This window comes from Cryobacterium sp. Y50 (assembly GCF_002929805.1).
Classification (GTDB): domain Bacteria; phylum Actinomycetota; class Actinomycetes; order Actinomycetales; family Microbacteriaceae; genus Cryobacterium.
The window spans coordinates 1-57,671 of the sequence record NZ_PJJM01000078.1; the positions used below are offsets into that span (position 1 = coordinate 1).

Genomic DNA, 57,671 nt, shown 5'->3' on the forward strand with positions numbered 1-57,671 from the left:
CAGCGTCCACGAGGTCGCTCTGAATGGAAGATACGGCGTGAACTCGTCTGCTCAACACACCCTCCAGTCCGGCTCTCGCTGGCGAGTCGCTCTTGATGGCATGTGATCTGTCTACATCGATTACAACCTCACTCAACACATCGCTTACAAGATCTCTCACGACACCGCTGATGAGCGCATCATGGAGCGCCGTGGCGTTATGCCTGTTCGGCGGGCGGACTCAGGCGACGAATCGGGTGGTGCGTTCAACGAGGGTCGCGATCGAGGATCCTGACGCCGAGCCAGCGATGAGATCACCCTCCCAATTCACCATACGGGCGCAGCCCGGGAGTCACTTGGTCGTTAGCCTCGGCGGACCGTTCACTGGGCAGCACTTCGTCGCGAATTTGACCCGGAGCAGTCAGATGTGCGGCTCGCAATTTTCGAGCTGATCGGCCTCATTCACCTTGACAAATTCCGTCGTCGTAGGTACCGGTGCAGGCGGACTCCGACGTAACCGCGGCTGTGCAGGTAGAGGCTTTGATAGATCGTCTAGTGGAATACCTGCAGTTCGTTCTGGCTGGCGAACACGACTGCCAGGTCGTCACTGATCTGCTGCGGACTCCAGTTCTTCCGCAAGCGTTCCTCAACGACAGCGGCAAGCTGCCGATCATCGAGCTTGCTGAGTTTGGGTCGGCACGCTCTGATCTCACACCGTTTCTGTGCGGCATAGGGTCGATAGTTGTGTGTTACCGGGTGTGCGTTCCGCACGCAGCTCCAGACGGATCGTGGACGCCGCTGACACGCCGCACGACCCAGATCCCGCGCGATCGCCCGGACACCAGCACCACCCACCTCAGATTCGCGATAGGTAGACGTTCGTCCTGACCGAGAAAACGTCCCACAGAGGCAACCGTCGAAACGGGTACCCGTCTGCCAGCGACTTTGACCCATCGATATCCCTGTCTGCGACCCATTCCTAAAGATTCACACGGGGCCGACGCCGACATACTTTCCCGAATCCGAATCCGAACAAGTTCTCATAGATCTTCATGACCAATCTCGACGCCACAGACAACACCTCACATAAACTGTGCTGTTACGACCCCTAGAAACCGTCTGACGTTTCGAAGCATGTTGAACAGAGGCCCCGGCTCTTGACCTGAGATTGGCTCGGCACGATGGCGAGCGAAATCAATCTCTTCACAATCTCGAAGTGTTCTGCTTCTCGGTGCTCTGGCGCTCCAGGATCACAATGGAGACTCGGTAGAGCACCAGACTGATGGCAGCGACCGCCGCGAGAATTAACAAGACTGATCCGTAGGAGGACGCTTGGTCGGCGCCGGTGATGCCATCCAGCAGGTTGGGCTCTAGCCTCATCAAGGCTGCGGTGTAGGCGATGCCAATTGGCACGGCGATGTTGATGGTGAGGTTGTAGAAGCCGATGGCGATACCCGAATTCTCGACCGGCACCCGCGTAATGGCGGTCGAGACGAGTGGACCGTACATCAACGCAAAGCCCATCCCGAACAAGATCATCGAGATCACGAAGAATCCGATCCACGCGTCTACCAACAGTGCCGGGAGCAGCATCGAGACGATAATCCCGATCAACGCGATGGTGATGGCTTGCTTGGACGTGAGGAACCGGGCGATCTTGCCGGTGGCCGAGCCAACTATTACTGCGGCGATGTAGCCGGGGATCAGTAGCAGGGAGACCTCGCCGAGGTTATAGCCGTAAATGTCGGAGACGAGGAACGGGAACATGAAGGTGTAGCCCAGTTGGACCGAGTAAATCACGAACACGACGATGATCATCAGTGAGTATTGGGCGTTGGCGAAGAATGCGATGGTGATCACGGCGTTGTCGTGGGTTCGAATATGCCAGACGAAGAGGATCAGTCCTGCCACGACCGGCAGCAAATACCACAAGTTGAAGTTCTGCATGAACAAGATGGTTCCGGTGGCGAACACTGCGATCAGGAAGAGCCCGAACGCGTCCACGTGGCCGGCGTTTGTCGTCTCTGCGGGAACTGTGCGCAGCACGACTGGGATGGCTAATAGGGAAAGTAACGTGATTAAAAAGAAGGCTGCCCAGCCGATGTAGGTCGCGATGAAGCCGCTGCCGACGGTGCCGATCAGCAGCGAAAATTGAAAAGCCGCGGTGCTGAAGCCTAGATACTTCTTCTGCTCGTCGCCCTTGAAGTGTTTGGTGACATAGATCACGTAGAGGGTCTCGGCGGCCGCCAAGCCGGCGGTCTGAATCAGACGGCCGACCAAGATCAGCCAAAAATTGGTCTGGAAGATGAACCCGACGATCGAACCTGCCGTCATCACGATGATCGCGAAGATAATGAGTTTTCGGATGCTGATCGAGTCGGCTAGTGCGGCGTAAACTACGGCACCGATACCAATCAGGATGCCGGCCAGGGTGGCTTGCAGGCTGACGGTGTCGACCGGCAGGTTGAGATCTTTCGCTAGCGCCGGCGACAGGAACTTGAAGCCACTGTCCAGCACCAGCGAGAAGACGAAAAGGGACAGCAGAATGGGTACAGCCCGGGTTGGTTTAAAAACCTGGAACGGATCCGTAGCGTTGGTCGCCGTGCCCATCAGACCAATTCCAACGCGATCTCGATCATCGCAGTGAAGGCGGTTTGCCGTTCTGCAGGGGTGGTCTTGGCGTTGGTGACGAGATGGTCGCTGACGGTGAAGATGCCAAGCGCATCGACGCCCGCGGCCGCGGCGTTGGCGAACAACCCTGCCGACTCCATCTCCACGGCAAGGAGGCCCATATTCATCCACTTGCCCATGGCACCGGGATCGGCGCCGTAGAACAGGTCCGACGAGAGTACGTTGCCGACGTGAGTACGTTGGCCGCGCTGGTCGGCGATCCGCTTGGCCTGCTCTAGTAGCCGGTACGAAGACAGCGGCGCCCATAGGCCGGGCAGGTCGAACTGGTGCAGATAGTTTGAGTCGGTCGATGCGCCCTGGGCGATGACTACGTCGTAAAGGTTCATGCGCTCCTGCATGGCGCCGCAGGTGCCCACCCGGATCAGGTTCTTAACCCCGAAAAAATGGATCAGCTCATAGCTGTAGAGCGAGATAGAAGGGATACCCATACCCGTGCCCATTACGGACACGGGACGCCCCCGGTAAGTGCCCGTAAAGCCCAACATGTTACGAACCTCGTTGAAGCACCGGATGTCGTCGAAGTAGGTCTCGGCGATGAATTTCGCTCGCAGTGGGTCCCCGGGTAGCAGGATTGTCTCGGCAACGTCCACCCCTTTCGGATCAATGTGCGGCGTACTACTCGTGGCCATAGTGGGAAACGGCTCCTTCGTCGTTGACGGTGATCCGGTGTTAACGGTACTTGAACTCACGTGGACTCCATTGTCAGGATTACAGTATGAGGTTATACCTCTTGAGTAAGATGTCACACATGATACTGTCGGGGCAGCAAGGAGGTCGCGTGACGACCCGTTTGGAACCTCACCCGTTCTTGCAACAGCAACTCCACCTTGCCGTTGGCCAACCGATTCGAGTTGCCATTTATACTCGGCTTGCCGAGGGGATCCGCTCTGGCGCATTCCGGCTCGGCGAGATGCTGCCGAGAGAAACAGAGCTCTCTGCAATGCTCGGCGTCAGCCGCACGCCCGTACGCGAAGCGTTGCTGCTTCTCGAAGAAGACGGGTTGCTGGTCACCCGGCGCGGAGTTGGGCGATTCGTCACGGACTCCCTTCCGCGCGGCGGGCTGGAGCAGATGCGGCCATTTGAGGTTGTCTTAGCGAACCCGACCATGACAATGACTGTGCAGCCGGTGCGCTTCGAGTTGGAGAAGGTAACAGACTTCGTATCCAACCGGCTCGCGCTCGACCCGACTGCGAACGCTTGGATCCGCGAGAGCGTCTTGCTGCAAGATGGCTCTCCCGTTGCGACTGTTCAAGAGCATCTCCCTGCTGGGCGCTATCTCAGTGATGTGAGCGTGCGAATCGCATCCGAACTTTTGGAGATCGCCGACGAGCCACGGACGCTCCTCGCGTCCATGCAGGCCAACGGTCACGTCTTCACAAACGCCGTGTGCCAGATCGTTGCTACCGATGCTGGCCCCACGCGGGCGAAACTGTTGAACGTGAAGCCGTCGGCGGCGGTCCTCATCATTACTCAGACGGCGGGGCACTGCGGAGTGCCGCTCTACGCCGCGAAGTGTGTCGTCGCACCCGGTCACGGGTCGCTGTCGATAACGCAACACAACCCGAACTAGTGCCGCATTACGGCGGAACTGGGACGTGACTCTTATCGTCTTCGATCAGAGGCTAACCGCTCTGGTGGGCGCGGTTGACCGTGGAATCCACAGACACGTCCTACGAGCTCAACCCAACTGAAAGAAATTGAAAGGACGAGTGTAGATCAAAGCCGAGAACGGCAATCAGTGCGAGTGCGGGGAGAGAGGCGCAGTATTCGAGCGAGTTCGCCGCGATCTGACGCGTAACGACTTGGGCAGCGTCCGAGATTGGCGAGAGCCCACTGCATTAGCGGTGGGCCCTCGCTCATCACGATAACAAACGTCACTGATAACGTCATCCTAAAGCGATTCAAACGAGTTGCTCCCGGGGATTGAGCTTGGCGATTGACTGGGCCGATTGCAGGCCACCGGCGAGCTATGCGCGCAAAGCCCTGAGCGGCTGGGATTTTCCGACGAGTTCGGAGATAGTTACGAAAAATCCCTGACTACGCTACGCCCGGGGAAGGTGAGGAATCTGTCGGGGCTAATTTGTTTGGAGTGGAGAACTCCGGTTCCAACGGTACGGGCATGGGCTACACCCCGGTGTTGGAGTCCACAGTGACCGTTGAACCCAGTTGCGCCCGGGTACCGGCAGCCGGATCGGAACGTATCGGTGTTCCTTCGGGTTGGTTAGCGGCTGCCTCCCCACCGTCGGTGAAGGTGAATCCTGCGGATTCCAATGTCGTTTGTGCCTCTGCCATTGATGAGCCCCGTACTTCGGGGACGTCGACACGAAGCGTGCGGAGGGCGCTGGGGGATGCGTCGGCGAAGTCGTCTCCGCCGTACTTCGCATTGGCTACGGACATGACGTCAGGCCACATCCGATGGCGGGCCGTAGCGGCGTATCCGCTGTCGAAGTAGAGAGAACGCTGATTGAGAGAGCCGGTGACGCTCACGACACCGGCCACGGTTGCCACCTCGGTGCTGGCGCCACTCATCCAGGTATCAGCGGCGTCACCCGTTGTTCCTGTTTTTCCGATCATTGGAACGCGGGGACTGGTCCGGTAGTACGACGAGCGTGCAGTGCCCTCGCTCATCACGCGCTGCATGGCATAGGCCATGGCGCCCGCGATGGCGGGCTCAACTGATGCGCTGCACTCGGATTTTGGAACGGGCAGTTCGGTGTCATCCGCACCTACGATTCGATCGATGACGACAGGTGTACAGGTCACCCCATCGTTGGCGATGCCGGCGAAAGCGACGGCCATCGTGAGGGGCGCGATGTCGTTGGTTCCGAGCACGGAACTAGCCCCTTGGCTAAGCGGATCGCCGTCGGCTCGGTGCACGTCAAAGGCTTCGGCGGTCTTCCGGATACCGCACAGGTCGAGCTCTTTCGCCATGCCCAGGTATCCGGTGTTGTAGGAATTGATGGTCGATTCGAGCGCGCTGTAATTGGATCGGTTTTGGCTCAATGAGTCGTTGCGAGGATTCCACCCTGGGTAACGCTGCGGACCCCGGCAACTGTCTTGGAAAGCGCCCCAGTGTGACGTGCGCTCAGAATCGACGCGCTCGTTGAGGGAATGCCCCTCGCTCAACCATTCGGCCAGAGTGAATACCTTGTAGGTTGAACCGGGGTGAAAACCGCTCGAGCCCCCAGCGGCATAGTCGGTGTTGTAGTTGATCGCGGTGTAATTTGCTCCGGAATTTAGCACGGCCGGATCCTGGCTGTAGTCCTTATTCTGGGTCATGGCGAGCACCCGGCCGGTACCGACCTGAACGCTGGAAATGGCGGCGCCCACGTCTCCCGCGTCGGAGACCTTGGGAACATTTTCATTCATGGTTGTCACGGCCGCACTCTGCAGGTCCAGATCGAGCGTGGTGTACACGTCGTACCCACCACGGCGAAAATTGAGCAGCCGCGTTTCTTCGTCCTCACCGAAAATGGTGTCGGTCTGGAGTGCGTGCACGACGTAGTCGCAGAAGTAGGCGCTGGCGCCAGCTGTAGCGCAGCCGGTACTGGGCGCCGTGATGATCGGGGCGATTACGGTGGCGACCGCTCTCTCGTACTGGGCCGCAGAGATCTTTTTCTCGGCGAGCATCTCCCCGAGAATGTAATCGCGGCGCACCTTATTGGCGGCATAGTCGTTGGCGGCGCCATTGGTGTCACTGTCCGGCATATCGAGCTGAAACTTTCGTGGGTTGTTCACGATCGCCACGAGGCTTGCGGCCTGCGGCAGAGTTACCGCCGCCGCGGTCGTGTTGAAGTAATGATTGGCCGCTGCCTCAATACCGTAGACCGTCCCGCCGAAGCCCGTGATGTTGAGGTACTGGCGAAGAATGTCCGCCTTGTCGTACTTCTTCTCCACGGCGATCGCGAAGCGCATCTCCCGAAGTTTGCGCTCGGCGGTAACTTCCGTGGCCGCCGTGTAGCAGGCGTCGCTTTGCGTGTGATCGGCGATGACCTCGCATTTCTGCACGAGAACGTTCTTCACATACTGCTGCGTGATCGAGGATCCTCCCTGCAACGAATCGCTGAACGTGTTGCGCACAACCGCGCGAAGGACTCCCTGGATGTCAATGCCATTGTGCTCAAAGAAACGAGGGTCCTCCCCGGAGACCGCGGCATCCTTCACGAATTGGCTGATCGCATCCGATTCGACCTCGACCCGATTCTGGTCGTAGAACGACGCAAGCAGCACGGGGGTGCCATCGCTCTGGGTGGCGTAAATGTTGCTCTTTTGTGAGAGCTGCTCGATTCCCAGATAACCCGGCAGGCTGTCGAGGACGGTGATGGTGTTCGTCGCACTCAGGCCGGCCAATGCGACGACCGGCGTGATACTCGCCGTCACGAGGATGCCTGCGACGACACTCATTCCGACAAGTCCCATGAATGCGCCGAGGGACTTGCCTCTTGTTTTCGTGGGGACAGCGAGATTAGTGTCTAAAATTATCGCTACCTCATGGATCGATTAGTCGACAAAACGGGAGGAGTACGCCTCGACCGCTCACACGCGTGACGCCGGAGTCACGGTCTCATCCGTGGTGGGTAGAGTCTTGTAAGGTCCCTTATCGGGCTAGATGCCAAGGATCAACAATTCTTCCGACGACGTCTCCCCGGCGGCCCTGGCAAAGAGTTCAAATGCGGAAACAATTGCAGACTTTTGGTCGAGCGACAAGGCGGACAGGATTTTGGCAATATTGTCGCGGCGCTGTTCAAGGGCATGAGTGACTAGGTTTTGTCCTGCGGGCGTGAGTTCAATAAGTACCTCTCGCCGGCTGGCTGGTCTGGTCGTCCGCCTTACCCAACCGGCTTCGACAATGCGATCGATGGCCCGGCTCAACGTGGAGGGAAGGACACCGATGGCTTCGCCCAGGACGCCCATCCGCAAGGGCCCCGAGGTATCTAACAGCACGAGAACACGAAACTGGGGCAACGTCACGATCTCCAGGACGCCTGCGACAGATCGAGCCACCACACCCATCAGCGCACGAGAAGCTGTCAACGCGGCGTCCGCCGCGCGAGCGTCGAAATCTTCGTCATGAATCACTTACGCCCTCTTCTCATGCAATAGTTGCAAGAACACAACAATTGCAAGTATACATTTATGGCGGGCTGGCACCCAATGTAAACCTCAATACCAAGGGCTAATCACCGGCGAACAGCCCCAACGGCCCCGGGATGGCGTACATCGCCAGTCGATGCAGCGGTTCAATGGCTTCCTGGTACCGGTTTGGTTGAGAGTTGAGCTTCGCGTACGTCGTACGCATGCGGTACGCGAGCCCAATGCTCACGACTACGGGCACAGACATCGCCACGAATCCGGTCAGGAACAGCACGATGTGAGCGATCCACTGTGTGGTCAGAACGTTGAGGAAGCCAAGTTGGGCAAACCACAAGACATCCGTATACAGCCCGGCGAAGATAAAGAACAAGATCACGAGCCCTGCGATACTCGCCGCCGTAATAACTAGCGGGGCTCGGCTTCGGATAGGAGTGCTGGACGAAGAGGAAGTCACGAATTAGCCGCTTGCTCTCAGTGCTCGGGACACGTATAACGTTATCCCGAATTTACTGATCAATGCATAACGTCAACTCTGTTTTTAGCCAGTAATACCACTCTAAGCCGCTTAAATAATTGTTATTCAAGAAAGTTATTCACTGCTCACCAAGACAAATTATGACGTTATTTGAATCATTGGATTATTCGAATTGTTTCGTCGGTAGAGCATCTTCGCAAGGTGGTGGGGATGAGGAGAATCCCGAACAGTGGCATTGGTACGCTATGGACGGCTCAGACCATGGACGGCACACCGAAGAGCGCCCGTCGCGTGGCGGGGGCGCTTTCACCGCGTCGGTATTCGTTCATAGATCGTTGGTGTTTCCGCCGTTCCGTCCCGTTCCCTATCATCCCGGCACGGAGGCATTAGTTGTAGTCGTAGAAGCATCAGTGATCCCGCGAATGTCGCCGCTGATCCGTATATCTCAGTTGCTGGTGCTGTTGGGCAGGTACGGCTCAAGCCATTTCAGGCTGCCGTTTCGTATAGGGATTTGCACTGATTCGGTGTCCGCTCCCACGGTGATAGTGACATCCGCTACAGCACCTGCTATGTCATCAGCGGTCTCGAACAGAGTCGGGTATTCCTGGAAGGCATACTGTTGCCCCGGATCGAGGGTAACGGAGATCTTGTCGTCTTGGTCTGAGAGCGTTACCTGGATTTCTGCCTCTGACCCATTCAGGAGAACTCCGATAAGGCGTGCGGGCTCAGCCTCGCCGTGTGTGACTAGGAGCAGGTTTCTGACTTCGACAGGACCCACCTCCGCGTTCATGCCGAGGTTTATCGATCCCAGCTCCGTCGGAGGTATGGGAGGGGGTCCGAGGAAGGAGCAGCCTGACAACCCCCCAACCATAAGCAGCAACCCTGAAGCAATGATTCGATTACGCACGACACTCCGCCTGGAGGTAAGAGGAGCCTTGGTCTGGCTGGCGGAGCGCACGATGCTGCGGTCCGACAGTCGCACGGAGATCAGTGCGAACATTCTGGTCATTGTGGGTCCTCCTGCTTGGTCTATTGCGGCTACTTGTGGTCTTTCTGCTAAGGCCATCGCCCGGTGATTTTCACTTCCGACGATTAGTTTATGTGCCGCGCGCAACTCAACCCTTGACCGATGCCGCGCGGAAGCAGGCGTGTTTGGGGAAGATTGCGGAGAACATTATCTTGCGGGACGCGATCCAAACAAATTTTTCTAAGATAGTTGAACCCGCACCAGATTGCTTACCAAGTGCTTATCGATTTTCTGGGGCAGCTTGAGGCCTAGCGTAGATGGGTTTTCAGGAAGAGGGATGTTCGCGCGAATGCGTCTGTTGCCTCGACTGCGGCGTGGTGCGGAAGGTCCGGGTCCAGGGCAAAGCCGTGACGGGCCTTGGGGTAGACAATGACAGCGGATTGCGTGGTATTGGGGGTGAGGATTTCGCGCATCTGTTGGATGTCACGAGCGGGGGTGCTGGCGTCCTTGCCGGCATATATTCCCAGCCAGGGGGTCTTAAGCACGCGTGCGGCATCGATTCCGCTGAGGATGCCAGGCCAGCGTGGCGAAGCCAGGCTAGCGCCGTAGAAGGTGACGGCGGCGTCGATGCGCAGTGTTGCTGCCGCCCACACTGCGAGGGTCCCTCCCATAGAGAAACCCATTATCGCTACTTTCTGTGCTCCCTGGGCGCGGATCCAGGTTAGGGCGCTCTCGATGTCAAATGTGATCCCTTTCGCCGTAAGGGTGTCGTGGTACCGGCGGGCTTTTTTGAACTTCCCATCGGTGACGACGGGGTCCTCGATGCGGTGGTAGAGGTGTGGCGCTGCCGTGATATAACCGCAGCCGGCCAGGCGGACGACGAGATCGGCAACTGGCGCGGAGAGGCCCCAGACCTCATGGAGCACGATGACTCCAGCTCGCGCTTCACCGGTCGGCACTGACACTGTCAACGGGACATCACCAGGCCCTGCAGTTTTAATCGCGTGTGAATGGTCGGAACGGTTCGGGATCGGTTGCATGCTTTCTCCGTTCGTTCGAGGACTCCCTTTGGCCGCGGTGTTATCGGAGATATCCGCGCCTAGCTCGTGGAACCGGTGGACTGGAACGAGGAAGCTTCGTCCGTGATCAGGTTAGCGACGGCTTCAGGATGGCAACAGGGCGATGGCCAGCATCCGAGGTCCCGCTCGTTATTGCGGAGCCGGATGTCGAGCGCGCACATCTGACATTCCTGACGTGGACTTCAGTACGTGGGGTTGAATGGGAGCATGGATGCAATCTGCGTGTACACGATCGGGCATTCGACTCATCCCATTGATGAGTTCGTTGGAATGTTGACTAAACACGGTGTCGAACGACTCGTCGACGTGCGCACCGTTCCGGGGTCTCGTCACAACCCGCAATTTGCGGAACACGAACTTATCGTCAGCATGCCGGAGGCAGGTATTGACTATCAGCGGCTCCCCGAGCTCGGCGGGCTACGACACACCCCGGCGGCAGAAGCATCTATCAATGGAGCGTGGCGTAATAAAAGCTTTCGCAACTACGCCGACTACATGCAAACGTCCGAGTTCAGAGCCGGTGTCGACGAGTTGCTGGCATTGGCGAGGAATCAGACAGTGGCGATCATGTGTGCCGAGGCTGTGCCCTGGCGTTGTCACCGATCACTGATCGGAGACGCATTACTGGCGCGGGACTTTCAGGTTCTCGACATCATGAGTCTGACCTCGACCAAGCCGCACACACTGACCAGCTTTGCCAAAGTCGATGGCGACCGTGTCTGGTACCCACCAGAAGAGTGATCGATGAGGGTGCCAATCCAGATCGGGGCGACGTAGTACAGCGAATATGGTGAAGAGATTCGGCAACAGTGTGAAAGCGGAAGGTGCACCTATGATAAAAAAATTCTCAGTCGGCGATCACGTGCGCTGGAACTCCGAGGCCGGCCATGTGCGCGGCACCATTACGAAGATTCATACGAAGGACGTGGAATACAAAGGCCACATTCGCCGCTGCAGTGTTGATGATCCGCAGTACGAGATCACGAGCGACACGACCGATCACGTGGCGATGCATAAGGGCGAGGCCCTGACGAGAATCTAGCCGTGCGCGGCCACCACTATGGATACCAACGCGAACGTGCCCACGTTCTGTGCTTGCTGGCATTGGTGATGGCGACCACGGTCGGAGGTCGGCGGTCTGTGCCGCAGCCCGGATAGAAGTGAGTTGGCGCGCAGATGTGGTCACCTTCTGTTGCGTCATGGATGGTAAGGGTGGCATCACTTCGTAGCTATATTGACATGAGCTACTGCCAGTGCAAGTCTGAATTGTAGGCATGGACGGGTGAAGCGAGGACAGTATGGGCGAATTCACAACGGAAACTGATCAGCTCACGCGGGTGCGCCATCGCACCATTTCCGTCGATGGGGTAGAGATCTTCTTCCGGGAGGCGGGCCCGGCGGATGCGCCGACTCTCGTACTCCTGCATGGCTTCCCTGCTGCGTCGCACCAGTATGCGCGCCTGATGGATCGGCTCAGCGATAGGGTACATCTCATCGCACCGGATTACCCGGGTTTTGGTTACAGCAGCGCTCCCGCCTCGAGCAGCGGCGGCGGAGACTTCGTCTACTCTTTCGATCACCTCGCTGAGGTCATGGAAGCGTTTCTGGTCAGCCTCGGCATCGACGAGTTCTTTATGTACGTTTTCGACTTTGGGGCTCCTATCGGGTATCGCATCGCGTCGCGGCATCCGAATTGGATTCAGGGGGTCATCGCACAAAATGGCAACGCGTATGAGGTGGGGCTGGGGCCGAATATGCAGCCTGTGGTTCAGTACTGGATAAATCACGAGGGGATGGAGCCGGTTATCCGTGGAGCGCTGACAGCTGACGCAACACGCTCCCAGCATCTCGAGGGAACGGCACGCCCAGAGTCCGTCGATCCGGACGTATGGACCTTGGATCAACACTGGCTCGATCAAGCTGGACGAGACCAGATCATGCTTGATTTGCTTTATGACTATCAGTCCAATGTCGTGCTGTACCCCGTGTGGCAAGCGTGGATGCGCGAGCATCAGCCTCCCATGCTTGTGCCGTGGGGGCGCAACGATCAGTTCTTTTCTGAAGCAGGGGCGCGCGCGTACCTCGATGATCTTCCCTCCGCTGAACTGCACCTGCTCGACACCGGGCACTTCGCCTTGGATGAACAGCTGGACACCGTCGTGCATTTGATCGATGACTTCATCGGGCGACATACGCAAGAGGAGCCACTCGAAGTACACGCACCTTAAACACAAACAGAAAGATAACGACAATGTCATTTGAGCAACGCCTCTCCGTCCGGGATGTCGATCCTGAGGCTTATAAACCGATGGTTGCCCTTGAGAAGTACATCCACGCGGGAAGCTTGGGTGAAGCCTTGTTGGCGCTGGTGAAAATTCGTGCGTCGCAGATCAATGGTTGTGCGTACTGCCTGGACATGCACGGGCGTGAAGCTCGAGCGGCGGGCATCGATCAGCGTCGCCTCGATGTGTTGGCTGGATGGGAGGAAGCGCCGAACGTGTACTCCGAACGCGAACGTGCCGCCATAGCACTCACTGAGGCGGTGACACTCATCGGAAACGGCGGTGTGTCGGACTCGTTGTGGGGGCAGGTGAGGGAATCATTCGAGGAGAGGGAAATTGTGCAGCTATTGATGGCCATCGCTGCGATCAACGTGTGGAACCGTCTGGCGGTGAGTACTCACCAGAGCCTTCCACCGCAAACGACCTAACTAATCTCGCTACTCCCATGATCGGCGGGGAGAGATATACATCGACACGACGCACGCATAAACTTAATGGCCGTGACCTCATCGAATGAAAAGGTCAAGGAGTATGACTCCACGCGGGGATTGGCATCTGCGGGCTGACTCGGTCGCTGGCGATCTTGGACTAGCCGCTTTCGGCTTTTCGGCGGAGGCACCCAACGCGGCCGCGCCGCTCGACCGATCGTTGGCGTAGAGGCATCAGGGTCGACCTACGGGCAGCATCGAGGAGGTTGGTGAAGACCACAAGGCCGACAATCAGTCTCATCAACGGGTCACGGCTGACGAGTCGAAATCCTTCGGCGAGGTCCGACCAGTAGGACGTGTGCGGCGGGTCGTTGTCGTTTTTAGCGCGGCTGAGCAAGGCAGGCACAACGGTTACGAATGCCCAAGTCAGGAGAGCCGAAACTGCGAACGTGGCAGCATTGTCGAAGAGAGCCGCGATTGGTCCTACGGATGCCACAAGCAGTCCTGCGATCGAGGCGCCGATCAGCTTGGCGAACCGCTCCGAACCGTCGAGTAGGCCAATACACGGCGTGAGTCGCACACCCGCGCAAGCCATCAGATTGGGTAGCATAACCCGTCGAGCGGTCTGTCCAGGAGTGTCGAGCAATCCGCCTGCGAATATTATAAGGAGAAGCGAGCACAGTCGCTCGCAACCTGAGTGTGTCAAACCCCACAGGTTGCAAGACTCCAAGCTGAACCAAATTGGCGCGACTGGAGCCCAATAGCAGACTCGGTGCTAACTCACCATGTTCGCTTCGGGGACAACCATGATCGGCGATCGTCCGTGGTGCAGCACGGCTTGGCTAACGGAGCCTAAGAGCAGTCCGGGGAATCCGCCGAGGCCTCGGGTCCCGAGCACCACCAAGTCAGCGGTTTGCGTCGTTTGAACAAGAACTTCTGCTGGCTTTCCCACGAAGAGATGTCGACTGAGTTTCACGTCGGGGTACCGTTCTGCGACCGTAGTGATGACGCGGGTCAACTTTGCCAGTTCCTCTTCATAATACGGATCTGAATTTTCCATGGACGGCGACCAAACCAAGTCACCGACGGGTGTGCCTGTCACGGACACCAATGCAAGCGGTTTGCCGTGGATGCGCGCCATTTCTGCAGCTTCCCATAACGCTGGGCTCTGCATACCCGAGTCAACCGCGATCACGATTTGACCAGCAAAGGAAAGATCATTAATCACGTTATCCTGCTGCCGCGGCCGGTCTTCTACATGCACTGCTTCGAAGAAGGTTGGCTGCATCGTGCTCTTTTCGCCGCGTTCGTTGCGGGGGACACCACGAGCACCTTGATCGTCTTCCAACTCGGTTGCAGTGGTATCGTGCCCCTGCAAAACCACGACAGTGGGACAGTGTGAGTGGGCCGCCAGGCCCGAGGAGACGCTACCTAACAGTCGCCCGACAAAACCTCCTCTGCCGCGCTTGCCGACTACGGCCAGTTTGGTGGTTTCGGAATGTTCGACAAGAACCTTGGTGGCATCACCGGACTCCACATGCGCTTCGGTGCGGATATTTTGAGCTTCTGCGCGTTTCGTTGCATGGTCCAGAACGGCTTGGGCTTCTTGTCTCGCGGCCAGTGCATAGCTCGCTCCGACAATGGGATCCGCGACAAAAGTTGAGGGAAACGTGCTCACTAATCGCAGTGACCAATTGCGACTATTAGCCTCGACAATCGCCCAATCCAGAGCTCTATCGCTGTTCGACGAGCCATCAACGCCAACCAGAATCACATTGCGCATATTCACAGCCTTGCATAGTCGAGGGAAAAAGGAGCGACGTTTGTAGCACCAGTTCAGGGGCGCCCGTCCGGACCAGCCTCAGTTCTGGCGAGCAGTGTCCGTTACACTGGAGGCCTATTCGGGCACTAATTCTCCATAAGACTAATTCTCCATAAGATCGAGGAGAGGAAACGGTATGGCCGAGACAATTGTTCTCGCACTAAACGGCGGTACGGGAAGCCGCGCTGCGCTCGACTGGGTGATTGAGCGTGCCCGCACCATTCAGGTATCTCTGGAACTGATTACTGTCATCGATCTGGCAAGGTTGCCGATGACGATTACGAAGGACAGGGTCATTCCTGCTTACGAGCAGATGTTAATGGACGCCGCAAGTCGAGTGAGACGCAACGCGCCTGCTGTGCAGGTGATGACGTCGGTACGACGAGGCGCACCGCTCCAGGAGTTGCTGAATTCTGCCGCTAATGCCGATCTGCTCGTTATCGGTACGCGTGAGGCCACGGGCTCTCTCTATGGAACATTGCGCCACCAGATCGCAGCGGGGGTGAGTTGCCCCCTCGTTATCGTGCCCACAGACTGGACGCCTCGTAACGGTTCCGTCGTCGTCGGCGTGGATGACGACGAAACCTCTTACCTTGCGGTGGACTTCGCCGCTCGGGAAGCCGAGCGGCTCGGCCGTGAACTGTCGGTCGTACATGCGTGGCGTATCCCCACCTTGCTCGCTCTCAGATGGTTGGACGCTGGGGCTAGTCCGTATAACGAGATACGTATGGCACACGCTGAAGTTCTGGCAGGAATGGTCGAACGGGTCCGCGCCGAGCATGCGGCCGTGGTTGTTCGAGACACCCTCGAACACGGATCTGCTGCTTTGGTAATCACCGACGCGGCGGAGAACGCTGAAATGGTCGTGGTAGGCACCCCCGAACGGGGGATGATGGCTGGGCTGTTACTCGGCTCGGTTGCTCACGACCTGCTGATCAGTATGCCGTGCCCGGTCGTGGTCGTGCCGCACCCAGCCGACATGCCTCTGCTCATCGCGAACGCCGAGCAGAATAAATAATGACTCTGCAGAAGCGGCCGGGTCGACATATCGAGTTCATGCATCAATTACCCGGGTTTCGACGTGTGGCCCTTACGAGACTGTGCTTTCATGAGCATTACTTCCCAGACGGAGGCGCCCTTCCGAGCGCACGATCCCTATGCGCGTCTGGTGGAGGAAGTGCTTGCGGATCTTGAATCGAAGCCGGAGGGCTTGAACGTTAGCGCTGCAGAGCAACGGCTGGCGGTTTATGGTCCTAACTTGCTGGCTGCCCCGCTGACGAAGAACCCGGTGGTGCGGTTTTTGTCTCACTTCAACGACGTGCTCATTTATGTGTTGTTGGCCGCTGCCGTGCTGAAGTCGATTTTTGGCGATTGGATCGATGCCGCAGTGATTTTCGCCGTAGCCGTGATTAATGCGGTGATTGGTTTCTTGCAGGAAGGCCGAGTTGAGAAGGCGCTGGACGGTATCCGCCGGATGCTGTCCTTGCACGCGTATGTTCGCCTCGACGCTGTGTGGGTTGACGTCGATGCGGAAGCGCTCGTGCCCGGCGATATTGTGCGAGTTTAATCCGGAGACAAGGTGCCGGCCGATGTGCGATTGATCGAGGCAACCACACTGTGCGTGGAGGAGTCTGCGCTCACGGGCGAGTCGGTTCCTACTTCAAAGAAGACCACCCCGGTCCTGGCTGATTCGGGACTTGGTGATCGGCACAGCATGCTCTACTCGGGCACAATCGTTACCACCGGTCGTGGCGTCGGCGTCGGCGTCGTCACCGGCACCGGTATTGACACGGAGATCGGCCGAATCCAGTCCATGCTCACGGGGGTGCAGAGCCTGGCTACGCCGCTCACCCGGCAGTTGGACTCGTTCGGAAAGAAGGTAACGTTGCTCATTCTGGGCGTAGCTGGTGTCATGCTCGTGATCGGGCGTCTTTTGCACGATCAGAATGCCAATGATCTGCTGTCGGCAGCTATCGGGTTCGTGGTCGCGGCTATTCCCGAGGGCCTGCCGGCTCTTGTCACTATAACCTTGGCCCTTGGCGTACAGCAGATGGCCAAACGTCGAGCCATCGTGCGCAAACTCACCGCGGTCGAGCCGCTCGGCTCGGTTACCACCGTCTGCTCCGATAAGACCGGCAGGCTCACTCGCAACGAAATGACGGTGCGAAGCGCCGTCACCTGAGCCGCTCGTTACCACGTCACCGGCATCGGTTACGGGCCCATTGGCACGGTCAGCGTCGATGACGAACTCGCCACACTCGATACCCGCCCCGACCTGACTGAGCTCGTCACGGTCATGGCTCTTTGCAACGATGCCCGCGTTACCGAAGAGGGCGGCCACTGGCGTGTCGTCGGTGAACCGACCGAGGGCGCGTTGCGAATTCTCGCCCTCAAAACCAGCTTTGAGGCCGCCAGCTGGAAGTGGATCGTGGTCATACCGTTTGAGTCCGACAACAAATTTATGGCCATGCTCGATAAAGACCCCGACGGGAAAATGCAGATTCTTCTCAAGGGAGCGCCTGGTGAAGTACTCAAGGCAAGTAGCCTGCAGATCAGCATCGACAGAAGACCAGAGCCGATCGATGCGGTGTATTGGGAAAAGTGTGTGGACGATCTCAGTGCGCAAGGCCTGCGCGTGCTTGCCGCTGCACGCGGCGCCGCAGCCGACACGATGGTCGATCTCCACATCGAAGATATTGGCAACGGGCTGCTGTTTCTTGGTCTGGTTGGCATCGGCGACCCGCCCCGACCGGAGGCGATCAACGCGATCGCTACCATGCATGCTGCTGGTATTCGAGTAAAGATGATCACTGGCGACCATGCGGGCACTGCGCGAGCAATCAGCCGTGAGATGGGCATCACCCACGACGCGAACGCGCGGGTGATTACCGGCGCCGAACTGGAAGCGATGAGCCAGGACCAGCTCATTCGGATCGTGCGCGAGGTCGACGTGTTCGCCCGCACTAGTCCCGAACACAAGCTGCGCATCGTCAAGGCTTTACAAGCCCATAAGGAAGTCGTCGCGATGACGGGCGACGGCGTGAACGATGCCCCCGCGCTCACCCGTTCCGACGTCGGGGTCGCAATGGGGATCAAAGGAACGGAGGCGACTAAAGAGGTCGCTGACATTGTTCTCGCCGACGACAACTTCGCTACCATCGAGCGGGCCATTGAAGAAGGACGCCGCATCCGTGACAACCTGCAGAAGTCAATCGTTTTTTTGTTGCCCACCACAGCCGCACAATCATTGGTCATTCTCGTCGCCGTGCTCTTCGGATTTACCTTGCCTCTTCAGCCAGCGCAAATTCTCTGGGTCAACTTGATCACTGCCATCATCCTCTCGCTCGCCCTCGCTTATGAACCCGCCGAGCCCGGCATAATGCTACGTCAGCCCCGCAAACCAGGCGGATCCCTCATTGGCCAGGCCTACCTGGGCCGCATCCTCTGGGTGGCTTTGCTAATCAGTGGTGCCACTATCGCAGTTTTCTTCCTGGAGCTTGCTGTTGGGTCCCTTCTTGCGCAAGCGCAAACCACCGCCGTGACCATGCTGACTCTTAGCCAGATCGCTTTTCTTTTCAACTCGCGGTTTTTGCGTGCGTCAAGTCTGAAGTCTGCCGTGTTGCGCGGTAACCCAGCGATCTGGATCTCGACTGGCACGCTTCTCGTACTGCAACTCGTGTTCGTATATACCCCCTTCATGAACCTCTGGTTCCGCTCCGCGCCAATCGGGGTACGCGAGTGGGGGCACACCCTGGGCCTGTCTGCTGCGATATTCCTGTTCGTCGAACTGGGCAAGGCGATCGAACGAGTGCAGGCGCGACGACAAAAGTGACCGTGTCGACACACCGACAGCGTCAGTGGCGCGGATAAATGACGACACGACCCCACGGGTCACGACCCCAGCAGATCGTGCGACAGCTGTTATGGGTGCCGCCGCTTTGCCGGGGAAGTCGTTGCAGCTGCGTCTGGTGGTGTCCTCGGTGGACAGTGCATGCAGCGCGCCAGCCCTGAGCTCGGACGGCCCGGCCAGTGCGTGCGACAGGGCGGGAGTCACCACGTATGAATTAGCGAAGTCGCTGGGCGTGGACACGCCGACCTCCGTTGAGCTGACACTTGTGTTCGGGAGTACATCCGAGGCTAAGCAGGTCGCCGCAGATGTGGGTGCCTCGGCAACTCCCTGAAGGCGACAGGTCCGCGCAGCACTACATGACCCAACAGGAACCCTTTGAAAGACCTGGGCGTGGCGCGTTCAACTTCCGTGTTGGTTGGACTGGCGGTTGGCGCAGCTCGGTCACGTCCCGCAGCAGGGTCCGTTTTAACACGATTAGATGGGATGATGAATCCTAATTATCGGTTCTCCTCAGATGTTGCCGAGATAGAACGTGACCAAGTACATCGTTGGATCAGTGAGCAGTCTTACTGGGCGCCTGGGCGATCACGCTCACGGCAGGACGCAGCGATTGACGGCTCGCACAACTTCGGCGTGTACGACACCGATACCAGCAGGCAGGTTGCCTACGCGCGTGTCATCACCGACGGCGTTACGTTTGCCTGGCTTTGCGATGTCTTCGTAGACCCCGCAGTTCGCGGACAAGGTATTGGCAAAGCCCTCATCGCGGGAATTCTAGAGGAGTGTGAGCCCCTGGGGCTGAGGCGCATAGCGCTCTCAACCAACGATGCACACGGCTTGTATTCCAATCTAGGATTCACCGCTTTAGACAGTCCCGATACCTGGATGGAACGGATCGTTAACCCCGGCATATAGCCCTGCGAAGACTATTGGTGGAGGCGCGAGGCCCCAGTGGGAAGTGATGCCTGCGCCCATCTCCTCGACCGATATCGTGGAGTCCTGCTCCAGCTGACCCCGACGACTACCCCAGATTTGCAGGAAGTGACCGACTTTCTTTGCATCGCTGACCTCACTCTCAGCGGGCTCGATTCCCCCTCCGTGCACCTGTGGACGGCACGCGATGCAGAAACCGTCCACATCGTCGCCTGCAGGGGCTACGAGCGCAGCGACGACAACGACCACGTGCTCATTTCGGGAAAGTTCCGCCGCGCTGATCATTCCACCTTCGAGGTCTGTCCTGTCAAATGTGTGCGCCGCATCTACAGCAAAGTAGACGGTATATCCCAGGTTTTCGCCAATGCGTACTGTCTTTTCGCAGCAGTGATTGGTGGTGATGCCGCAGATCACAATGGTCGAGGTAGCGTTTTCTCGAAGCCAGGAGTCAAGATCGGGTGTGCCGTGAAAACTTAAGTTGAGCGTTTTCTGAACCAATAGATCCGGAGTGCCGGATATGTAGCTTTTCAACGCATTACCGGGGCTGCTGGGGTGTAGCGGGGAGAGCGGATTCGAGGAATTATGCTGCACGAAGCCGACCGGTCGCGAAAGCCTGTGCCACTCGCCCACTAACGCTGCGATGTTCTGATCACAGTCCGCGTTGTTTCGGGGTCCCCACCATTCGACTTGGTCAAATCCTTGCTGACCACGCTGTGGACAATCCCGAAGATCAATATCCTGTGTCGCGATGAGTTGTTGTGAGCCGTTGACATACTTTTCAGCGTATCCAAATGAAAGCAACGAGCGAATACCGCAGGTGCAACGCTAACCGATCGTGAACCCGGAACTGGTGAGTGTCCATAAAGGCGCGACGACGGCAGCCACGACAAGCACGATCATAAGGATTCGTAATGCTTTATCGCGGCGTTTAGGTCGAAGTACCGCGCCGGTGACCCACAGCGCTACAAACAGGGCAACGAGGGAGGCGCTGCCAAGAAGTGCGGGACCCGAGCGTGCATCAGGAGCGCAGCTTGGTGGCGCGGGGTAAATTGCCGGGCAAATACTGGGGAGCGATTGGGCGACCCAGATCAACAAAATTGAGACGGCGGCGATCATGGCAGCTGTCACCGTCCAGCGCCATAAAGCTCGCGCTTTAGCCTGATCATCCGCTGTGGTCGTCATGGGCTCAGAGTAACGGGGAAATACGTTGGCATGTAGTTCGTGAAAGCTGGATAAAGTTCTGCCCGTACGTCGAACGTCTTGCGGGACGGACTTATCGTGAGCGCTGTGCGAGGGTCCGGAACTGGCTCGAGAAGTGATTTTCCTGTAGGACGTGCATCGCATAGCCGGGCGGAACGTCGTCGGTAGTCAACGGGGAGCCGGGCTCACGTATCTCTTGCAACAGGACGCCCGCCGACCGAATTCCGGGGGCGATCACGAGCGGCTTACCGGCGAACGTCGTAGTGAGCGCCGCATGGGTGTGCCCACACAGCACGGCAACGATTTGCTCATGCCGGGTGATGATGGCCTCGAGCGCCTCGCTACTGCGCAGGAACAAGCCATCGACGGCCGCGTGATAGAGCGGCGTGGGTGGTTGATGCATCACGAGCACAGCCCGTTCGTCTCCACTTAAGGCATCAAGTTGGCGCGCCAACCACGCAAGGATCGAATCGGTCACCTGGCCATACCCGTGGCCGGGCACGGTGACATCCAGCAAGATAATGACGAGCTGCCCAAGCCGATGGACTTGGTGCACCGGCCCCGGAATCGGCGGAGATAGTCCAAAACGGGACGCAAATGCCATACGGTCGTCCGTGTTGCCCGGGCAGCAAAACACCGGAACGTCCATTGACAGCGCAGCCAGCAGGGACTCGAGGTTTTGAGCGGCCAACACCGTCTCATCGGCAGGAGGAAGGCTGCCCGCGCTCTGAGTCAGGTCGCCGCTCACGATGACAACGTCGGGCCGAATAGCGAGCCCTCTCAGATGATCGGCAACCTGCGTCAATCGACTGAGGGCCTCGGGGCTACCATCGAGGTGCGGGTCAGACAAGTGCGCGATGACTACCAATTGTCAGCTCCGATTCACTCTCGACGGTCTCGGTTGCCCCATCGGCTTTCTGAGCCTACCTAGCCTCTACCGAACACTGATGGGAAGTGACGTAGCCGAGCACCGACGCGATCACCCTGAACACCAGCAGTTCAACCAACCGCACCCGGGCGTTCGACACGGCATTCAGCGAGGGCATCCCACCACTGGGACGTTGAGCCTGGGACGGTTGGTCACGGATTCTTCCGCACCGAAGAGGCAGTTTCGCGCGAGGAACATCTTGCGGTTTACTTGTGATCTCCATCAAATAGGATCGCCCCATGACCACTCACTGCGCCTTTCCGATTGCTGAGTTCGCCTTTCCGGGCCCCCTGAGGGATCGGCTCATCGCCGCAATCATGGACGGCACGAAGACCTCCACCAGCTCGATGCTGCTGGAGTACTCGAGAGAGAACGAACCGCTGCCGGTCATCGGGGCCTGGCAGACGGTCGTGGATTCCCACAATTCAGCGGTGGCTATCATCCAGACGATTGCTGTCGAGATCACTCGACTTGCCAACGTCGGAGTCGCGCATGCGCGCGATGAGGGCGAAGGATTCGTCTCCGTCGCCGCCTGGCGCACCGTTCACGAGGCCTTCTGGCACAGCACGGAGTTGCGGGTGGGCCTCAAGGACCCGACCTTCACGGTCGACGACGACACGCTCGTGGTGCTGGAACGGTTTCAGGTGATCCAATCGCACGGCCACACGGCGCGGTAATCCTAGTGCTCACACAATTTATTGAGGTTTCCCGGTGGACTGGCCAGCCAGAAATCGGCAGCCGTGGAGCTTTATCACCGTCTGTGACAAAGAGCACCGCGGAGCGGGAATGTAACTGTATCGTCCAACAGCCTGACCGGAATGCCTCTCTCGGCTATGCGTGCGTATCCATCAACGACCAGGATTTCGAGCTCAAAAGGGTGTCCTGGTCACTCTCAGCAATACCACCAAAATGACGATCACCGATCAAGATCTCACCGGAACGAAGCGTGCCCGGCAGGTCTTTTCGAGCGGCTTGAGACACACAGCCAGGACCACACCGACCGCGACTAAACTAGAGGCTTCGGTTTAAGGGGTGCGTGCGTGATCGACCAGGAGCTTGTTCGGGAACAGAACTATGTCCAGTCGCTGTATGAGCGGTTGGATGCACTGGCGGAAGAGGCCGAACATCAGCTGATCGAGGTGCGCCGCCTCGACGTGGGCGGCAACCACCAGTCCCGCAGCGAACGCGATACTTTTGCCCGTCTGTATGAGGACCGCATCGTGCAATTGCGCGAGGTCGACGATCGGCTCGCCTTCGGCCGGCTCGAAACCATGCCGGACGAGTCGGGCGACTCCGTCTATCGCTACATCGGGCGGGTCGGACTGCGTGATACCGACCACAAACCCCTATTGCTGGACTGGCGGGTGCCACAGGCGAGCGCTTTCTACCAGGCCACCGCAGCCACGCCGCTCGGCGCGCGGGCTCGCCGTCATTTGCTGTCCAAGGGGCGCAGCATCATCCGTATCGAGGATGAGATCCTCGACGCCACCCTGCTCTCTGACCCTTCGGCCATCACGCACCAGGGTGAGGGCGCGCTGCTCGCGGCACTCACGGCGCAGCGCACCGGGCACATGTCCGACATCGTCTCGACCATCCAAGCGGAACAGGACCGCATCATCCGCTCTGAGCTGGCCGGCATTCTCGTCGTGCAGGGCGGCCCAGGTACAGGCAAAACCGCCGTCGCTCTGCACCGCGCCGCCTACCTGCTGTACACGCACCGGGATCGACTGCGTGACAGCGGCGTGCTCATCATTGGTCCGTCACGCTCGTTTCTGCAGTATATCGAGGCCGTACTGCCGTCGCTCGGTGAGACCGGCGTCGTGTTGGCGTCGGTCGGGCAGCTGTTTCCCGGCGTCGAAGCGACAATAGAGGATGCCCCGGCCGTCGCGGCTCTGAAGGGCCAGTCGTTCATGGCCGATCTCCTGGCACGGGCAGTGCATTCCCGGCAGCGAACGCCTGCCGCCGCGCAGGTGATCGTCGCTAACGGCGATCGCATCGTGTTGCAGCCGGAGCTGGTCTCCCAGGCGATCGCGCGCGCTCGAGGCACCGGCAAGACCTACAACGAGGCCAGGGTCACATTCGTGAAGATGGCCATCAACGCGTTGTCCCGGGTGTGGCTCGAGCAGCTGCAGCAGCAGGGTCGGTCGATGGACGACACCGACCTGCCTATGCTGCGCGAAGACCTGCGTCTGGCCGACGATGTGCGAGTTGCGCTGAACACTGCCTGGCTGCCGCTGACGCCGCAAAAACTGCTGCAAGACCTCTACGCCCGGCCACAGTGGCTGGAGGAACTGACCCCGCGCTGGCGTTTCGCCCAGCGCAAACTATTGGCGCGCCCGCGCGACGCCGAGTTCACGATCGCCGACATTCCGCTGCTTGACGAGGCGGCCGAGCTGCTCGGTGAATACAACGCCGTCGACCAGGCGAAGAAGCGCGCGCTCAAGGAACAGCGCAAGCGTGACGTGGAGAACGCCGAAATCGCGATCGAGAACATGCAAGTGAAGGGCCTGATCAACGCCAAGGACCTCGCCGCTCGTAGCGCCGAACTCGACGAATGGGTCACGACCAGTGAGCGAGCCGCACGAGACCGCAGCTGGACCTACGGCCACGTCGTCATTGACGAAGCGCAGGAACTCTCCCCGATGCAGTGGCGGCTGGTGTTGCGGCGTGGTCCGCGTCGGTCGTTCACGATCGTCGGCGATATCGCGCAGGCGGCCAGCGCTGCGGCATCCGCTAGCTGGAAGGAGGCGTTGCAGCCGGTGCTCGACGGCTCACCCGAGGCCGACCGCTGGCGGCTCGAAGAGTTGACCGTGAACTATCGCACGCCGAGCCAGATCGCCACCGCAGCCGAAACCGTCGCGATCTCGCACCATCTGCCGATCACGCCTTCGCGCACGGTGCGGTCGAGCGAGTGGCCGGTCGCGACGGTAACGGATGCCGCGGTGGCGGTGCGCCGTGACCGGGCGCTGGGCGCCGGCGGCACCCTCGCCGTGATCGTCGTCGACACCGATCTCGACGCCCTGGAAACAACTCTGCGCGCAGAATTCGGCGACCTGCTCGGCGTCGGTGCGCTCGGCCTGAGCCGGAAGATTGCGCTGCTCACTCCGCGGGACGCCAAGGGGCTGGAGTTCGACGCGGTCATCGTCGTCGACCCGGCGGCGATTCTTGCGGCCTCGGAGCGTGGCGCGGGGGCACTCTATGTCGCGATGACCCGCGCTACGCAGCGGCTGTACCTGGTCGGGGAAGCTCCGCTCGGTGCTGCGCTCGGCTGACGTTCGGTGGACGCGCGCAACCGTGGAGAATCGGCCAGGAAGAGGGCGGATCGCCTCGTTCTTGCTTCCTGCGGGTGAGATCTCCGCAGTTGTGTACCCTGTCGCCCAGACGCGCGCGGCCGTGGCTTAATCAGGAAATGCCGTAGCTGCGACGGTTCCGACCCGCGGCGCGGTGCGACGCCCAGTCGCGCACCCGACGAATCTCCTGAATTAGCCACGAGGAACGCTCGTGCCGCTGGCCGTTCGGCCGGGTCGGCTAGCGTGGAGCTATGACATTGGAGTCTCACCCCACGCCCTTTTCCAGCCTCGACGATTACGTGGCGCTGCCCCGCGTGGAGAGTCTCGCCCTCTCGCCCGACGGCCAGAGGGTGGTGCTGACCGTCGCCACCCTCACCCGCGACCAAACGAGCTACGAGCGGGCACTCTGGTCGGTGTCCGCCGATGGCACCGGCATTCCGACCCGCCTGACCCGGTCGGTGAAGGGCGAATCCGGGGCCGCGTTCACGGCCAGTGGCGACATCCTGTTCGTGTCCGCCCGCGCCGATGCCGCCGCTGACAAACCCGACAAACTCGACAAAGACGCCGAGGCCGCCCAGCTCTGGCTACTGCCAGCCTGTGGCGGTGAAGCCCGTGCGATCACTCGCCTAGCCGGGGGAGTGTCCGGCATCGCTGCGGTGACCACCGCCGCGACCTCGCTCGTGATCGCCGCCGACCTGCTGCCGAGCGCCGCTGACCTTGAAGCGGATGCCCTCGCCCGTAAGGAGCGCACCGAGAAGAAGGTCGTGGCCATTCTGCACGAAAGCTACCCGGTGCGGTTCTGGGACCACGACCTTGGGCCCGCCGAACCGCACCTGCTCGCGCTCGACCTCGCCGACCTGCACGACACAATCACGGGCCCCGTCAGTAGCACCGAAGCGGATGCCCCCGCTCCCTACCCCGCCGACCTCCCTCGTCCCCGAGACCTCACGCCCAGCCCCGGCCGCACCATGGATACCGCCGGCCAGGCCCTGACCCCCGATGGATCCACGCTCATCGTGGCCCTGCGGGTCGCCGAGCAACGGTCCGGCCGCTACGTGCTGGTGTCGCTCGACGTCGCCACCGGCGCCCAGACCGTACTGTTCGACGAGCCCAAGGTCGACTTTGAGTCGCCGAACGTGAGCCTCGACGGCCGACAGATCGCCTTCGTCCGCTCCGCTATGAGCACCCCAGTGGGCCCAGCCGACCAGGAACTCTGGGTCGCCGACCTCGATGGCGGCCACCCGCGTCGCCTCGCCGCCGACTGGGACCGCTGGCCGACCAGCCTGATTTTCGACGCGCCGCACGCCGTCGGACCGCACGCTGGCGTCACGACTGCGCTCATCGTCACCGCCGACCATGACGGGCGGGGTCCGATCTTTCGTGTGCCGCTCGACGGCGGCGCGCCCGAGCAGCTCACCACTGACGACTTCAGCTACACCAACGTCTGCGTTGACGCCCAGACCGGCGACCTCGTGGCGTTGCGCTCCTCCTGGATCGCGCCAGCGCATCCCGTTCTCATCGGCCGATCCGGCACCGTCACGATGCTGGCCACACCCGCCCCGCTGCCCGATGTCCCCGGCACGATCACCGAGGTCGAGACCCGAGCCGAGGATGGAGCGCGGGTGCGCGCCTGGCTGCTGCTGCCTGCNGCCGAGGATGGAGCGCGGGTGCGCGCCTGGCTGCTGCTGCCTGCGGGAGCCGCGCAGGAGCATCCGGCCCCGCTGTTGCTGTGGATTCACGGTGGCCCGCTGAATAGCTGGAACGCCTGGAGCTGGCGGTGGAGCCCGCTGCTCGCCGTGGCCCGGGGCTATGCGGTGCTACTGCCCGACCCTGCGCTGTCGACCGGATATGGCCTCGACTTCATCGCGCGCGGCTGGAACGCTTGGGGCGCCAAGCCCTATACCGACCTCCTTGCGATCGTTGATGCCGCCGAAAAGCTCCCTGAGATTGACGAAACACTCACAGCGGCAATGGGCGGATCCTTCGGCGGCTACATGGCGAACTGGGTCGCCGGCCACACCGACAGATTCCGCGCCATCGTCAGCCACGCGAGTTTGTGGTCGCTCGATCAGTTCAACGGAACCACCGACGACTCGCAGTACTGGCAAAGCATTTTCTCGGCGCAGGGCATGATCGACAATTCGCCGCACCGGGCGGTGCGTGACATCGTCACACCAATGCTCGTAATTCATGGAGACCACGACTACCGGGTGCCGATCGGCGAAAGCCTGCGACTGTGGTCGGAACTCGCCGAGCACCACGCGACTGCTAATGGAAGTACCCAGCACAAATTCCTCTTCTTTCCCGACGAGAACCACTGGGTGCTGGGGCCCCAGCACGCGGTGGTCTGGTACGAGACCGTGTTCGCTTTTCTCGACCAGCACGTGCACGGCGCCGGCTGGAAGCGGCCGCGCCTGCTCGGCTGATTAGGTCAGGAGCACCCGGCCGCGTCGGTTAAAGTGGAAATCCGGAAGGGAACGAGCTAGTGAGTAACATTGCAGGCGAATTGGCGCGGGTACGCGAAGCCTTCGACAAACCCACGCTGCGGCTGCTCGACCGCAAGTGGGCACCCTTCGTGCTCGCGGTGTTCAAGAGCTCGTTCAGTCGTGACCGCCGCAGTGTTTCCTGCGAGGCGCTGCACACCCAGGTGGATGCCTACCTCGCCGACCTCCGCAGCATTGGCCTGAATGCGCCAGAGAAAACGGGTCGCGCTCTCTGCGTGCAGTGGATGAACGACCTCTGGCTCTACCGCGAGATCAGCGACGCGGGGCAGGGACCGGAGGAGCACTACTCGCTCACCAGCCACGCCCTCGAAGCCCTGCTGCTCGTCGACGGTCTCGCCCGAGATCGGGCGCTAATCAGCGAATCCCGCCTCACCACGATCGTCGACACGGTGCGTCATCGCGCTACCGAAGCCAACCCAGACCGCGAGGAGCGGGTGCGCCGCCTCGACCAGCAGATCCACGAGTTGACCAGCGAACGTGACCGGCTCTCCGACGGCGGCGACATTGCGCCGGCCTCTAACGAGCAGATGCACGAGGGCTACGCCAACCTCATCAACCTCATTCAGCAGCTGCCGAGCGACTTTAAACGGGTCGAAGAGTCCGTCGCGGCCATGCACCGCCAGATCGTCAACGACTTTCGCGGCGAGGACCGCCCGATCAGCGAAGTCCTCGACGACTACCTCGCCAAAACGGATACCCTCATGTCGTCGACCGCGGAGGGTCGCGCCTTCGAGGGCGCGTTCACCCTGCTGCGCAACGACGCTCTGCTGCAGGGGCTGAAAGCTGATCTCGAGACGATTCTGCTGCATCCGTTCGCCCTCGAACTCAGTCGCACCGAACGCCGCAGCTTCATGAGCACGGTCACCCTCATTCGCAAGGGCATCGACGACGTGCTGACCCAGCGCAAGGGGCTCACTACCACTTTGCGCGAACACATCGTCAACCACGACGTCGTGAAAGACCGCGAGCTTGAACGTGTGCTGCGCGACGTGAACCGGGAGCTCGCGACCTGGATGCAGACCGCCGGGTCCCGTTCCGCCGTCACGGCTGAACTCATGCCGGGCACCCTCGACGTGGAACATCTGCACGAACGATTCTACGATCCGGTCGCCCACCGCGCACCGCCCGCATTGGCCGATGTGTCCGACGCCGCGCCCGCGGCGCCGAGCCTCGATGCCCTGCGCCAGCAAGGTGGGCCGCTGCTCGAAGAACTGCGCGACGCCCTCGTGGCCGCTTTCGCAACGGGGGAGGCGGCGTCCGTGGGCAGCGCTTTTAACGGACTCGACGCGAGTCTGCGTCGGCCGGTCGAGATTCTCGGCCTGCTGCAGCTCGCCGCCCAGCTCAGTCCGGGAGCGGCGGGCCTGGAGCGCTTTGAAACGGTGCGACCGGATGGCTCAGTGCGTTTCTTCGAGGTGCCGCGCCTCATTTTGACCGACGACGACACGGCGGCTTTGGCCGCCCAGAATTTGGGTTCTGAGAATGATTGACGACCTGGCCGACACCGGCATCGACAGCGACCCGGCCAGCCTCTCGCTGTTCGAGGGGGATGAGGGCGGCCTGAGCGTGGAGCAGCGCCGCACGCTGGTGCTGCTGCTCAAGCACCGCTATATTTCGTCGGCGCTGCAGCCGGCTGAGTGGCAGACCCTGCTGCAGTCGCAGAGCTTGCTTAAATCGCGGCTCAACGACGTCTTTCTCGACCTGCACGTTGACCTGCACTACGAGATCGCCTTCAAGCGGCAGGCCCTCGGGGAGGGCGGCGAACGCTTTCCTACCCTGCTGCACGACGTTGCCTACAGCCGCGAAGAAACCATTCTGCTCGTGCTGCTTCGCCAGCGCTTTCGCAGCGAACGCGCCAACGGCCTCGAAATTGTTCTGGTCGATCGCGACAACCTGGTCGACAACGTTGCCCATTTTCGGCCGGAGCACGCGACCGACCTGTCCGGCGACGCGCGCAAGGCGACGGCCGCCGTCGACAGCCTCGCCAAGGCGCGGGTGTTGCTGAAGACCAGCGACCCCGACCGCTTTCGCATCTCCGCCGTGATCGAAGTACTGCTGCCGGTGGAGCGCCTGCGCGAGTTGCTCGAGTGGTTGCGCACCGAAAATAACGAACCGCTGATGGAGCCTTTGGTATGAACGATTCCCCGCTGTTCTACATCGATGGCGCCACCGAGGGCACCACCCAGTGGCGCGCCGAATCGATGCAACTGGTCAACTGGGGTGGCTTTCATGGCCACCACGAGATCGACTTCAATGCCTCGGCCACGCTCGTTTCCGGGGCCTCCGGCACCGGCAAGAGCAGCATGCTCGACGCCTATCTCGCCCTCATGATGCCCTCGGACACCCCGTTCAACGGCGCTTCGAATGACGCCGGCTCCGGCCGGGCGCGCAGCGTCGACCAGCGCAATCTGATGACCTACCTGCGCGGTAAGACCGACGCCAACCGCGAAGCCGGCACCGACGAGCTGACCGACCAGGTGCTGCGTGGCGCAAAGGCCGCTACCTGGGGCGCTATCGCCATGACCTTCGTCGACGACAACCAACGCCGCTTCACCGTGCTGCGGGCCTATTTCGTGCCGCGCGGCGCCAACAAATTCGCCGACGTCACCATGAAAATGGCCACGACAGATGGATGCCTTGACCTGCGCGACCTCGCCGCCATCGCCGAGAATCGGTTCGACAAGCGCGCCCTGAAGGCCCACTTCGACGGCCTCGACGTCTTCGATACCTACGCGGCTTTTGCCCAGACGCTGTACACGCGGCTCGGCATCGGCGCCAACGGTGAGGGCAGCAAGGCGCTGCGCCTGCTCGCCCGCATTCAGGCGGGCCAGCAGGTGAAAACGGTCGACGGATTGTACAAGTCGATGGTGCTGGAAGAGCCAGCGACCTTTTCGGCCGCCGACAAGGCCGTCGACCACTTCGAAGATCTCGAGCGCTCCTACGGCGCCATGGTAACCGAGGCGCAGAAGGCGCAGGTGCTCGAACGCCTACCCGATCTGCACAGTGCCTATGAAGTGTCGACCGCCAAGGCTGACCTGGTCGACACCTTCGGCGTGCACCGGGCCGGTGATACCCCGTTCGTGCTGTGGCAGTTGCAGACCGAGCAAGCCTTGCTCGAGACCGCTGCCGACACCAACCGGGTCGCTCGCCGGGACAACCAGGTGGCCCTGAGCTGGGCGCGTGACGGTGAAACCACTCTGAAAAACCGGGTGGCCGAGTTGCAACAGCAGCAGCGTAACAATGGCGGCGACGTGCTCGAACGCCTGCAAAACGAACTCACCCAGCTGCGCAACCAGCACGATGACGTGGCTCGGGAGCGCGCAGGCTTCGACCATCGGGTGCAGAATCTCGCCCTGCAGGTCGACTCGCTCGCTTCCTTTGCGGCCGCCCAGCGCGCCGCCGAGGAATTCGCCGCCGGGTTCGCCGCCGCCGAGGCTACCCTGGAGGCGACCCGCACTGCGCTACAACGCGAGTCGTACCCGGTGGAGGAGGGCATCCGCTTACTCAAGCAGGAACGTGCCTTTCTGACCGGACGCGAGAGCCTCGTACCCCAGCAGTTGCACCAGGCCCGCCTGCTGATTGCCGAAGCTGCGGGCATTCCGGTCGATGAGCTGCCGTTCGTCGCCGAACTGATCGATCTCGCCGCCGGTGAAGAGCAGTGGCGGCAGGCCGCCGAGGTAATCCTCGCCTCGGTCGTCAGGGTTTTGCTCGTCGATGAGACCCGGCTCGCCCAGCTCAGCGCGGCGATCGACCCACTGCAGCTGCCGCTGCGCATCTACTTTGAGGGTGTCGCGCTAAAGCCGCACGTCGTGGCCGACGGCGACGCCTGCTACGTGTCGGGCAAGCTCGACGTCAAGGACTCGCCGTTCAGCAGCTGGGTACAGGCGCGACTTCGGAGCACCAACCTCGACGCCCTGTGCGTGGCCAGCCCGTCCGAGCTGGGGGGCGCAGGCGCACGGGTGACTTCGAGCGGGCAGACGCGCAATGGTTCCCGAGGCGCCCACGGCGTGAACGCGGGTCAGAAATCGATCATCGGATTCTCCAGCCGCGCCAGGCTAGACGACATTGCGTCGGAACTCGCAGTGCAGGGACGGGTAGCCGATGCTGCCGCTGGGCGAGCATCTGGTGTCGCGGACGGTCTCGTTGATCTTCGCAACAAAAAAACCGCTCACCAGCATATTCTCGACACCGACTGGTCGACCATCGACGTTGCGGCTGCCGCTGAGCGCATTGCGGGCAAGAAATCCGAGCAAGAACGGATGCTCGCCGGCAGCGATATTCTGCGCGCCCTGAACGATGAAGAGGGCCGGCTGGCTCTCCAACTCGATGTCGCAGGGAAGCAGAAGCACGCGGCCGACCAGACCAGCGCAACGCTCGCCGCAGAGCAGAGCAGCATCGTTGACGCGCAAGACAGAGTCAGTGGGAGACTGGACCAGATCAGACAGGACGACGCGCTCGTGCTCGCGGTCGAGCATGCCGTACACCTGAGTGAGCAGTTCGCGCTGGTCACCGACCCGAGCGATTTCGCCGGCTTTCCCGCCGGCCTGAAACGCCTGCGCGAGCGGTTGATTGCGCAGTCGACGCAAGACCGAGATAGCGCGGCACGTGATCGCGCGACCATGATCGGCATCTTCGAGTCCTTCCAGAGCCGCTGGCCAGACCCGAACATCGGCGTCGCGCTTGAATCAGTCGCGAGTTACACCGACATTCTCGACGCGATCCGCACCCTCGGCCTGTCGGAGCGGCGGCAGGAATGGAAACGCCGGCTCTCCGCCTGGAGCGGGCAAGACCTCGTGCCGCTCACCGGCGCTTTCAACTCGGCGATCGAGGAGATCGAAGACCGGCTGCGACCGATCAACGAGATTCTCGCGACACTACCGTTCGGCGCGGGCCGGGACCGCCTACAGATCGCCCTGCGGCGCCTTCACCGAGACGACGCGACCGCGTTCCGCAAGGAACTCAAGGTGCTTGCTTCGGGCGCGACTGAGCAATTCACCGATGATGAAACCGAGGATCGCTTCACCCGGCTGCAGCGGTTCATGGCTTTGATTCGCCGGCCCGACGGGCTGAACAACTCTCAGCGGGACCTGCTGCTCGACGTGCGCCAGCATGTCGAAATCACCGCAGTGCGCGTGACGTGCGAAGGCGTAGAGGTGAGTACTTATTCCTCCCTCGGCGGCAAGAGCGGTGGCGAGTCGCAGGAACTCGTGGCCTTCGTCGTCGGCGCCGCCCTGCGCTTTCAGCTCGGCGATGAGAGCCGCACCCGGCCGCGTTTTGCCCCGGTCTTTCTCGACGAGGGTTTCGTGAAATCCGATGCCGAGTTCGCCGGGCGTGCGGTCGCCGCATGGAAGGGCCTCGGTTTTCAACTCATCGTCGGAGCTCCGCTCGACAAGGTCACGGCCCTGGAACCGCACATGCAGTTGGTGCTCTCGATCACCAAGAACACCGCCACCGGTTACTCCTATATCACCCCGTTGGCATCCCCGGAGGTACTTATGGCCGAAGCGTCGGCCGTGTAGTCCGGTCGGCGCTTCGTGCGAAAACGCACGTATACCAAAGCGGCGTTCGCCGATGAGGTGCCTCGTTGTTTTGCTATCCCTGCACGCTGTCGGGCCGCACTGGCTTGGGCGTAGCATGTTTGCATACCGGTCCGAGATTCATTCTCAATGGCTTGGGCTGAACTCACCAAGTACCTTGGACTGGAGCAGAAACGTGACCACAATGCGGCGACTCCATCGCAATCCCAGTTTCCGAAACCCCACCTTCTTCTCAACCTGGTTGCTGTGGAGCGTGGGATTTCTCGCGTTCCCGATCGCGGGTTTCGCCGGCACGGCCGTCGGAGGGCGCGTGAGTAACCCCGTATCGGCCCTTATCGGTGGCGCGGTTTGTGGGGTCGTCATTGGCTTCGGTCAGGTTCTGGTCAGTCGGCGTCGCCTCAATCCGCTGAACTGGGTTCCGCTGACCGGAATTGGTTTGGGTTTGGGTCTGCTCCTGGGCTCGACGGTGGTCGACTATCGCACGACGCTTCCGGAGTTGGCCTTGATGGGAGCGATCACCGGGATCGTGCTCGGTGCCGCGCAGGCCGTGGGGTTACCGCCGCGCACGCGCCGACGCTGGCTGTGGACCCTGGGCATGGCCACGCTGTGGGCGCTCGGATGGACCGTGACGACGTTGGCCGGGGTCAACGTTGAGGCACAGTTCACGAATTTCGGCGCCATCGGAGCGGTAACCGTCACGGCGCTGTCCGGACTCCTCCTACATTTCCTGCTGCCGTTTCATCCCTCGTCAGGCCTGTGGTTGCGCTCACGCCCCATCAGTACCGCGCCCTGACGCGCAAAGCGGCCTGTCACACGTCACAACCCGAACGGGGCGCAATCACCGGCTTATGCTCGCGCCTCCAAGAGGCGGGTGTTTAGCCGTGCTGCAGAACTTTTTCGAGCACCTCGAGATGTAGGTCGTCGCGCCTGGGTATTCCGAAGCGTGTGTCGAAGTGAAAGGGTTTCTGCACGCCGGTTCGCTGGTAGCCTCTCCGCTCATAGAACGCGATGAGGGAGTCTCGCACATTGATGACCGTCATCGTCATCACGGTTGAATCCCATTCCGAGACAGCCAGGCGTTCAGCTTCGGCCAGGATACGTTTGCCATCGCCCTGGCTCTGCCCGGTCGGTCGCACGGCGAACATACCGAAATAGGCCGTATCGCCCACATCCTTCGCGATATGCGCGCACCCGACCAGCTCGCCTCCGCGTTCGCCGAGAAGAACGAGGCTGTCAGCGCGACTGAGGTCTCCACGAAGTACGTCGGCGTCGAGGCGCTGCCCGTCGATGAGGTCGGCCTCACAGGTCCAGCCCTGGCGGCTCGCGTCGCCCCGATAGGCGCTTGTCACCAAGACCAGTAAGACCGGAACATCATCGGTCGTGGCGCGACGAAAGGTTAGCGGGTCCATTTGACCCACAATATCGATGGCGGGCATACTCCTGCTATCGCTTTGACGGAGGCTGGACCGCAACCCGGCTGCGCCAGGCTCGCCATGCATCGGTAGCCCAGAGCGCCCACAGCACGAGCAGCGGCTGAAAGGCGAGGCGGATGCCCCGCGACATATCTGAATTCAGTCCGAAGGAGTCAGTTGCCGTGACGAACTGTGAGATGTTGCCGGGAAAAATTGCCACGAAGAACGCGGTGACGACCCAGCCGACGGGTACCCGCCACCGGTGCAGAGTTAGCAACGCGATTCCCAGTATTATTTCGGCTATTCCGGAGAGTACGACGACCAGGTCGGCGTCCAGCGGAACCCAGGCCGGAACCTGAGCCTGGAATGCCTCCCGGTTGAACGTGAGGTGGCTGATTCCAGCCAAAAGCAGTACTGCGCCGAGGGCCAGCCGGCCGAGCAGTCGTGGCAGCGAGCGGCGCGAGCGCGATGCGGCCCCGCCAGTTTCCGGAAAAGTCATGTGCTTTGAGTGTAAGTGTTCAGTCGAGCGTTTGACCAGGACGCCACCAATCATGGTGCGCGCATCGAATCGCGGGTGAAACGACCGAGTTACTGGGCGTGTCTTTGAACCCCGGGCCCGGAACATGTTGAGGTTACGGCATCGGCATCGGCATCGGCGTCGGCCTGAGCGCGGCTGCTACCGGCCGAGCAAGCGGGCGAAGAAGCCTCCAGTAGATTTCTCCTTGACGTGGCCCTCGCAGCGCTGGCTGCGCGGCACATTTTTCATTACCTGGTCGACGTGCTGGCCGCACCCGGCCCAGGTGGTCTTCTGGCAGGTCTTGCAGGTGACAGCTCTGCACATAATGGGCGCCTTTCGTTGGGGAAGAATCTCTACATTATACCCTTGGGGGTATAAATCAAATTCTTCGATTGAGAACGGATGCTGCCACCAGTGTCGGTGTATCGTCGCCAGCGACGACCGTATGGCCGACAAGAAGACGACGAGAGCGGTGCCCCATGAGCAGCGACCCCCCAATCGACGACGTCACCGACGACGATATCGAGATCACGCACTCGAAAGCGTGGGCAGCCGGCGTACCGGGAGTGCTGAACTCCCTGAAACCAGCGATCACCCAGATGGGCGCCCGGCGGGGGATGCGGGCTCTGCTGGCGATGAACCAGAAAGACGGCTTCGACTGCATGAGCTGCGCCTGGCCCGACCCGGGCCAGCGAAAGACTTTCGAGTTCTGCGAGAACGGTGCCAAGGCGGTCACCTGGGAGGCCACCCCGATCACCATTCCGACCAACTTCTGGACCGAACATTCCCTGACAAACCTGCGGGACAAGAGCGAATACTGGCTCGGCATGCAGGGCCGTTTGGTCGAACCCGTCTACAAGCCCGCCGGCAGCGACCACTACCGCCCGATCAGTTGGGCCGAGGCCTTTCAGGTGATCGCCGCCAAGCTCAAGGGCCTTGACTCGCCCGACCAGGCGGCGTTCTATACCAGTGGTCGCGCCTCCAACGAGGCCGCCTTCGCCTACCAGCTGTTCGCGCGCGCTTACGGCACCAACAACCTGCCGGACTGCTCCAATATGTGCCACGAATCGACGGGCTGGGCCATGGGCCAGACCGTCGGCATTGGCAAGAGCACGGTCAGCTACGACGACTTTGCGAAATCCGATCTGATCATCATCATGGGACAAAACCCCGGTACCAATCATCCGCGCATGCTCACCGCGCTCGAAGAAGCCAAAGATGCTGGCGCCCAGATCGTCGCCATCAATCCGCTGCCCGAGGCTGGTCTGCGCCGCTACAAGAACCCGCAGCGGGTGCGCGGAGTCATTGGCCACGGCACCGATATCGCAGACCAGTTTCTGCAAATTCGCCTCGGCGGCGACATGGCATTGCTGCAGGCCGTCTCGAAGCGGGTGCTCGACGCCGAGGACGCTGCCCCAGGAACCATCCTCGATCAGGCTTTTCTTGACGAACACTGCCACGGGCTGATCGAGCTGCGCCAGCATCTCTCCCAACTCGATGAGCGGATGGTACTGGCCGCGACCGGCCTGCGCGCGGCACAAATCGACGAATTGGCAAAACGCTACCTGGGCGCTGATCGGGTGATCATTACCTGGGCGATGGGGCTGACGCAACAGAAAAAAGGCATCGAGACCATCAAGGAAATCATCAACCTGCTGCTGCTGCGCGGCAACATCGGTAAACCCGGTGCCGGTGCCTCACCGATTCGCGGCCACAGCAACGTGCAGGGTGACCGCACAATGGGCATCTGGGAGCAGATGCCGCCGGCCTTCCTCAACGCCCTGCAAGCCGAGTTCGGTTTCGACCCGCCACGCAAGCACGGCGTTGATTCCGTCGACGGAGTGCGTGCCATGCGCGACGGAAGGCTGAAGGTGTGGCTGGGGCTTGGCGGCAACTTCGTCTCTGCCATGAGCGACACCGGCATTGCTGAAGCCGCCATGCAACGCACCGAAATGAGCGTACAGATCTCTACGAAACTGAATCGCTCGCACGCCGTAACCGGCAAGGAGGCACTGATACTACCGACCCTGGGGCGCACCGAAATCGACGAGCAGGCCAGCGGGGTGCAGTTCGTCTCCGTAGAGGACACGGTCTGTGCGGTGCACCCCTCGTGGGGAAAGATCAAGCCGGTCGCACCGAATCTACTCTCGGAGGTCGCGATTATTTCGCGCCTGGCAAGCTCTGTCCTCGATGACCGAGTCGCGGTCGATTGGGCGGGTTTCGAGGCCGACTACGACCGCATCCGTGACCACATCGCCCACGTGATCGAGGGGTGTGAAAACTATAACGAACGCATCCGACAGGAGGGCGGATTCATGTTGCCGAACGGACCGCGGGACTCGCGCACGTTCAACACTCCAATCGGCAAGGCCATGCTGACCACGAACACCCTCGAGTATCTCGAACTACCGGCAGGGCGGCTGGTGTTGCAAACGCTGCGCAGTCACGACCAGTTCAACACAACCATCTACGGCCTCGATGACCGCTATCGCGGCATTAAAAAAGGTCGCCACGTGGTCTTCATCAACAAGAAGGACCTGATTGCCCTCGGTTTCACCGACGGCGACCTGGTCGACGTGCACAGCGAGTTCAGCGACAACGTCGACCGTGTGCTGCGAGGATATCGGCTCGTCGCCTACCCGACACCGCGCGGCTGCGTTGCCGCGTACTACCCGGAGGCGAATGTGCTCGTGCCCCTCGATAGCGTCGCCGACGGGAGTAACACGCCGGTGTCGAAGGCCGTCATCATCCGGCTGGAGCGTGCGGCCTGATCGTGAACGTTATTGCGCAGTGTTCACCCAGCCGGTTTTGTCGGGACCTTCGGTCGGGGGCTGCTGACAGACAGTGATGACAACTTCCGCTGCCCGGGCAATGGCCGTCTGCGAGGACATCGCCGAATTGGCGGCCGCCAGACCGGCTGCGTAGCCGACCATGAACGTGGTGATGGGGGCGGCCATGGGGCTGACAGCGTGGGCGGCTTCAGCGGCCACGTTCAGCACGAGATGGTTGTCTACCTCCAGGTCCAAAATCTGGAGGGCCTGGCTGAGTCTGCGGGTCCACTGATTGAGTATCTGTTCGTCAACCTCGTCGCGGTTCACAGCAGCTCCTTCATTAGTCGGGTACATCGGATGCCAAGCTGGTTTGAGGGTAACTCGACCCGTGAAATCGTGAGTAACGATTTTTCGCTAACAGCTACCACCCAGTGGTGCCCTCGGCACCCTTGTACGGCCCGACAATCTTCGTGGTGATCCAACCACCGTAATAGTCGCCGTCCTGTGCCTGCACCGTTTCACCGTCGACGGTGCAGCGGTGCATCGCCCCCGGGTAGATCGCGACGCGATCGGCCAGCGTTTCGTAACCCAGGGTGGGCGTGGGGTAGAACCAGGCAGCCCGTGCGCGCGAGCCCACCGAGAGGTAGCCGGCGATTCCCTTGTATTCGCAGTAGCTATGGCCCGGTGCGGGTTGCAGCACACCCGGTGCGAGTGCGCTACGCGGCAGGTAGTACACCGGCGGATGGCTGGTCTCGAGCACCCGCACGACATCACTCGTGTCGGCGATGGTCACGCCGTCGAGTTCAATAGTGACGTGTTCACCGGTATGTTCGACGCGGGGCGGGCGCGGATAGTCCCAGACGGATTCCTGGCCGGGGCGTACAGGGTCACGGTTCACTCGCTCAATCATGATTCGATGCTAGGTCGGCAACCTGCGAGGACGCGTTGTGCTTGCTCCGGGTTCGATGGTCGCAGCAGGGGCACGGCGTGTGCCGCAACGAAACCGGCCATGGCCAGCGACACGCCGACCAAAACGAGTATGAGCACGGCCGAACGGGTGAGCAGTACCCCGCGGTCATGCAGGCGAGTGAACTGACCAGAACCGACCAGCGGCCGAATCGGGCGGCGACGATGACGGCCTGGACCGATGACCAGGTGTCAGCGAGGTAGGCCACGAAGACAAGGCCGCGCGAGGTTTGATGCGTCAGGTAGGACCCGTGACTTTATTCCTACCGTGTGAACAACATCGCGCGCTGCAGCGTGACCGATGTGTGCGGGCTGAGAGCGTACCTCGGTCATTGTGCACACGGAATATCTTTCTGGGGTGAGTGGTTTCCTCTCCACGTGCACGCAGTTAGGTATGTTGACCATGACAACTCCGACTTCCCGGCTAGCCTCCATTGCGGGCCGGAAACATTTGTAGGACGGCCACTGGAAAACTGGATCTATTCACGTATCGTCGCACGCACATTTCTAACCAGGAGAAACACCAATGACTGCAGTTCCCACCATCACCCTCAACAACGGTACGAGTATTCCGCAGCTCGGTTTCGGAACCTACCAAATTACCCCGGAGACGACGAAGGCGGCGACCCGCGCGGCTCTTGAGGCCGGCTATCGACACATTGACACGGCAGAGATGTACGGTAACGAGAAAGAGGTCGGTGAGGCCATCGCAGAGTCTGGGCTGGACCGGTCTGAGATCTACGTCACGAGCAAGCTCAACAACGGGTTCCATGACCGTGTCGATGCTCTTGCCGCTTTCGATCGCACCCTGGATGCCCTCGGCTTCGATCACCTTGACCTCTTTCTCATCCACTGGCCGCTCCCGGCTGTTGGAGACTTCGTCGAAACCTGGAAGGCAATGGAGGAAATGCAGCGATCCGGCCGCGTTCGCACCATTGGCGTGAGCAACTTCCAGCGCGAGCACCTGCAGCGTCTGCTCGACGAGACCGACACCGTGCCGGCCGTCAACCAGATCGAAGTCCACCCGTACCTCACGCAGGATTCGCTGCGTGCATTCAACACCGAGCACGGCATTGCAACCGAGGCCTGGTCGCCGCTCGCGCAGGGAGCAGTTCTTTCCGACCCGGTGATCCTGGCAATCGCCGACCGCCTCGATAAGACTGCTGCCCAGGTCACCCTGCGCTGGCACCTGCAGCGGGGTGACATCGTCTTCCCGAAGTCGGTCACCCGCAGCCGAGTCGACGAAAACTTCGCCCTGTTCGACTTCGTTCTCACCGAAGCAGATGTTGCGGCGATCACTGCTCTGAACCGCGACGAGCGCACCGGCCCGAACCCCGACCAATTCAACTACATCCCGTAGCCGCCGGAAGCGACAGCTGAAGGCTGGCGCGGCCAAAAAATCTGGCTAAAGTGTGCGCATGAGCTCTGATGCAGTGGTTCTGATGGTTGCTGGCCCGCATGGTCCGCGCGATGTGCGCGTGTCCAGCCCGAAACGGGTGCTCTGGCCCGAACCGGGAATCACCAAACTCGACCTCGCCCACTACCTCATGGAGGTGGGCGAGGCGTTCGTGCGGGCCAACGGCGGCCGTCCGTTGTCACTGCAACGTTTCAGCGGCGGCATTGATGGCGAGCAGTTCTTCTCGAAGAACCCGCCCAAGGGCGCGCCTGACTATGTGCGGGCCGTTCCCGTGATCTACCCAAGTGGGCGCACGCATCCGCAACTCGTCATCGACGAACCGGCCGCCGCAGTGTGGGCCGTGCAGATGAACACGATCGTGTTCCACCCGTGGCCGTCCCGGGCCGAACTCTCGGACAATCCCGACGAACTGCGCATCGATCTGGATCCGCAGCCGGGCACGGGCTTCTCCGACACCATTCCGGTCGCTGTCGAATTGAAGAATCTGCTGGCCGAGGCCGGTCTGACCGCGTTTGTGAAGACATCCGGAAATCGCGGACTGCACGTGTTCGCGCCGATCACCCCGACCTGCGAATTTCTTGACATGCGACACGCGGTCATTGGCGCGGCGCGCGAGTTAGAACGACGGGTGCCCACCCAGGTGACCACAAACTGGAGGAAGGAAAAGTGCGGCGAGCGCATCTTCATCGAAGATAACCAGGCCAACCGTGACCGCACCATGGCCGGCGCCTACAGCCCACGGCCGCTGCCGCACGCACCGGTGTCCGGTCCGCTGGGGTGGAGCGACCTCGCCTAGGCCGACCCGCATACGTTCACTATTCTCACCCTGCCGACCCGTCTGCGGTAACAGGGCGACCCGTGGGCCGCCATGCACGAGCAGCCTGGCTCGATCGACACTCTCTATTCGTGGTGGGAACGTGATTTGGCCGGCGGCCTCGGCTAGCTGCCGTTTCCGCCGGACTTTCCTAAGATGCCGGGGGAGCCGCCGCGGGTGCAGCCCAGCCTCGCTCGCCGCCCCGACTAGCCCGAAGTGACTAGTTCACAATCCGCTCGTCGGGCAGCGGTGCCTCGGGTGGGGTGCCGGGGCCGAACGGGCGGCCACCGAGGTCGGCCCGAGAGTGCGGGGCCAGCCAGGCGGCAGCATCCGGTCCCTTTGGCACGATGCCACTGGGATTGATGTCCCCGTGCGTCACGTAGTAATGCTTCTTGATCTGGTCGAAATCGATCGTGTCACCAAAACCGGGCGTTTGGAACAGGTCGCGGGCATAAGCCCACAGCACCGGCATCTCGCTGAGCTTGTTTCGATTGCACTTGAAATGCCCGTGATACACCGCGTCAAAGCGTGCCAGAGTCGTGAACAAGCGGATGTCCGCCTCGGTAATCGTGTCGCCCATGAGATACCGCTGCCCGGCCAGACGTTCCGCGAGCCAATCCAGTCGGGCGAAGAGGGCGTCGTAGGCCCGCTCATACGATTCTTGGCTGCCGGCGAAGCCGCACTTGTAGACACCGTTGTTGACGTCGTGAAAGATCACGTTGGCGACCTCGTCGATCTCGGCCCGCAGGGCTTCGGGGTAGAGGTCGGGGGCGCCAGCCCGGTGGTGCTCTGTCCACTCGGTCTCAAAATCAAGGGTGATTTGCGGGTAGTTGTTGGTGACGACCTTGCCAGTCGGTACATCGACGATCGCCGGCACGGTGATACCGCGCGGGTAGTCGGGAAAACGGGCGAAGAAGGCCTGCTGTAGGCGTTCAATGCCGAGCACCGGATCGAGCCCGTCGGGGTCAAGATCGAAGGTCCAGCTGTTCTTGTCGTGGGTCGGCCCGGGCAGGCCGAGCGAGATGACGCCCTCGAGGCCGAGCAGGCGGCGCACGATCGTGGTCCGGTTCGCCCAGGGGCAGGCCCGCGCTGCGACTAACCTGTAGCGACCCGCCTCGACCGGCCACCCGTCCCGGCCATCCCGCGTGATGCGGTCCTCGATGTAATTAGTGTCGCGGTTGAAGTCCAGGCCGGGCTTGATATAACTGGGGTTCAGGCTCATACCTCCACGCTACGCGCCTCAGGCGGTCCCTAGACCACTTCGCTGAGCTGTTCGGCGATTTCGACGTCGGTGCGGGCGTCGATGATGCCCCACATCATGTGGGTGGGGCCGCTGCTGTCGCTCGGTTCGGTGCGCGGCCGGCTGGCCCAGCCGTGCGCAACGGCGGCGGCGCCGAGGTGCTCCAGCGAGGTACTGATGCGCGTCTTGCGAATCTTGCCGGCCAGTACGCTGCCGTCGGGCGCCTGACGCCAGCCGCGTTTGTGGGCGATCACCCGAGCTATTTCTTCGTTGGTCAGCCAGCGCGAAAAGCTGCGGGTGGGTGGGTCGATGGCAATCAGCTTCATGCCGACACTGTACCCGCCCGGCCCCGGCACCTCGTCAGAGACGCGGATCGGGGCAATACTCACAGCATCAACCCGACATAGAAGGAGAACGAACCCTGAGCAGTTGCCTAAGCGGTACCTCGGCTTTCGCGACAACGCGACCGAGAAGGACAAGATCTTGCACTCCGAGCGGACCACTCCGAGCGGACCACTCCGAGCTGATTCTCGCTGATGGCCTCCGACACCCCCAAAAGCAGGGAACTCCCCACGCGCAGCAGCGTTACCGTCTCCCTCAGCGGTGAGGACGAGGTCAAACTGACCGGGTACCGGGAGAAGCTGGTGAGGGGCGGCTCCGTCACGACGCTGCTCAACAAAGCGCCCTGGGGCGACAGTTTCGGCATGGTAGTCGACAAATTCGGCACCAACTGGATGGTCAACATCGCCGATGTCGCTGCCGAGCCCGCGGTCGCCTTCGTGCCCGGTGACGCGGAATTTCGGGACGGCGTCACCCGGTCACTTGTCGGTACGTCGGCTACGGAAAATTTCTGCGCACGACGGTGTGCGTCGACCTAGGCTAAGCCCGTGAAGAACTCATCGGCGACACACATCGCTCGCGACGCGAGTAACAGTTCGGCACTGCAACTGTTGGCACGGCTAGGGTTCGCCGTCAACGGGCTGCTGCACATTTTGATCGGGTCGATCGCGATTACCGTGGTGATCGGTGCAGGCAGCGGCTCCGCCGACCAGAGCGGGGCACTCGCCCAGCTGGCTTCAGGCCCGGGTGGGGTGTTTTTGCTCTGGACCGTCGTGGTCGGTATGTTCGCCCTTGGGCTGTGGCTGGTCGTCTCCGCATTCGTGATGCAGGGCGAGTCCAAACGAAAATGGGCGCGTCGTCTGGCCAACATTGCCAAAGCCATCGTCTCCATTGCCCTCGGCACCACGGCGCTGACCTTCGCCCTGGGCGGTGCGTCCAGCTCGATCGGCAGCACGCAGAGCGCGAGTTCGTCGCTGCTGTCCTCGCCGGGCGGCGCCATCGTGCTGTTCGTGGTCGGTGTGGCCGTGCTCGGTGTCGGCGGCTATTTCATCTACAAAGGTGCCGCGCAGAAGTTTCGGTCAGACCTCGCCGTGCCGAGCGGATCGGCCGGCCGCGCGGTCATCGCCCTCGGCGTCGTCGGCTACGTCGCCAAGGGCATTGCGCTCGCCGTGGTTGCGATCCTCGTCGGCGTCGCCGCGGTCACCAATGATGCCAGCAAATCCACCGGGCTCGACGGGGCGCTCAAAGCTCTCGCCGCCCTGCCGTTCGGAACCATTGCCCTGATTCTGATCGGCGTCGGCCTGATCGCTTACGGCCTCTACTGCTTCGTTCGCGCCCGCCGTGCCCGGTTGTAGTCCGCGGGACGCCTGACGAGTGTCCCAGGCGATCACCCCACCGAGCAGCACGAGCGAGATCGATAGTGAGGCGAGGGCATCCGTTGCCAAATGGTAACCAAGATAAAGATGGCTGATCGCGGCGAGCCCGGTTCCGACCCGGCCGACGTAACGCAGGCCCGTGTCGGTGGGAACCCCGAGTAGCAGGGATCCGATTGTGCCCGACTGGTTGCCCTTGCCGGGCCGCCAGCCGCCGACCACGACCTCCTGGGTACGGAAGTGTTTGATTTTCAGCCAGTCTCGCGACCGGCGCCCCACGCTGCAAGGGGCGTGCAGCCGTTTGGCCATGACCCCTTCGAGCCCGAGCTGGTGAATCAGCCAGTTGTTCGCCGCCCCGCGTTCGGCGCGCGTGCGAATCAGGGCGAACCGGGCAGTGCCGTCGAGTCCGGCGTCGAGTTCGCCGTGCAGGGTCACGATCACCTCATCATCGAGCCACTTTTCGAGGTCGTAGTCGCCGCGATCCCAGATCGTGACGTTGCCGGCACCATATTCTCCAACCGGAATATTTCCCTCGAAGCCGCCGTATTCGAGCGGATGGTCCTCCACGTGTACCGCAAGCCGGTTCGGGGTCGGTGACACCGGCACGCCGCGCGGCAGAGCCCACGACACCAGCACCCCGTCGTGTCCGAGCCGGAAATCCCAGTGCAGGCTGCGGGCATGGTGCTCCTGAATGACGAAACTCTGTCCGGCTGTGTCGCCCGAAACGGATGCCGGCACAGGCTCCGGCGTTTTACTCCCGTTCCGCTTGTCGCGGTATACCGTGAGGCGGTCCGGCGTGACGCGGTCGGGGGCGGCCGCCCTCGCGTATGCTCGAATGACCCGGCACCGAGCTGTGCGAGCGGGTCGTCCCGCCGCTTCAGGCGGGCGAGCACCTGCTTGTAGTCGAGCTGTTGCAGTTCGGTCGAGGTGAGCTCCTTCCAGGTGCGCGGGGTCGCGACCATCGGATAGCTGCGCTCGCGCAGCGAATACGGCGTGATCGTGGTCTTCGCGGCGTTGTTCTGGCTCCAGTCGATGAACACCTTTCCCGGTCGCAGCACCTTTTTCATATCGCTCACGACCAGGTCGCGGTGGTCGGCCTCGAGCGCCCTGGCCAACTCGTGCGCGACCGCCGACACCTGGTCGCAGGTGTACGACAGGTCGAGCGCCGCATTTAAGTGGATGCCCTTGCTCCCGCTGGTCACCGGCATCGCTTCCAGCCCCATGTCCTGCAGAATTGCCCGGGCCCAGCGCGCTACCTCGGCGCACTCGAGCAGCCCGACGCCCGGTCTGGGGTCAAGATCCAGCACGAACCGGTCCGGATTGCGCGGGGTACCGGTACGGCCGAACTGCCACTGCGGCACATGAATCTCGAGGGCGCACATCTGGCCGAGCCAGGTCAGCGTGGTCAGGTCGTTGACCAGCGGGTAGCTGGTGACATGGTCCCTGTGCTGGATCTCGCGCCGTTTCACCCAGCTCGGCGTCGCCGCTTCGAGGTTTTTCTGAAAGAACACTGGGCCGGGGTCGTCGAGCGTTCCGACACCGTGCACCCAGCGTTTGCGGGTGGCCGGCCGATTGGCCGCGTGCGGAATCAGCACGTCGGCTATGGCCGCGTAGTAGCCGAGTACGTCGGCCTTGGTGGTACCCGTCTCTGGAGACAGCACCTTGTTCAGGTGAGTGAGCGTGATGCGGTGTCCTTCGACGGATGCCACCGGGCTGCTGGCGTTCATGCGTCAACTGTGCTCCCAAATTTTGGGGTCGACTAGGTCGACGGATTTTTCGATCGGGTGTGTACTGGTCGCATGAGAAGCATCTGGACCGGTGCGATCACCTTCGGACTCGTCAACATGCCCGTTAAGGTGTACAGCGCTACCGAAGATCACGACGTCTCGCTGCACCAGGTGCACGATGCCGATGGGGGACGCATCCGCTATCAACGTCGGTGTGAAGTGTGTTCCAACGTCGTTCCCTGCGACCACATCGACAAGGCCTTCGACGACGACTACCAAGACGAGTTGCGGGCACTCATCGAGGCTAAACTGTAGAGCGTGGAGGCCAGCCGGGATCGCGCCAAGCCCAAACCGAAGCGGTCGAGTTCGGCCTCGTGAGCTGTCGGCCTGGCCGCCGACGACCCGCGGCCCTGCCTCGCCGAGGCTGCGGCGGCAGGACCGTTCACCGTGACGGGACTCGTCGAGAAAGTGTCCAGAGCGGATGCTCCGAGCACCATCGTTGGCCGCTCCCGCATCGAGATCCCCGCGCTCGCCGCGGACACGAACTCCGATAACGCTGCCGGGCTGCCGGGCTGCCGGGCTGCCGGGCTGCCGGTGAACGTGGCCGTGCCTGCGGACGCGCTGAAGGGCATCCGTCGGCTGAATTTGCGCATTCATCTGCCTGCGGGATCCCCGGACACAGAGGTAGGCCAGGAGTCCGATCAGCGCGAACTCCCGGCGCATGTCGCGGACGGCGGCCCACAGTTAGGTAGCGCGGACCACGATCAGTTTGGCGCGCCGACCAGCCGTTTGACCGCAGCGAGCGGGATCGGCAGCCAGGCGGGTCGGTTGCGACTTTCATAGACGGCCTCGTAGAGCGCTTTGTCGAGTTCGAAGGCATCGAGCAGTGCTTCCTGCTCGGCCAGTTTGAGACCGGAGCGTTCCGCGTAACCGTCGAGGAAAGCGCCACGGCAGGCCGTTGCCCATTCGGAAATCATCGGTAGATTCTTCGTCATCGCATCGGTCGACGAACCGGCTGAAGTGAGGGTGGCCGCGGCTTCGGCCGTGGTCGCCGTCATCGCTCCGGACACGTAGGAGAAGGATCGCAGCATGCCGGCGACGTCGCGCAGCGGGACATCGGGCCGGGTACGTTCTCGCAGAGTGCGCAGCGGTTCACCTTCGAAATCCAGCAGCACCCAGCCGCGGCCCTGCACGTCGAGAACCTGCCCGAGGTGAAAGTCACCGTGGATGCGCTGGAGTCTGGGCCACGCGGCGGATTCCGCCCGGGCAAACACCGTTTCGATGGCGCACTGGTATTTGGCCAGCATAGGAACTTCGTGCAGGGTCTGACTGCAGCGCAGTCTCATCTTGGCCATTTCCGCGGCAATGACTTCGGGGGTCGTCTCCAGGGTCGGCAGTGTGCGCGCCAGATCGTGGTGCACGTCGGCGGTGGCCTGGCCCAGCCGGAAGGCCTGGCCGGTGAAGTCACTTCCCGCGGCGGCGGCGATCAAGGCCGTGCGCCAGGCATCCGGTGCATCGGGCAGAAACTCCTGAGCAAATGCCAGGTGGCCGACCGCACGCTGGCCGGGTTCGGCCGGATCGTCCCACTGGCCGAGAACAGCACCGAACGGCAGGGGGACCCGACTTGATCCGGCACCGGCCAGCGCGGCCTGTACCGTCACATCCGGATTCTCTCCAGCATGAATAATGCGGAAGACCTTGCAAATAATCGGCACCGCCGGGGCTCCGGTCGCGTCAACGCGCTCCACGATGATCGAGGTATTGGATTGCTCTCCGCTGAGCACCCGACTCGATACGACGGTTGCGACCGTCGTGCTGGAGGGGGCGCTGGATCGCGGGCGCAGGTCCTCGCCGCGTGCGCCGGCGGCGGAGCGGTCAGCCACCGACGACTTGGTCGACGCGGACATGCCCTGCTGCTCCATAAAGGCGAGCAAAATGGTAGCGAAGGCGGGATCGTAGGCCGCATCGTAAATGTACCGTGCGTTCAACGAGCCGGGTTGGCGCACGGTGATCAGGGCGTTGCCAGTGCCGGGCAATTCCTCGACGCGTTCGGTGGTCGGCAACTGGTACAGCGTGAGCGTGAGGCTCGCTGTGTCGAGCACCAAGTCGACGCGAATGGTGACTCCCGGTTCGGCGCAGTCGAGGGCGAAATGCCCGATGCTGCGTAGCGCGGGAACGCGACCCTTGTTGCTGAACCAACGCTGCGTCGACACCCACGCGTTGACGTAGCTGGGTAGCGGGGTGCCGCGATGGTTTGGCGCGAGGTCCGCGTCGGCGGTTTTGTGGGGCTGCGAATCTCGGTCTGGACGGTGAACGCTGTCTCCATCGATCATGCCGCCAGCGTAGCGTCCTAACCGGGATTCTGTCGTTGCGGCAAAGCGCCCGAGACTCACTGTTTTGCAAAAGTTTCTGTCAGGCCGCGGCCGCCGGCGACCGTGCCGCTATGAGCGACGCCGATCTAGCGTTCCACGAACGCCTGATTGCCCTGAGCGACAGCCCCCGCCTCGCTCGCATCCACAGCATTCTGATGACGGATACACGAATGTGCCAGACCGTACTCTCGGACTCCTATCGGGTCGACGCGGAGTGGATCGTGGAGCATCGCGGTATCGCCGAGGCCGTGTTGAACGGCGACGGGACGCTGGCCGAGGGCCTACTCAGCGACCATGCAGAGGGCGCGCTGGCGCAACTGACCAGGACGACGGCATCCATTTCGGTGTGACCGGCACGGCCTGTGTACACCCGGCCGCTGCTTAGCGCCGGGCCATTTGCGCGCCTCGCCGGGATCGGTCGTTTCCGGAGTCGAAAAAGTTCAGGCCGAGGCGTGCGCTGCCAGGGCGGGGGGCAGACGGGCCGGTTCGACGCGAATGCTGGTGCGCTCGCAGCCGGTGCACTTGAGGACATAGAGGGGGAGAGTGATGCGCAGAGCCTGCGCGGGGTTGGGTTTCAGGTCAGCTGGTGATTTGCAAAACGGGCAAGTGAGTCGCCTCGAGGGGTTTCCCTTAGCTCAGTTCTGCGCAAGCGGTAGCTCGCGTCAGAAAGACCATAGAGTGAATCACAGTTCTTTGCTGCCCCTTGAATTCGTCGCCAAACTGTGTATACAGAACAGTCCGTCTGCCCCGCTAAACGGATGCCGCCATCAAGCTCACGACGACGGTGTCACCCTTCGTCGACAGCTGGCCGACCTCAGCGAAGCCGAGGCGGCCGTGGAACGTGAGGGATCCCGGGTTCGGCGGTTCGAGGTTGACCTCGCATAGCACCTCGGCGAGCAGTTCGCGGCGGGCCGCACCGAAGATGGCGTCGTAGAGCACCTGGCCGAGCCCCTGCCCGCGAAAACCGTCGGCCACGACGATACGGTCGACATAGAGAAAATCGGTGGATCGCTGGGAGAACCAGCGATAGTTCTCGCTCGCGTACTCGGCGCCGGCGACAAAGAGGATGGCAAAGCCAAGCACCTCTGCGGCCGCATCATCGTCGGCGACGACAGCGACCGCGAGGTGGCTGAGTTCGACCAGCGCGGCCAGCGCCGGTGCATCCAGCTCGTTGACCGCGGGAACGGCGGCATTGTTGAGCGCGAGCAGGCGCGGTAGATCGGCGGCATCGAGAGAACGAATCGAGTAGGTCACCCTTTAACGATAGGCCAGCGAGCCACCCGCAAATCGCAGGCCCGCTAGGCCTCCGCGCGCGTTCCGGCCCGGTAGACGGCGGCCGCGATGACCAAATCTTCCCAGGACATCTCGGTGCTCTTGAAGACGCGGGGGCGTTCTGTCGGGACGGCGACGATGCAGCAGTCGGTGGGCGCCAGCCTGCCGTCAAACAGCGGAGTACGCGCGGTAGTGGCGCAGACGATCAACTGGGCCGTTGCCACGTCAGCGGCTGGCCCGACTCCGCGGTCCTGTCAGAATGGACTATTGCCGTTTCGCTTTGGCAATACGATTCGCCAAGAGGAGACAACATCGCATGACTCATCCGGTGAGCACGAGCACAATCAACACGAGCACAGATAACTACAAGGCTGCCCGCGACCAGCTGTTGGCGCTGCGCGACGATCATGCCCGTGCCGCGCAGGAGTTTCGCTGGCCCGACGTCGGCGAGCACTTCAACTGGGCGACCGACTGGTTCGATGTGCTCGCTCAAGGCAACGACAAGATCGCCCTGTGGATCGTCGAGGAAGACGGCAACGAGCAGAAGTTCAGCTTCGCCGAGATGGCCTACCGCTCAGACCAAGTGGCTACCTGGCTGGTCCGGCAGGGCGTTGGTCGCGGCGACCACGTTATGCTCATGCTCGGCAACCAGCTCGAAATCTGGGAGGCGATGCTCGCCATCATGAAGGTCGGCGCAGTCATCATGCCGACGAGTGCAGTGCTCGCCACACATGACCTGACTGACCGGGTACGACGTGGTGGCGTCAAGCACGTGATCGCGAACGCGTCCGATGTGCCCAAGTTCGACGAGGTTCCCGGCGATTACACCCGCATCAGCGTTGGCGCACCGCGGCCCGGCTGGGCCGACTTCGCAGAGGCCTACGGCCTCACGCCGAAACCCATCGCGACGGTCGTGGCATCCGCTGACCCGTCACTGATCTATTTCACCTCCGGTACGACGAGCAAGCCTAAAATGGTGCTGCACTCGCAGACCTCCTACCCGGTCGGTCACCTGTCGACCATGTACTGGCTGGGACTGCGCCCCGGCGATGTGCACCTCGCTATCAGCTCGCCCGGCTGGGGCAAGCACGCCTGGAGCTGCTTCTTCGCCCCGTGGATCGCTGAGGCGACCGTATTCGTCTACAACTACTCCAAATTCGCTCCCGACGCCCTCATCGCGCAGCTGCACCGCGCGAAGATCAGCACGTTTTGTGCACCGCCGACGGTCTGGCGCATGCTCATTCAAGCGGATCTCGGCCCCCGGCCGGTCAACCTGCGCGAGCTGCTCTCTGCCGGGGAACCCCTCAATCCCGAGGTCATTCGCCAGATCGACGACGGCTGGCAGCTGACCATCCGCGACGGATTCGGGCAGACCGAAACCACCGCGATCGTCGGAAACGGACCGGGATCGGTGCTCAAAGCCGGGTCGATGGGCCTGCCCCTGCCCGGCGTCTCGATCAAGCTGCTCGACCCGATCACCGAACTTCCCGCCAAGGAAGGTGAGATCTGCTTGGACCTGTCGACGAGTCCGGTCAACCTGATGACCGGCTACCACGATGAACCCGATCTGACCGCGCACGCCATTCGTGGTGGCTTCTTTCACACCGGCGACGTCGCCACTGTGGATGCCGACGGCTACCTCACCTTCATCGGCCGCACCGACGACGTGTTCAAGTCGAGCGACTACAAGGTGTCACCGTTCGAGGTGGAGAGCGTGCTGCTCGAGCACCCCGCGGTTGCCGAAGCCGCAGTCGTTCCGGCCCCGGACGCGACCCGGCTGAACATTCCCAAGGCGTACATTCACCTCGCCCCGGGCTGGGAGCCGACGGCCGAAACTGCCGAAAAGATACTGCTGCACGCCCGCACCCGGCTGCCCGCATACATGCGCGTGCGGCGGGTCGAGTTTTTCGACCTCCCGAAGACCATCTCCGGCAAGATCCGCCGGGTCGAACTGCGGGAGCGCGAAGCCGACGCGGCCTTCGTGGGCGCCCGGCTGCCGGATGAATGGCGCGACGACCAGTTTCCGGGGCTCAAGCGGTAGCAGTATCCGCTCGAAAAATCTGCGGGAAAGTCGGGGCTTACGGCCCGAGACAGGGCCCGGCCCGGTCGATAGCGTGGAAGCATGACCCTTCTTGACAACCCGCGTGCCACGACAACCGATGCCCCTACCAGCGCTATCAACGGCTGGGCCGGCTTCACCGCCGGGCCGTGGCAGCACGGCATTGACGTTCAAGATTTCATCCAGCACAACTACACGCCGTTCACTGGCGATGCGAGTTTTCTTACCGGCGCCACCGAGCGCACCCTGGCACTCTGGGCTCGGCTATCGGAGATGTTCCCCCGGGAGCGCGCGCTCGACGTCGACCCGTCCACCCCGGCGTCGATCACCGCGCATGCCCCCGGCTGCACCGACCAATCGATCGAGATCATCGTCGGTCTGCAAACGGATGCCCCGCTCAAGCGTGCGATCATGCCCTTCGGCGGCTGGCGCATGGTCGCCACGAGTCTGGAAACCTACGGATACCCGGTCTCGTCCGAACTCGAAACCATTTTCACGAAGTACCGCAAAACGCACATCGACGGCGTCTTCGACGTCTACCCGCCCGCCGTCAAGCGGGCCAGGCACAGCCACCTCATCACCGGACTGCCGGATGCCTACGGTCGCGGCCGCATGATCGGCGACTACCGCCGCGTCGCGCTCTACGGTGTTACCGCCCTGATCGCGGCCAAGAAACTCGAACGCACCGCACTCGACGCGCAGCCGAGCACGGAGGAGATCATTCGCTCCCGCGAGGAGAACGCCGAGCAGGTACGCGCCCTGAAAGAACTCGTGCAGATGGCGGCGCACTACGGGTTCGACGTCACGCAGCCGGCGCGTACCGCGACCGAGGCGGTGCAATGGCTCTACTTCGCCTATCCCGGTGCGGTCAAGGAGCAAAACGGCCCTGCCATGTCGTTTGGGCGCAACAGCGCCTTTCTCGACATTTATATGGAGCGAGATCTCGCGGCGGGAATCCTGACCGAAAGCCAGGCGCAGGAACTGATTGACGACCTCGTGATCAAGCTGCGCATCGTGCGCTTTCTGCGCACCCCCGAATACGACCAGCTGTTCTCGGGCGACCCGACCTGGGTCACCGAGTCGCTCGGCGGCATCGGTCTCGACGGCCGCAACCACGTCGTCAAGAGCGCGTTTCGGTTTCTGCAGACGCTGTACAACCTGGGCCCGGCTCCCGAGCCGAACCTCACCGTGCTCTGGAGCGATACTCTGCCGGACGGTTTCAAACGCTTCTGCCCGCAGGTCTCCATCGATACCTCGGCCATTCAGTACCAGTCCGAAGACCTCATTCGTGCGGCCTGGGGCGACGACGCCGCGATTGCGTGCTGTGTCTCGCCGATGGGCGTCGGCAAGCAGATGCAGTTTTTTGGCGCCAGGGCCAACGTGGTCAAGGCGCTGCTCTACGCCATCAACGGCGGCCGCGACGAGCTGACCGGCGAGCAGATCGCCCCGGTCACAGCGCCCCTGGATAGTGACGTGCTCGACTACGACACGGTCTGGGCGGCCTACCTCGCGAGCCTCGAATGGCTCGCCGCAACCTACGTCGACGCGCTCAATTGCATTCACTACATGCACGACAAGTACGCCTACGAGCGCCTGGAGATGGCCCTGCACGACGGCACTATTCTGCGCACAATGGCCTGCGGCATCGCCGGCCTCAGCGTCGCCGCCGATTCCCTCGCCGCCATCAAGTACGCCACCGTGCGCCCGGTGCGCGACGCCAGCGGCCTCGTCGTCGACTATACGATCGACGGCGACTACCCCGCGTTCGGCAATGACGATGACCGGGTCGATGCGATCGCGGTCACCATCGTCGAAACCTTCATGGCAATGATTCGCCAGTACCCCGCTTATCGCAATGCCGTGCACACCCAGTCGGTGCTCACGATCACTTCGAACGTGGTCTACGGCAAGAAGACCGGCAACACGCCTGACGGACGCCGCGCCGGCGCCCCGTTCGCGCCGGGAGCCAACCCGATGAACGGCCGGGACAGCCACGGCATGCTCGCATCGGCCCTGAGCGTGGCAAAACTGCCATACTCCGAAGCGCAGGACGGCATTTCGCTGACCAACACGGTCGTGCCGACCGGGCTCGGCCGCACTCCCGCGGAGCAGGTCACCAATCTGGTCGGCCTGATCGATGCCTACACGTTATCGCACGGCTATCACCTCAACATCAACGTGCTCAACCGCGAAACCCTCGAGGACGCCATGGAACACACGGAGAACTACCCGCAGCTCACCATTCGGGTGTCGGGCTACGTCGTAAACTTCGTGCGCCTCACCCGGGAGCAACAGCGCGACGTCATCAGCCGCACCTTTCACACGAGCGTCTAGCCGTGTCAGCCGTGGTCAATCTTGGAGCGCACCGTCTGGGTCCGGTGAAACGGGTCACCGACGGTCCGTCAAAAGCGGATGCCATCAGACGGGCGATGCGCGCAGCATCCGTTGCCCGAGCTTCGACCGCAGATGACCTGCACCAACTGGATCTGACCTGCGCCGCGTCCAGCGCTGCCGCGGCGACCGACCTGCACCATCAAGAGTTGGAAGCGATCCGCGATGGCACGGTGGCGAGTGTGCATTCCTGGGAGCTGGTCACGTCGGTCGACGGACCGGGCACCCGGCTGACCTACTTTCTCTCCGGCTGTCTGTTGCGCTGTCAGTACTGCCACAATCCGGATACCTGGAAGATGCGCAACGGCGCACTCACGTCGATGAACGACGTGCTCGCGCGCATCCGTCGTTACCGCGCCGTGTTCGCGGCGACCGGCGGCGGCGTGACGCTATCCGGCGGAGAACCGCTCCTGCAACCCGCGTTCGTGGCGCGGCTGTTTGCCGAGTGTCACGAACTCGGTGTGCACACCACTCTTGACACGTCGGGGTACCTCGGCGCGAGTGCCACGGACGAACTGCTGGAAAACGCCGACCTGGTGCTGCTCGACGTGAAGTCAGGCCTCCCCGACACTTACCGCGAGGTGACCGGGCGCGAGCTGGCACCGACGATTGCGTTCGGCGACCGACTGCGCGAGCGTGGCATCAACGTGTGGGTGCGGTTCGTGCTCGTTCCGGGGCTGACCGACGCGGTCGACAACGTTGATGCGGTCGCCGAGATCGCGGCCCGGTGGCCGAACGTCACCCGGGTCGAGATGCTGCCGTTTCATCAGATGGGCGCGGACACATGGAATCGCCTGGCGATTCCGTATCCGCTGCACGGCGTGCTGCCGCCCGATGCCGCGCTACAGGAGCGGGTGCGGGCCCAGTTTCGGGGCCACGGCCTCGTGACGTTCTAGCTAGAAGCGGGCGAGCAGTTCCGTCTTCTTGGCGAGGAATTCGGCATCCGTCACCACGCCGGCCTCGCGCAGTTGAGCGAGCTGCGAGAGATGCAGGGCGACTCCGGTCGATGCCCCAGCAGCGTGGTTTTCGAGTTCGCGGTGTGCGGGTGCGGCGGTGAGGGCCGGAAACGGCTCGAGAGCGAGGATCGGCCCGGGGGTAGGTTTCGGGGCGGCGTGACCGGACTGGGACATCCGGTCGATCCAGGCCAGTGCGATCGCCGAGAGGATGAACACCATGTGAATGATGACCTGCCAGAGCACGCCGTCCCAAGTGTAGATGTTGCCTGTGATGGTTTCGGTCGGGTTGTTATCGACGGGGGTGCCGCGCGCGGCCAGGTCGCCGACCTCGATGAAGGTCTTGAGCAGGTGGATCGACGAGATGCCCACGATGGCCATGGCGAGCTTGACCTTGAGCACGTTGGCATTGACGTGGGAGAGCCATTCCGGCTGGTCAGGGTGACCCTCCAAACGGATGCGAGACACAAACGTCTCGTAGCCGCCGATAATGACCATGATCAGCAAGTTCGCGATCATGACTACGTCGATCAGGCCGAGCACCGAGAGCATGATCGCGGCTTCTTCGACGTGGATGCTGCCGTCGTCCCCCGGCACAGTCAACGAGGTCCAGATGTCGCCGCCGAGGTTGATGAGTTCGACCATGAACACGATCACGTAGATGATCTGCGCAATGATGAGGCCAATATAAAGGGGCGCCTGCAGCCAGCGGCTGAAGAAAATCATGAGGCCAACGCTGCGCACCCAGCGAGACTGGGGCCGGAACGGGCGGGAGAGGGCTGTTTCAGTCACCGGTTGATCATAAACGAGGCCCGGGTGAGAACCACCTGTGTGCCGCAGGTTCTGTGGACGTACGCTGACGAGTGATGAATTCGGCCCCGATGGTCGCTCACCAGCACGGTGCCGTGAGCTCCCCGGCCAGTGTGCGGGCATGGACGGAACGATCAGAAAGATCTCAGCGAACGTGCACAAGCGCTGAGCCCGGGATCGCTCGGGCGAGCGAGCGGCGCGCCAGCAGGCTCGGGATCGGTACCAGTTATCACGGCGGCCGGCACCGCATCCGTTTCTGCCTGCAAGACGCAACCGCAGGCGTGGTCTGTCAAGGCTTCGGACGAAGTAACGCGGCAATAACGCTGGAGCACCATAGTCGTTACGCCCCACCCCTGTTCCAGCATGAATTGAATGAAGAGGAACGGAGCCATGCCCGAACCGATGCCCTGAACTACACGGCAGCCCTCGCTGTCTCCAAGTGGACTCGACCACCTTCGCCCACACGTGGTCAACCCCGGTGGCGGTAAAGTTTCATCGATTGGAGTGTTCAAGACCACGAAGAAGGATGTCGACGCCATTTTTGCGACGCATCTGCCGCCTTTGTGGCCGAGCATGACGGCGTTGTACCAATTGTCTTCTACGCCCACGGCGGGCTGGGGGCGACTGCTGTCGGTTCGGCCCGACCGATGGCATCCGCTTATTGTCGACATCTTTCGCATCCGGCGCTGTGGCCTGCGACACTGGAGAAACAGCTCTGCGTCGAGGTCGTCTGACCGATTCGCGGAAACGATGTACGCGCCGGCTCCTCGGAAGGACCCCATGCTCGATTTTCTGTTCAGCCCGATCCCCGGGATCATCTTCACGATTGTCGTGGTTCTGCTTATCGGCCTGATTTACGCCAAGACGATCTATAAAAACGCAGGGCCCGACGAGGCCCTCATTATCACGGGCAAGAAGAGCCGCAAGACCATCGTCGATGGCGCCACGCTCGAGGAATCCGGCCAGCGGGTCGTGCACGGGCAGGGCGTGTTCATCACGCCGTTCTTCCAGAAGGCGTTCAAGATCAGCCTGCGCAGCCGCGCGATTGAGATCACGGCCGTCGCGCAGGACCGCAACGGCATCACGCTCTCCGTCGAGGCCGTCGCCATCGTCAAGGTCGGCGACGATCCGGCCGCCATTCGCGCCGCCGCCCAGCGTTTTCTTGGACAGGACAAGAACATTGACGGCTTCGCGCAGGAGGTACTGAGCGGATCGCTGCGCTCCTCGATCGGTGCGACCGACGTTATGACCGTTATTCAAAAGCGCGACGAGCTCGGTACGTCGGTGCTGGCCACAGCCCGCGAATCGCTCGCCAATCAGGGGCTCGACGTTGACTCGTTCGAGATCAAGGGCATCACCGACGAGAACGACTATATTCGCGACATCGGCCGTGCCGAGCAGGCCAAGGTGCGTCGTCAGGCCGAGGTAGCCGAGCACGTTGCGAACCGCGAGTCGCAGGAAGCCCTGATCACCGCCGAGCAGGCCATCGCAGAAGCTCAGAACACGCTTGCGCTGCGTAAGGCCGCGCTGCAGCTCGATACCGACAAGGCCTCCGCCGAGGCCGCCGCGTCGAAGCCGCTTGCTGAGGCGAAGGCGCAGCAGGCCATCGTGCAGGAGCAGGAACTCACTGCCCAGCGCCGGGCCAGCCTGCGCAAGGCCGAGCTCGAGTCCGAGGTCAACGCCATCGCCGACGCAGACGCCTATCGCATTCGTGTGACAGCGATTGCCGCCGCCGAAGCATCCGTCGCCAAGGCCACTGCCGATCGTGACAGCCGTGTCGCCAACGCCGACGCCACGCGCGCTGAGGGCCAGGCCGAGGCCGATGCCATTCTCGCCCGCGGTACCGCCGAGGCGACGGCCACCCGGCTCTCAGCCGAGGCCGTCGCTCAGCAGTCTGAGGCGCTCATTCAGCTGCGCCTGGTCGAAATGCTCCCGCAGATCGCGCACGAGCTCGCGGCGCCGATGGGCAACATTGACCAGCTCACGGTTATTTCAACGGATGGCGCCAGCCAACTCTCCAAAAACGTCGCGTCCGGCTTCAGCGAGGTCGACGCCGTGCTCGGCTCCACCATGGGGATCGGCATTAAGGACCTGCTCGGTGGCCTGCTTGGCGGCACCGCGGGAGCCGCTTTGCGGAACGCGACACCCAGTTACAGCAGCGCAGCCCCCTCGACCGCTGGCG

Annotated in this window: 50 protein-coding genes and 4 pseudogenes (1 of these 54 running past the window's edge); 28 read left to right on the plus strand and 26 right to left on the minus strand. The window is 61.9% G+C overall.

Annotation, left to right across the window (positions count from 1 at the left end; genetic code table 11):
* Nucleotides 1-1,182: 1,182 nt before the first annotated feature.
* Nucleotides 1,183-2,589: an MFS transporter gene (locus tag CXY73_RS05745; protein WP_104177112.1), complete on the minus strand. Its 1,407-nt coding sequence runs from the start codon at nucleotides 2,587-2,589 to the stop codon at nucleotides 1,183-1,185.
* On the minus strand, nucleotides 2,589-3,359 hold the full coding sequence (gene deoD / locus CXY73_RS05750; protein WP_255411362.1) for a purine-nucleoside phosphorylase: 771 nt from the start codon (nucleotides 3,357-3,359) through the stop codon (nucleotides 2,589-2,591). The genes CXY73_RS05745 and deoD overlap by 1 nt, the downstream gene beginning before the upstream one ends.
* An 89-nt stretch (nucleotides 3,360-3,448) precedes the next feature.
* Here deoD and CXY73_RS05755 point away from each other — a divergent pair, with 89 nt between their 5' ends.
* Nucleotides 3,449-4,240 carry a GntR family transcriptional regulator gene (locus CXY73_RS05755; protein ID WP_158254038.1) on the plus strand — a complete coding sequence of 264 codons (792 nt, stop codon included), beginning with the start codon at nucleotides 3,449-3,451 and terminating at the stop codon, nucleotides 4,238-4,240.
* A gap of 554 nt (nucleotides 4,241-4,794) precedes the next feature.
* Here the strand turns inward: CXY73_RS05755 and CXY73_RS05760 are convergent.
* From CXY73_RS05760 to CXY73_RS05780, 5 genes are all read right to left on the minus strand, one after another.
* Complete coding sequence (locus tag CXY73_RS05760) at nucleotides 4,795-7,074, minus strand: transglycosylase domain-containing protein (RefSeq protein WP_158254039.1); 2,280 nt, start codon at nucleotides 7,072-7,074, stop codon at nucleotides 4,795-4,797.
* Nucleotides 7,075-7,275: 201 nt separating this feature from the next.
* Nucleotides 7,276-7,749 (minus strand): MarR family winged helix-turn-helix transcriptional regulator, encoded by a 474-nt coding sequence (locus CXY73_RS05765; protein ID WP_104133861.1) that lies wholly within the window; start codon nucleotides 7,747-7,749, stop codon nucleotides 7,276-7,278.
* A 97-nt stretch (nucleotides 7,750-7,846) separates the two neighbouring features.
* Nucleotides 7,847-8,218: a UPF0182 family protein gene (locus CXY73_RS05770; RefSeq protein ID WP_146071643.1), complete on the minus strand. Its 372-nt coding sequence runs from the start codon at nucleotides 8,216-8,218 to the stop codon at nucleotides 7,847-7,849.
* Nucleotides 8,219-8,684: 466 nt separating this feature from the next.
* Nucleotides 8,685-9,248 carry a hypothetical protein gene (locus tag CXY73_RS05775; RefSeq protein WP_146071644.1) on the minus strand — a complete coding sequence of 188 codons (564 nt, stop codon included), beginning with the start codon at nucleotides 9,246-9,248 and terminating at the stop codon, nucleotides 8,685-8,687.
* A gap of 266 nt (nucleotides 9,249-9,514) precedes the next feature.
* Complete coding sequence (locus tag CXY73_RS05780; RefSeq protein ID WP_233198167.1) at nucleotides 9,515-10,171, minus strand: dienelactone hydrolase family protein; 657 nt, start codon at nucleotides 10,169-10,171, stop codon at nucleotides 9,515-9,517.
* Nucleotides 10,172-10,492: 321 nt separating this feature from the next.
* Here CXY73_RS05780 and CXY73_RS05785 point away from each other — a divergent pair, with 321 nt between their 5' ends.
* The 4 genes from CXY73_RS05785 to CXY73_RS05800 all read left to right on the plus strand — a co-directional run bounded on the left by CXY73_RS05785 (nucleotide 10,493) and on the right by CXY73_RS05800 (nucleotide 12,995).
* A complete protein-coding gene (locus tag CXY73_RS05785) occupies nucleotides 10,493-11,026 on the plus strand; it encodes a DUF488 family protein (RefSeq protein ID WP_104134708.1) in 534 nt (177 codons plus the stop codon).
* A gap of 91 nt (nucleotides 11,027-11,117) precedes the next feature.
* Entirely contained in the window at nucleotides 11,118-11,327 is a 210-nt protein-coding gene (locus CXY73_RS05790) for a DUF2945 domain-containing protein (protein ID WP_104131165.1), read from the plus strand.
* Nucleotides 11,328-11,583: 256 nt separating this feature from the next.
* A complete protein-coding gene (locus tag CXY73_RS05795) occupies nucleotides 11,584-12,513 on the plus strand; it encodes an alpha/beta fold hydrolase (RefSeq protein ID WP_104134707.1) in 930 nt (309 codons plus the stop codon).
* A gap of 23 nt (nucleotides 12,514-12,536) precedes the next feature.
* Nucleotides 12,537-12,995, plus strand: coding sequence for a carboxymuconolactone decarboxylase family protein (locus CXY73_RS05800; protein ID WP_104134706.1), 459 nt, complete (start codon nucleotides 12,537-12,539; stop codon nucleotides 12,993-12,995).
* A gap of 160 nt (nucleotides 12,996-13,155) precedes the next feature.
* Here CXY73_RS05800 and CXY73_RS05805 read toward each other — a convergent pair whose 3' ends face one another.
* A complete protein-coding gene (locus CXY73_RS05805; RefSeq protein ID WP_233198161.1) occupies nucleotides 13,156-13,575 on the minus strand; it encodes a hypothetical protein in 420 nt (139 codons plus the stop codon).
* A gap of 195 nt (nucleotides 13,576-13,770) precedes the next feature.
* Complete coding sequence (locus CXY73_RS05810; protein ID WP_146071646.1) at nucleotides 13,771-14,778, minus strand: universal stress protein; 1,008 nt, start codon at nucleotides 14,776-14,778, stop codon at nucleotides 13,771-13,773.
* A gap of 175 nt (nucleotides 14,779-14,953) precedes the next feature.
* Between CXY73_RS05810 and CXY73_RS05815 the strand changes: the two genes are divergently transcribed.
* The 5 genes from CXY73_RS05815 (at nucleotide 14,954) to CXY73_RS05830 (ending at nucleotide 19,582) form a co-directional block, all read left to right on the plus strand.
* The gene (locus tag CXY73_RS05815) at nucleotides 14,954-15,835 is read left to right on the plus strand and encodes a universal stress protein (RefSeq protein WP_104177119.1); all 882 of its coding nucleotides are present in this window, start codon (nucleotides 14,954-14,956) and stop codon (nucleotides 15,833-15,835) included.
* Between the two features lie 90 nt (nucleotides 15,836-15,925).
* The gene (locus CXY73_RS23465) at nucleotides 15,926-16,384 is read left to right on the plus strand and encodes a cation-transporting P-type ATPase (RefSeq protein WP_369831213.1); all 459 of its coding nucleotides are present in this window, start codon (nucleotides 15,926-15,928) and stop codon (nucleotides 16,382-16,384) included.
* A gap of 12 nt (nucleotides 16,385-16,396) precedes the next feature.
* Nucleotides 16,397-16,999 (plus strand): HAD-IC family P-type ATPase, encoded by a 603-nt coding sequence (locus tag CXY73_RS23470; RefSeq protein ID WP_369831214.1) that lies wholly within the window; start codon nucleotides 16,397-16,399, stop codon nucleotides 16,997-16,999.
* A gap of 114 nt (nucleotides 17,000-17,113) precedes the next feature.
* Nucleotides 17,114-18,649, plus strand: a complete 1,536-nt coding sequence (locus CXY73_RS23475; RefSeq protein WP_369831215.1) for an HAD-IC family P-type ATPase — start codon at nucleotides 17,114-17,116, stop codon at nucleotides 18,647-18,649.
* 504 nt (nucleotides 18,650-19,153) lie between these two features.
* Nucleotides 19,154-19,582, plus strand: a complete 429-nt coding sequence (locus CXY73_RS05830; RefSeq protein ID WP_104177140.1) for a GNAT family N-acetyltransferase — start codon at nucleotides 19,154-19,156, stop codon at nucleotides 19,580-19,582.
* Here CXY73_RS05830 and CXY73_RS22270 read toward each other — a convergent pair.
* The 3 genes from CXY73_RS22270 to CXY73_RS05840 all read right to left on the minus strand — a co-directional run bounded on the left by CXY73_RS22270 (nucleotide 19,532) and on the right by CXY73_RS05840 (nucleotide 21,668).
* Nucleotides 19,532-20,401, minus strand: coding sequence for an isochorismatase family protein (locus CXY73_RS22270; protein WP_199185296.1), 870 nt, complete (start codon nucleotides 20,399-20,401; stop codon nucleotides 19,532-19,534). The two genes, CXY73_RS05830 and CXY73_RS22270, sit on opposite strands and share 51 nt — an antisense overlap.
* Nucleotides 20,402-20,425: 24 nt before the next feature.
* Nucleotides 20,426-20,782 carry a hypothetical protein gene (locus tag CXY73_RS21440; protein WP_146071647.1) on the minus strand — a complete coding sequence of 119 codons (357 nt, stop codon included), beginning with the start codon at nucleotides 20,780-20,782 and terminating at the stop codon, nucleotides 20,426-20,428.
* 91 nt (nucleotides 20,783-20,873) lie between these two features.
* Nucleotides 20,874-21,668, minus strand: a complete 795-nt coding sequence (locus tag CXY73_RS05840) for a metallophosphoesterase (protein WP_104177120.1) — start codon at nucleotides 21,666-21,668, stop codon at nucleotides 20,874-20,876.
* 299 nt (nucleotides 21,669-21,967) lie between these two features.
* Here CXY73_RS05840 and CXY73_RS05845 point away from each other — a divergent pair, with 299 nt between their 5' ends.
* The 7 genes from CXY73_RS05845 to CXY73_RS05875 all read left to right on the plus strand — a co-directional run bounded on the left by CXY73_RS05845 (nucleotide 21,968) and on the right by CXY73_RS05875 (nucleotide 33,849).
* Nucleotides 21,968-22,405, plus strand: coding sequence for an ASCH domain-containing protein (locus CXY73_RS05845; protein ID WP_104177121.1), 438 nt, complete (start codon nucleotides 21,968-21,970; stop codon nucleotides 22,403-22,405).
* A 363-nt stretch (nucleotides 22,406-22,768) separates the two neighbouring features.
* The gene (locus tag CXY73_RS05850) at nucleotides 22,769-25,000 is read left to right on the plus strand and encodes a UvrD-helicase domain-containing protein (protein WP_104177122.1); all 2,232 of its coding nucleotides are present in this window, start codon (nucleotides 22,769-22,771) and stop codon (nucleotides 24,998-25,000) included.
* 269 nt (nucleotides 25,001-25,269) lie between these two features.
* On the plus strand, nucleotides 25,270-27,444 hold the full coding sequence (locus CXY73_RS05855) for an alpha/beta fold hydrolase (RefSeq protein ID WP_104177123.1): 2,175 nt from the start codon (nucleotides 25,270-25,272) through the stop codon (nucleotides 27,442-27,444).
* A 59-nt stretch (nucleotides 27,445-27,503) separates the two neighbouring features.
* Nucleotides 27,504-29,009, plus strand: coding sequence for a DUF3375 family protein (locus CXY73_RS05860; protein WP_104177124.1), 1,506 nt, complete (start codon nucleotides 27,504-27,506; stop codon nucleotides 29,007-29,009).
* The gene (locus CXY73_RS05865; protein WP_104177125.1) at nucleotides 29,002-29,655 is read left to right on the plus strand and encodes a DUF4194 domain-containing protein; all 654 of its coding nucleotides are present in this window, start codon (nucleotides 29,002-29,004) and stop codon (nucleotides 29,653-29,655) included. Before CXY73_RS05860 ends, CXY73_RS05865 begins: the two co-directional genes overlap by 8 nt.
* Nucleotides 29,652-33,038 carry an ATP-binding protein gene (locus CXY73_RS05870; RefSeq protein WP_104177126.1) on the plus strand — a complete coding sequence of 1,129 codons (3,387 nt, stop codon included), beginning with the start codon at nucleotides 29,652-29,654 and terminating at the stop codon, nucleotides 33,036-33,038. Before CXY73_RS05865 ends, CXY73_RS05870 begins: the two co-directional genes overlap by 4 nt.
* 202 nt (nucleotides 33,039-33,240) lie before the next feature.
* The gene (locus CXY73_RS05875; protein WP_104134693.1) at nucleotides 33,241-33,849 is read left to right on the plus strand and encodes a hypothetical protein; all 609 of its coding nucleotides are present in this window, start codon (nucleotides 33,241-33,243) and stop codon (nucleotides 33,847-33,849) included.
* 82 nt (nucleotides 33,850-33,931) lie between these two features.
* Here CXY73_RS05875 and CXY73_RS05880 read toward each other — a convergent pair whose 3' ends face one another.
* The 3 genes from CXY73_RS05880 to CXY73_RS05890 form a co-directional block, all read right to left on the minus strand.
* A complete protein-coding gene (locus CXY73_RS05880; RefSeq protein WP_233198163.1) occupies nucleotides 33,932-34,492 on the minus strand; it encodes a GNAT family N-acetyltransferase in 561 nt (186 codons plus the stop codon).
* A gap of 7 nt (nucleotides 34,493-34,499) precedes the next feature.
* The gene (locus CXY73_RS05885) at nucleotides 34,500-34,967 is read right to left on the minus strand and encodes a DoxX family membrane protein (RefSeq protein ID WP_104134692.1); all 468 of its coding nucleotides are present in this window, start codon (nucleotides 34,965-34,967) and stop codon (nucleotides 34,500-34,502) included.
* 177 nt (nucleotides 34,968-35,144) lie between these two features.
* Nucleotides 35,145-35,309 carry a hypothetical protein gene (locus CXY73_RS05890; protein WP_104177127.1) on the minus strand — a complete coding sequence of 55 codons (165 nt, stop codon included), beginning with the start codon at nucleotides 35,307-35,309 and terminating at the stop codon, nucleotides 35,145-35,147.
* Between the two features lie 155 nt (nucleotides 35,310-35,464).
* On the opposite strand from CXY73_RS05890, the gene CXY73_RS05895 reads away from it, so the two are divergent.
* Complete coding sequence (locus CXY73_RS05895; protein WP_104134690.1) at nucleotides 35,465-37,756, plus strand: FdhF/YdeP family oxidoreductase; 2,292 nt, start codon at nucleotides 35,465-35,467, stop codon at nucleotides 37,754-37,756.
* A gap of 9 nt (nucleotides 37,757-37,765) precedes the next feature.
* Here CXY73_RS05895 and CXY73_RS05900 read toward each other — a convergent pair whose 3' ends face one another.
* Both CXY73_RS05900 and CXY73_RS05905 read right to left on the minus strand, forming a co-directional pair.
* Nucleotides 37,766-38,083 (minus strand): DUF6457 domain-containing protein, encoded by a 318-nt coding sequence (locus CXY73_RS05900; protein WP_233198164.1) that lies wholly within the window; start codon nucleotides 38,081-38,083, stop codon nucleotides 37,766-37,768.
* Between the two features lie 94 nt (nucleotides 38,084-38,177).
* Nucleotides 38,178-38,666 carry a DUF427 domain-containing protein gene (locus CXY73_RS05905; protein WP_104134688.1) on the minus strand — a complete coding sequence of 163 codons (489 nt, stop codon included), beginning with the start codon at nucleotides 38,664-38,666 and terminating at the stop codon, nucleotides 38,178-38,180.
* A 582-nt stretch (nucleotides 38,667-39,248) separates the two neighbouring features.
* Here CXY73_RS05905 and CXY73_RS05915 point away from each other — a divergent pair.
* Both CXY73_RS05915 and CXY73_RS05920 read left to right on the plus strand, forming a co-directional pair.
* Nucleotides 39,249-40,082 carry an aldo/keto reductase gene (locus CXY73_RS05915; protein ID WP_104177129.1) on the plus strand — a complete coding sequence of 278 codons (834 nt, stop codon included), beginning with the start codon at nucleotides 39,249-39,251 and terminating at the stop codon, nucleotides 40,080-40,082.
* Nucleotides 40,083-40,140: 58 nt separating this feature from the next.
* Nucleotides 40,141-41,163: pseudogene (locus CXY73_RS05920) on the plus strand (DNA polymerase domain-containing protein).
* A gap of 10 nt (nucleotides 41,164-41,173) precedes the next feature.
* Here CXY73_RS05920 and CXY73_RS05925 read toward each other — a convergent pair.
* Together CXY73_RS05925 and CXY73_RS05930 are read right to left on the minus strand one after the other, a co-directional pair.
* The gene (locus CXY73_RS05925) at nucleotides 41,174-42,175 is read right to left on the minus strand and encodes a glutathione S-transferase family protein (protein WP_104177130.1); all 1,002 of its coding nucleotides are present in this window, start codon (nucleotides 42,173-42,175) and stop codon (nucleotides 41,174-41,176) included.
* Between the two features lie 29 nt (nucleotides 42,176-42,204).
* Entirely contained in the window at nucleotides 42,205-42,582 is a 378-nt protein-coding gene (locus CXY73_RS05930; RefSeq protein ID WP_146071649.1) for a hypothetical protein, read from the minus strand.
* A gap of 147 nt (nucleotides 42,583-42,729) precedes the next feature.
* Between CXY73_RS05930 and CXY73_RS05935 the strand changes: the two genes are divergently transcribed.
* Both CXY73_RS05935 and CXY73_RS05940 read left to right on the plus strand, forming a co-directional pair.
* Complete coding sequence (locus CXY73_RS05935) at nucleotides 42,730-43,071, plus strand: hypothetical protein (RefSeq protein WP_104177132.1); 342 nt, start codon at nucleotides 42,730-42,732, stop codon at nucleotides 43,069-43,071.
* Between the two features lie 9 nt (nucleotides 43,072-43,080).
* A complete protein-coding gene (locus CXY73_RS05940; RefSeq protein WP_104177133.1) occupies nucleotides 43,081-43,887 on the plus strand; it encodes a DUF1206 domain-containing protein in 807 nt (268 codons plus the stop codon).
* 405 nt (nucleotides 43,888-44,292) lie between these two features.
* On the opposite strand, the pseudogene CXY73_RS23480 reads toward CXY73_RS05940, so the two are convergent.
* Together CXY73_RS23480 and ligD are read right to left on the minus strand one after the other, a co-directional pair.
* Nucleotides 44,293-44,643: pseudogene (locus CXY73_RS23480) on the minus strand (DNA polymerase ligase N-terminal domain-containing protein); the annotation flags it as partial.
* A gap of 182 nt (nucleotides 44,644-44,825) precedes the next feature.
* Nucleotides 44,826-45,632 (minus strand): annotated as a pseudogene (gene ligD / locus CXY73_RS23485) (non-homologous end-joining DNA ligase); the annotation flags it as partial.
* 72 nt (nucleotides 45,633-45,704) lie between these two features.
* On the opposite strand from ligD, the pseudogene CXY73_RS05950 reads away from it, so the two are divergent.
* Nucleotides 45,705-45,905 (plus strand): annotated as a pseudogene (locus tag CXY73_RS05950) (Ku protein); the annotation flags it as partial.
* Here CXY73_RS05950 and CXY73_RS21445 read toward each other — a convergent pair.
* Both CXY73_RS21445 and CXY73_RS05955 read right to left on the minus strand, forming a co-directional pair.
* The gene (locus CXY73_RS21445) at nucleotides 45,905-46,285 is read right to left on the minus strand and encodes a hypothetical protein (RefSeq protein ID WP_146071650.1); all 381 of its coding nucleotides are present in this window, start codon (nucleotides 46,283-46,285) and stop codon (nucleotides 45,905-45,907) included. The pseudogene CXY73_RS05950 and the gene CXY73_RS21445 sit on opposite strands and share 1 nt — an antisense overlap.
* Before the next feature lie 111 nt (nucleotides 46,286-46,396).
* Complete coding sequence (locus CXY73_RS05955; RefSeq protein WP_158254040.1) at nucleotides 46,397-47,965, minus strand: phosphotransferase; 1,569 nt, start codon at nucleotides 47,963-47,965, stop codon at nucleotides 46,397-46,399.
* Between the two features lie 35 nt (nucleotides 47,966-48,000).
* On the opposite strand from CXY73_RS05955, the gene CXY73_RS05960 reads away from it, so the two are divergent.
* Entirely contained in the window at nucleotides 48,001-48,354 is a 354-nt protein-coding gene (locus tag CXY73_RS05960; protein WP_158254041.1) for an FCD domain-containing protein, read from the plus strand.
* A gap of 400 nt (nucleotides 48,355-48,754) precedes the next feature.
* On the opposite strand, the gene CXY73_RS05965 is transcribed toward CXY73_RS05960, so the two are convergent.
* Both CXY73_RS05965 and CXY73_RS05970 read right to left on the minus strand, forming a co-directional pair.
* Complete coding sequence (locus CXY73_RS05965; protein WP_104177135.1) at nucleotides 48,755-49,258, minus strand: GNAT family N-acetyltransferase; 504 nt, start codon at nucleotides 49,256-49,258, stop codon at nucleotides 48,755-48,757.
* A gap of 44 nt (nucleotides 49,259-49,302) precedes the next feature.
* A complete protein-coding gene (locus tag CXY73_RS05970; protein WP_104177136.1) occupies nucleotides 49,303-49,500 on the minus strand; it encodes a hypothetical protein in 198 nt (65 codons plus the stop codon).
* 92 nt (nucleotides 49,501-49,592) lie between these two features.
* On the opposite strand from CXY73_RS05970, the gene CXY73_RS05975 reads away from it, so the two are divergent.
* The 3 genes from CXY73_RS05975 to pflA all read left to right on the plus strand — a co-directional run bounded on the left by CXY73_RS05975 (nucleotide 49,593) and on the right by pflA (nucleotide 54,622).
* Nucleotides 49,593-51,317 carry an AMP-binding protein gene (locus tag CXY73_RS05975; protein WP_104177137.1) on the plus strand — a complete coding sequence of 575 codons (1,725 nt, stop codon included), beginning with the start codon at nucleotides 49,593-49,595 and terminating at the stop codon, nucleotides 51,315-51,317.
* 81 nt (nucleotides 51,318-51,398) lie between these two features.
* Complete coding sequence (gene pflB / locus CXY73_RS05980) at nucleotides 51,399-53,669, plus strand: formate C-acetyltransferase (RefSeq protein ID WP_104177138.1); 2,271 nt, start codon at nucleotides 51,399-51,401, stop codon at nucleotides 53,667-53,669.
* A gap of 2 nt (nucleotides 53,670-53,671) precedes the next feature.
* Nucleotides 53,672-54,622, plus strand: a complete 951-nt coding sequence (gene pflA, locus CXY73_RS05985) for a pyruvate formate-lyase-activating protein (protein WP_233198165.1) — start codon at nucleotides 53,672-53,674, stop codon at nucleotides 54,620-54,622.
* Here pflA and CXY73_RS05990 read toward each other — a convergent pair whose 3' ends face one another.
* On the minus strand, nucleotides 54,623-55,471 hold the full coding sequence (locus tag CXY73_RS05990) for a TIGR00645 family protein (RefSeq protein ID WP_233198166.1): 849 nt from the start codon (nucleotides 55,469-55,471) through the stop codon (nucleotides 54,623-54,625).
* Between the two features lie 798 nt (nucleotides 55,472-56,269).
* Between CXY73_RS05990 and CXY73_RS05995 the strand changes: the two genes are divergently transcribed.
* Nucleotides 56,270-57,671: the 5' portion of a flotillin family protein gene (locus tag CXY73_RS05995; protein WP_158254042.1), read on the plus strand. The gene runs 287 nt beyond the window's last position; 1,402 of the gene's 1,689 nt are visible here — the first part of the coding sequence; its start codon is at nucleotides 56,270-56,272; its stop codon lies off the right edge, out of view.

What these genes read in the sequence shown, in the direction of transcription:
- CXY73_RS05925 (WP_104177130.1), bottom strand. Translation starts at nt 42,175, where the DNA reads ATGAGCCTGAACCCCAGTTATATCAAGCCCGGCCTGGACTTCAACCGC.
- CXY73_RS05870 (WP_104177126.1), top strand. Translation starts at nt 29,652, where the DNA reads ATGAACGATTCCCCGCTGTTCTACATCGATGGCGCCACCGAGGGCACC.
- CXY73_RS05785 (WP_104134708.1), top strand. Translation starts at nt 10,493, where the DNA reads ATGGATGCAATCTGCGTGTACACGATCGGGCATTCGACTCATCCCATT.
- pflB (WP_104177138.1), top strand. Translation starts at nt 51,399, where the DNA reads ATGACCCTTCTTGACAACCCGCGTGCCACGACAACCGATGCCCCTACC.
- CXY73_RS05810 (WP_146071646.1), bottom strand. Translation starts at nt 14,778, where the DNA reads ATGCGCAATGTGATTCTGGTTGGCGTTGATGGCTCGTCGAACAGCGAT.
- CXY73_RS05955 (WP_158254040.1), bottom strand. Translation starts at nt 47,965, where the DNA reads ATGATCGATGGAGACAGCGTTCACCGTCCAGACCGAGATTCGCAGCCC.
- CXY73_RS05890 (WP_104177127.1), bottom strand. Translation starts at nt 35,309, where the DNA reads ATGTGCAGAGCTGTCACCTGCAAGACCTGCCAGAAGACCACCTGGGCC.
- CXY73_RS05975 (WP_104177137.1), top strand. Translation starts at nt 49,593, where the DNA reads ATGACTCATCCGGTGAGCACGAGCACAATCAACACGAGCACAGATAAC.
- CXY73_RS23465 (WP_369831213.1), top strand. Translation starts at nt 15,926, where the DNA reads ATGAGCATTACTTCCCAGACGGAGGCGCCCTTCCGAGCGCACGATCCC.
- CXY73_RS21445 (WP_146071650.1), bottom strand. Translation starts at nt 46,285, where the DNA reads ATGCGCAAATTCAGCCGACGGATGCCCTTCAGCGCGTCCGCAGGCACG.
- CXY73_RS05760 (WP_158254039.1), bottom strand. Translation starts at nt 7,074, where the DNA reads ATGAGTGTCGTCGCAGGCATCCTCGTGACGGCGAGTATCACGCCGGTC.
- CXY73_RS05845 (WP_104177121.1), top strand. Translation starts at nt 21,968, where the DNA reads ATGACCACTCACTGCGCCTTTCCGATTGCTGAGTTCGCCTTTCCGGGC.
- CXY73_RS05795 (WP_104134707.1), top strand. Translation starts at nt 11,584, where the DNA reads ATGGGCGAATTCACAACGGAAACTGATCAGCTCACGCGGGTGCGCCAT.
- CXY73_RS05880 (WP_233198163.1), bottom strand. Translation starts at nt 34,492, where the DNA reads ATGCCCGCCATCGATATTGTGGGTCAAATGGACCCGCTAACCTTTCGT.
- CXY73_RS21440 (WP_146071647.1), bottom strand. Translation starts at nt 20,782, where the DNA reads ATGACGACCACAGCGGATGATCAGGCTAAAGCGCGAGCTTTATGGCGC.
- CXY73_RS05775 (WP_146071644.1), bottom strand. Translation starts at nt 9,248, where the DNA reads ATGACCAGAATGTTCGCACTGATCTCCGTGCGACTGTCGGACCGCAGC.
- CXY73_RS05895 (WP_104134690.1), top strand. Translation starts at nt 35,465, where the DNA reads ATGAGCAGCGACCCCCCAATCGACGACGTCACCGACGACGATATCGAG.
- CXY73_RS05905 (WP_104134688.1), bottom strand. Translation starts at nt 38,666, where the DNA reads ATGATTGAGCGAGTGAACCGTGACCCTGTACGCCCCGGCCAGGAATCC.
- CXY73_RS05865 (WP_104177125.1), top strand. Translation starts at nt 29,002, where the DNA reads ATGATTGACGACCTGGCCGACACCGGCATCGACAGCGACCCGGCCAGC.
- CXY73_RS05800 (WP_104134706.1), top strand. Translation starts at nt 12,537, where the DNA reads ATGTCATTTGAGCAACGCCTCTCCGTCCGGGATGTCGATCCTGAGGCT.
- CXY73_RS05885 (WP_104134692.1), bottom strand. Translation starts at nt 34,967, where the DNA reads ATGACTTTTCCGGAAACTGGCGGGGCCGCATCGCGCTCGCGCCGCTCG.
- CXY73_RS05830 (WP_104177140.1), top strand. Translation starts at nt 19,154, where the DNA reads ATGAATCCTAATTATCGGTTCTCCTCAGATGTTGCCGAGATAGAACGT.
- CXY73_RS05875 (WP_104134693.1), top strand. Translation starts at nt 33,241, where the DNA reads ATGCGGCGACTCCATCGCAATCCCAGTTTCCGAAACCCCACCTTCTTC.
- CXY73_RS23475 (WP_369831215.1), top strand. Translation starts at nt 17,114, where the DNA reads ATGGCTCTTTGCAACGATGCCCGCGTTACCGAAGAGGGCGGCCACTGG.
- CXY73_RS05935 (WP_104177132.1), top strand. Translation starts at nt 42,730, where the DNA reads ATGGCCTCCGACACCCCCAAAAGCAGGGAACTCCCCACGCGCAGCAGC.
- CXY73_RS05790 (WP_104131165.1), top strand. Translation starts at nt 11,118, where the DNA reads ATGATAAAAAAATTCTCAGTCGGCGATCACGTGCGCTGGAACTCCGAG.
- CXY73_RS05745 (WP_104177112.1), bottom strand. Translation starts at nt 2,589, where the DNA reads ATGGGCACGGCGACCAACGCTACGGATCCGTTCCAGGTTTTTAAACCA.
- CXY73_RS05915 (WP_104177129.1), top strand. Translation starts at nt 39,249, where the DNA reads ATGACTGCAGTTCCCACCATCACCCTCAACAACGGTACGAGTATTCCG.
- CXY73_RS05815 (WP_104177119.1), top strand. Translation starts at nt 14,954, where the DNA reads ATGGCCGAGACAATTGTTCTCGCACTAAACGGCGGTACGGGAAGCCGC.